This window comes from Mesorhizobium sp. RCC_202, from assembly GCF_041355295.1.
In the GTDB taxonomy this organism is placed as follows: domain Bacteria; phylum Pseudomonadota; class Alphaproteobacteria; order Rhizobiales; family Rhizobiaceae; genus Mesorhizobium.
Genome location: NZ_JBFUPO010000013.1, coordinates 56351 through 111831, shown reverse-complemented (window position 1 = coordinate 111831; position 55481 = coordinate 56351). Strand labels below are relative to the sequence as shown.

56 protein-coding genes and 1 riboswitch (2 of these 57 running past the window's edge) are annotated in these 55481 nt (G+C 63.9%); of the genes, 28 read left to right on the top strand and 28 right to left on the bottom strand.

The features are described 5' to 3' along the window. Positions 1-1012, top strand: partial view of an ABC transporter permease gene (locus AB6802_RS25905; RefSeq protein WP_371013041.1) — the 3' portion only. The gene continues 563 nt to the left of window position 1, outside the view; 1012 of the gene's 1575 nt are visible here — the last part of the coding sequence; its start codon lies beyond the left edge, outside the window; its stop codon occupies positions 1010-1012. After that, the gene (locus AB6802_RS25900; RefSeq protein WP_371013040.1) at positions 1009-2091 is read left to right on the top strand and encodes an ABC transporter ATP-binding protein; all 1083 of its coding nucleotides are present in this window, start codon (positions 1009-1011) and stop codon (positions 2089-2091) included. Before AB6802_RS25905 ends, AB6802_RS25900 begins: the two co-directional genes overlap by 4 nt. A gap of 3 nt (positions 2092-2094) precedes the next feature. Here the strand turns inward: AB6802_RS25900 and AB6802_RS25895 are convergent, their stop codons facing one another. The 5 genes from AB6802_RS25895 to AB6802_RS25875 all read right to left on the bottom strand — a co-directional run bounded on the left by AB6802_RS25895 (position 2095) and on the right by AB6802_RS25875 (position 7374). Next, on the bottom strand, positions 2095-2892 hold the full coding sequence (locus AB6802_RS25895) for a phosphodiesterase (RefSeq protein WP_371013039.1): 798 nt from the start codon (positions 2890-2892) through the stop codon (positions 2095-2097). A gap of 47 nt (positions 2893-2939) precedes the next feature. Then, on the bottom strand, positions 2940-4040 hold the full coding sequence (gene ugpC, locus AB6802_RS25890; RefSeq protein ID WP_371013038.1) for a sn-glycerol-3-phosphate ABC transporter ATP-binding protein UgpC: 1101 nt from the start codon (positions 4038-4040) through the stop codon (positions 2940-2942). 12 nt (positions 4041-4052) lie between these two features. Beyond that, on the bottom strand, positions 4053-4967 hold the full coding sequence (locus tag AB6802_RS25885) for an ABC transporter permease subunit (protein WP_371013037.1): 915 nt from the start codon (positions 4965-4967) through the stop codon (positions 4053-4055). A gap of 7 nt (positions 4968-4974) precedes the next feature. Next, positions 4975-5859 carry a carbohydrate ABC transporter permease gene (locus AB6802_RS25880; protein ID WP_371013036.1) on the bottom strand — a complete coding sequence of 295 codons (885 nt, stop codon included), beginning with the start codon at positions 5857-5859 and terminating at the stop codon, positions 4975-4977. A gap of 162 nt (positions 5860-6021) precedes the next feature. Then, positions 6022-7374, bottom strand: a complete 1353-nt coding sequence (locus AB6802_RS25875; RefSeq protein WP_371013035.1) for an extracellular solute-binding protein — start codon at positions 7372-7374, stop codon at positions 6022-6024. A gap of 241 nt (positions 7375-7615) precedes the next feature. Here AB6802_RS25875 and AB6802_RS25870 point away from each other — a divergent pair, with 241 nt between their 5' ends. Then, a complete protein-coding gene (locus AB6802_RS25870) occupies positions 7616-8656 on the top strand; it encodes an endonuclease/exonuclease/phosphatase family protein (protein WP_371013034.1) in 1041 nt (346 codons plus the stop codon). Positions 8657-8821: 165 nt separating this feature from the next. Continuing rightward, positions 8822-11269, top strand: coding sequence for an EAL domain-containing protein (locus tag AB6802_RS25865; protein WP_371013033.1), 2448 nt, complete (start codon positions 8822-8824; stop codon positions 11267-11269). Positions 11270-11276: 7 nt separating this feature from the next. Here AB6802_RS25865 and AB6802_RS25860 read toward each other — a convergent pair whose 3' ends face one another. Further along, positions 11277-11957 (bottom strand): TlpA family protein disulfide reductase, encoded by a 681-nt coding sequence (locus AB6802_RS25860; RefSeq protein WP_371013032.1) that lies wholly within the window; start codon positions 11955-11957, stop codon positions 11277-11279. A gap of 34 nt (positions 11958-11991) precedes the next feature. On the opposite strand from AB6802_RS25860, the gene argH reads away from it, so the two are divergent. From argH to lysA, 3 genes are all read left to right on the top strand, one after another. Beyond that, positions 11992-13392: an argininosuccinate lyase gene (gene argH, locus AB6802_RS25855; RefSeq protein ID WP_371013031.1), complete on the top strand. Its 1401-nt coding sequence runs from the start codon at positions 11992-11994 to the stop codon at positions 13390-13392. Positions 13393-13522: 130 nt separating this feature from the next. After that, positions 13523-13729, top strand: a complete 207-nt coding sequence (locus AB6802_RS25850; protein WP_371013030.1) for a hypothetical protein — start codon at positions 13523-13525, stop codon at positions 13727-13729. 25 nt (positions 13730-13754) lie between these two features. Beyond that, entirely contained in the window at positions 13755-15023 is a 1269-nt protein-coding gene (gene lysA / locus AB6802_RS25845) for a diaminopimelate decarboxylase (protein WP_371013029.1), read from the top strand. A gap of 21 nt (positions 15024-15044) precedes the next feature. Here the strand turns inward: lysA and AB6802_RS25840 are convergent, their stop codons facing one another. Continuing rightward, complete coding sequence (locus tag AB6802_RS25840) at positions 15045-15347, bottom strand: ArsR/SmtB family transcription factor (RefSeq protein ID WP_371013028.1); 303 nt, start codon at positions 15345-15347, stop codon at positions 15045-15047. A 50-nt stretch (positions 15348-15397) separates the two neighbouring features. On the opposite strand from AB6802_RS25840, the gene AB6802_RS25835 reads away from it, so the two are divergent. The 3 genes from AB6802_RS25835 (at position 15398) to AB6802_RS25825 (ending at position 19446) form a co-directional block, all read left to right on the top strand. After that, positions 15398-16339, top strand: coding sequence for a threonine/serine dehydratase (locus AB6802_RS25835; RefSeq protein WP_371013027.1), 942 nt, complete (start codon positions 15398-15400; stop codon positions 16337-16339). A 115-nt stretch (positions 16340-16454) separates the two neighbouring features. Continuing rightward, positions 16455-19037 carry a TIGR02302 family protein gene (locus AB6802_RS25830; RefSeq protein WP_371013026.1) on the top strand — a complete coding sequence of 861 codons (2583 nt, stop codon included), beginning with the start codon at positions 16455-16457 and terminating at the stop codon, positions 19035-19037. Between the two features lie 34 nt (positions 19038-19071). Then, complete coding sequence (locus AB6802_RS25825; protein WP_371013025.1) at positions 19072-19446, top strand: glyoxalase superfamily protein; 375 nt, start codon at positions 19072-19074, stop codon at positions 19444-19446. Between the two features lie 24 nt (positions 19447-19470). Here AB6802_RS25825 and AB6802_RS25820 read toward each other — a convergent pair whose 3' ends face one another. Beyond that, positions 19471-20355, bottom strand: coding sequence for a LysR family transcriptional regulator (locus AB6802_RS25820; protein WP_371013024.1), 885 nt, complete (start codon positions 20353-20355; stop codon positions 19471-19473). A 392-nt stretch (positions 20356-20747) separates the two neighbouring features. Here AB6802_RS25820 and AB6802_RS25815 point away from each other — a divergent pair, with 392 nt between their 5' ends. Further along, positions 20748-21698, top strand: a complete 951-nt coding sequence (locus tag AB6802_RS25815; protein WP_371013023.1) for a DMT family transporter — start codon at positions 20748-20750, stop codon at positions 21696-21698. Here AB6802_RS25815 and AB6802_RS25810 read toward each other — a convergent pair. From AB6802_RS25810 to AB6802_RS25800, 3 genes are all read right to left on the bottom strand, one after another. After that, entirely contained in the window at positions 21695-22057 is a 363-nt protein-coding gene (locus AB6802_RS25810; protein WP_371013022.1) for a response regulator, read from the bottom strand. The genes AB6802_RS25815 and AB6802_RS25810 overlap by 4 nt on opposite strands. A 164-nt stretch (positions 22058-22221) precedes the next feature. Further along, complete coding sequence (hpt, locus tag AB6802_RS25805) at positions 22222-22764, bottom strand: hypoxanthine phosphoribosyltransferase (protein WP_371013021.1); 543 nt, start codon at positions 22762-22764, stop codon at positions 22222-22224. Between the two features lie 184 nt (positions 22765-22948). Further along, positions 22949-23590: a hypothetical protein gene (locus AB6802_RS25800; RefSeq protein ID WP_371013020.1), complete on the bottom strand. Its 642-nt coding sequence runs from the start codon at positions 23588-23590 to the stop codon at positions 22949-22951. 285 nt (positions 23591-23875) lie between these two features. Between AB6802_RS25800 and ftsE the strand changes: the two genes are divergently transcribed. The 3 genes from ftsE to AB6802_RS25785 all read left to right on the top strand — a co-directional run bounded on the left by ftsE (position 23876) and on the right by AB6802_RS25785 (position 26403). Continuing rightward, a complete protein-coding gene (gene ftsE, locus AB6802_RS25795; RefSeq protein WP_371013019.1) occupies positions 23876-24535 on the top strand; it encodes a cell division ATP-binding protein FtsE in 660 nt (219 codons plus the stop codon). Further along, a complete protein-coding gene (locus AB6802_RS25790; protein ID WP_371013073.1) occupies positions 24528-25520 on the top strand; it encodes a cell division protein FtsX in 993 nt (330 codons plus the stop codon). Before ftsE ends, AB6802_RS25790 begins: the two co-directional genes overlap by 8 nt. 157 nt (positions 25521-25677) lie before the next feature. Then, positions 25678-26403: a YdcF family protein gene (locus tag AB6802_RS25785; RefSeq protein WP_371013018.1), complete on the top strand. Its 726-nt coding sequence runs from the start codon at positions 25678-25680 to the stop codon at positions 26401-26403. Here AB6802_RS25785 and AB6802_RS25780 read toward each other — a convergent pair. Next, on the bottom strand, positions 26400-27029 hold the full coding sequence (locus tag AB6802_RS25780; RefSeq protein WP_371013017.1) for a pyridoxamine 5'-phosphate oxidase family protein: 630 nt from the start codon (positions 27027-27029) through the stop codon (positions 26400-26402). The two genes, AB6802_RS25785 and AB6802_RS25780, sit on opposite strands and share 4 nt — an antisense overlap. A 101-nt stretch (positions 27030-27130) precedes the next feature. Between AB6802_RS25780 and AB6802_RS25775 the strand changes: the two genes are divergently transcribed. After that, positions 27131-28033, top strand: a complete 903-nt coding sequence (locus AB6802_RS25775; protein ID WP_371013016.1) for a LysR substrate-binding domain-containing protein — start codon at positions 27131-27133, stop codon at positions 28031-28033. Positions 28034-28112: 79 nt separating this feature from the next. Continuing rightward, positions 28113-28904 (top strand): lysophospholipid acyltransferase family protein, encoded by a 792-nt coding sequence (locus AB6802_RS25770; RefSeq protein ID WP_371013015.1) that lies wholly within the window; start codon positions 28113-28115, stop codon positions 28902-28904. A 3-nt stretch (positions 28905-28907) separates the two neighbouring features. On the opposite strand, the gene AB6802_RS25765 is transcribed toward AB6802_RS25770, so the two are convergent. From AB6802_RS25765 to AB6802_RS25755, 3 genes are all read right to left on the bottom strand, one after another. Further along, a complete protein-coding gene (locus AB6802_RS25765; RefSeq protein WP_371013014.1) occupies positions 28908-29528 on the bottom strand; it encodes a LysE family translocator in 621 nt (206 codons plus the stop codon). Positions 29529-29616: 88 nt separating this feature from the next. Next, positions 29617-30564, bottom strand: a complete 948-nt coding sequence (locus AB6802_RS25760) for an aldo/keto reductase (protein ID WP_371013013.1) — start codon at positions 30562-30564, stop codon at positions 29617-29619. A gap of 116 nt (positions 30565-30680) precedes the next feature. Beyond that, positions 30681-31202 carry a gamma-glutamylcyclotransferase gene (locus tag AB6802_RS25755; RefSeq protein WP_371013012.1) on the bottom strand — a complete coding sequence of 174 codons (522 nt, stop codon included), beginning with the start codon at positions 31200-31202 and terminating at the stop codon, positions 30681-30683. Positions 31203-31314: 112 nt separating this feature from the next. On the opposite strand from AB6802_RS25755, the gene AB6802_RS25750 reads away from it, so the two are divergent. Together AB6802_RS25750 and AB6802_RS25745 are read left to right on the top strand one after the other, a co-directional pair. Beyond that, positions 31315-32313, top strand: a complete 999-nt coding sequence (locus AB6802_RS25750) for a DUF2125 domain-containing protein (protein WP_371013011.1) — start codon at positions 31315-31317, stop codon at positions 32311-32313. A gap of 65 nt (positions 32314-32378) precedes the next feature. Continuing rightward, a complete protein-coding gene (locus AB6802_RS25745) occupies positions 32379-33320 on the top strand; it encodes a sugar kinase (protein WP_371013010.1) in 942 nt (313 codons plus the stop codon). Positions 33321-33439: 119 nt separating this feature from the next. Here AB6802_RS25745 and AB6802_RS25740 read toward each other — a convergent pair whose 3' ends face one another. Together AB6802_RS25740 and hisC are read right to left on the bottom strand one after the other, a co-directional pair. Next, a complete protein-coding gene (locus tag AB6802_RS25740) occupies positions 33440-34375 on the bottom strand; it encodes a prephenate/arogenate dehydrogenase family protein (protein ID WP_371013009.1) in 936 nt (311 codons plus the stop codon). Positions 34376-34381: 6 nt separating this feature from the next. Then, positions 34382-35485 carry a histidinol-phosphate transaminase gene (gene hisC / locus AB6802_RS25735; RefSeq protein WP_371013008.1) on the bottom strand — a complete coding sequence of 368 codons (1104 nt, stop codon included), beginning with the start codon at positions 35483-35485 and terminating at the stop codon, positions 34382-34384. Between the two features lie 131 nt (positions 35486-35616). After that, positions 35617-35694: riboswitch (SAM riboswitch) on the top strand. Positions 35695-35786: 92 nt separating this feature from the next. Between hisC and AB6802_RS25730 the strand changes: the two genes are divergently transcribed. Continuing rightward, positions 35787-36956, top strand: a complete 1170-nt coding sequence (locus tag AB6802_RS25730) for a homoserine O-acetyltransferase (RefSeq protein WP_371013007.1) — start codon at positions 35787-35789, stop codon at positions 36954-36956. 58 nt (positions 36957-37014) lie between these two features. Then, entirely contained in the window at positions 37015-37629 is a 615-nt protein-coding gene (gene metW / locus AB6802_RS25725; RefSeq protein WP_371013006.1) for a methionine biosynthesis protein MetW, read from the top strand. 31 nt (positions 37630-37660) lie between these two features. Here metW and AB6802_RS25720 read toward each other — a convergent pair whose 3' ends face one another. Further along, positions 37661-37981: a DUF1330 domain-containing protein gene (locus AB6802_RS25720; protein WP_371013005.1), complete on the bottom strand. Its 321-nt coding sequence runs from the start codon at positions 37979-37981 to the stop codon at positions 37661-37663. 310 nt (positions 37982-38291) lie between these two features. On the opposite strand from AB6802_RS25720, the gene AB6802_RS25715 reads away from it, so the two are divergent. After that, the gene (locus AB6802_RS25715; protein WP_371013004.1) at positions 38292-39221 is read left to right on the top strand and encodes a glycosyltransferase family 2 protein; all 930 of its coding nucleotides are present in this window, start codon (positions 38292-38294) and stop codon (positions 39219-39221) included. Positions 39222-39313: 92 nt separating this feature from the next. On the opposite strand, the gene AB6802_RS25710 is transcribed toward AB6802_RS25715, so the two are convergent. After that, positions 39314-41152 carry an ABC transporter ATP-binding protein/permease gene (locus tag AB6802_RS25710; RefSeq protein WP_371013003.1) on the bottom strand — a complete coding sequence of 613 codons (1839 nt, stop codon included), beginning with the start codon at positions 41150-41152 and terminating at the stop codon, positions 39314-39316. 107 nt (positions 41153-41259) lie between these two features. Further along, the gene (locus tag AB6802_RS25705; protein ID WP_371013002.1) at positions 41260-42036 is read right to left on the bottom strand and encodes a class I SAM-dependent methyltransferase; all 777 of its coding nucleotides are present in this window, start codon (positions 42034-42036) and stop codon (positions 41260-41262) included. A gap of 98 nt (positions 42037-42134) precedes the next feature. Between AB6802_RS25705 and gloB the strand changes: the two genes are divergently transcribed. Both gloB and AB6802_RS25695 read left to right on the top strand, forming a co-directional pair. Continuing rightward, on the top strand, positions 42135-42902 hold the full coding sequence (gloB, locus tag AB6802_RS25700) for a hydroxyacylglutathione hydrolase (RefSeq protein ID WP_371013001.1): 768 nt from the start codon (positions 42135-42137) through the stop codon (positions 42900-42902). 10 nt (positions 42903-42912) lie between these two features. Beyond that, positions 42913-43344 (top strand): cupin domain-containing protein, encoded by a 432-nt coding sequence (locus AB6802_RS25695; protein WP_371013000.1) that lies wholly within the window; start codon positions 42913-42915, stop codon positions 43342-43344. Here the strand turns inward: AB6802_RS25695 and AB6802_RS25690 are convergent. The 3 genes from AB6802_RS25690 to AB6802_RS25680 form a co-directional block, all read right to left on the bottom strand. Beyond that, positions 43341-44012: a lysoplasmalogenase gene (locus AB6802_RS25690; RefSeq protein ID WP_371012999.1), complete on the bottom strand. Its 672-nt coding sequence runs from the start codon at positions 44010-44012 to the stop codon at positions 43341-43343. The two genes, AB6802_RS25695 and AB6802_RS25690, sit on opposite strands and share 4 nt — an antisense overlap. Next, positions 44009-44896, bottom strand: coding sequence for a DMT family transporter (locus AB6802_RS25685; protein ID WP_371012998.1), 888 nt, complete (start codon positions 44894-44896; stop codon positions 44009-44011). The genes AB6802_RS25690 and AB6802_RS25685 overlap by 4 nt, the downstream gene beginning before the upstream one ends. 88 nt (positions 44897-44984) lie before the next feature. Continuing rightward, positions 44985-45776 (bottom strand): DUF3108 domain-containing protein, encoded by a 792-nt coding sequence (locus tag AB6802_RS25680; RefSeq protein ID WP_371012997.1) that lies wholly within the window; start codon positions 45774-45776, stop codon positions 44985-44987. Positions 45777-46033: 257 nt separating this feature from the next. On the opposite strand from AB6802_RS25680, the gene rpmB reads away from it, so the two are divergent. From rpmB to AB6802_RS25660, 4 genes are all read left to right on the top strand, one after another. After that, entirely contained in the window at positions 46034-46330 is a 297-nt protein-coding gene (gene rpmB, locus AB6802_RS25675) for a 50S ribosomal protein L28 (RefSeq protein WP_140784042.1), read from the top strand. 101 nt (positions 46331-46431) lie between these two features. Beyond that, positions 46432-47118, top strand: a complete 687-nt coding sequence (locus AB6802_RS25670; RefSeq protein ID WP_371012996.1) for a queuosine precursor transporter — start codon at positions 46432-46434, stop codon at positions 47116-47118. Continuing rightward, complete coding sequence (locus tag AB6802_RS25665; RefSeq protein ID WP_371012995.1) at positions 47115-47789, top strand: hypothetical protein; 675 nt, start codon at positions 47115-47117, stop codon at positions 47787-47789. Before AB6802_RS25670 ends, AB6802_RS25665 begins: the two co-directional genes overlap by 4 nt. Positions 47790-47978: 189 nt before the next feature. After that, positions 47979-49766 (top strand): GtrA family protein, encoded by a 1788-nt coding sequence (locus tag AB6802_RS25660; protein WP_371012994.1) that lies wholly within the window; start codon positions 47979-47981, stop codon positions 49764-49766. A 38-nt stretch (positions 49767-49804) separates the two neighbouring features. Here AB6802_RS25660 and AB6802_RS25655 read toward each other — a convergent pair whose 3' ends face one another. From AB6802_RS25655 to AB6802_RS25640, 4 genes are all read right to left on the bottom strand, one after another. Then, positions 49805-50827, bottom strand: coding sequence for an esterase-like activity of phytase family protein (locus AB6802_RS25655; protein WP_371012993.1), 1023 nt, complete (start codon positions 50825-50827; stop codon positions 49805-49807). Beyond that, positions 50824-52725: a cobaltochelatase subunit CobT gene (gene cobT, locus AB6802_RS25650; RefSeq protein WP_371012992.1), complete on the bottom strand. Its 1902-nt coding sequence runs from the start codon at positions 52723-52725 to the stop codon at positions 50824-50826. Before cobT ends, AB6802_RS25655 begins: the two co-directional genes overlap by 4 nt. A 55-nt stretch (positions 52726-52780) precedes the next feature. Further along, a complete protein-coding gene (gene cobS, locus AB6802_RS25645; RefSeq protein WP_371012991.1) occupies positions 52781-53767 on the bottom strand; it encodes a cobaltochelatase subunit CobS in 987 nt (328 codons plus the stop codon). 123 nt (positions 53768-53890) lie between these two features. Continuing rightward, complete coding sequence (locus AB6802_RS25640) at positions 53891-54535, bottom strand: J domain-containing protein (RefSeq protein ID WP_371012990.1); 645 nt, start codon at positions 54533-54535, stop codon at positions 53891-53893. 157 nt (positions 54536-54692) lie between these two features. Between AB6802_RS25640 and AB6802_RS25635 the strand changes: the two genes are divergently transcribed. Continuing rightward, positions 54693-54995, top strand: a complete 303-nt coding sequence (locus AB6802_RS25635) for a BolA family protein (protein ID WP_371012989.1) — start codon at positions 54693-54695, stop codon at positions 54993-54995. Here AB6802_RS25635 and AB6802_RS25630 read toward each other — a convergent pair whose 3' ends face one another. Then, positions 54996-55481, bottom strand: the 3' portion of a protein-coding gene (locus AB6802_RS25630) for an alpha/beta hydrolase (RefSeq protein WP_371012988.1). 327 nt of this gene lie beyond the right edge of the window; the window shows 486 of its 813 coding nt (coding positions 328-813); its start codon lies off the right edge, out of view — the gene reads right to left on this strand; its stop codon occupies positions 54996-54998.

Sequence of the window (55481 nt, the reverse complement as noted above, 5' to 3'; positions counted from 1 at the left end):
GTTGGCCATCTGCGGCGGCTCGCTGCTGGTCGGCCTGCATTTGCTTGCCGAATACGGCCTCTACGTCTTCATCCGCTTCGACACCTTCACGACGGCGATCGTCGACCAGTTCCAATCGACCTTCAACGGGCCTGCGGCCAATATGCTGGCCGCCGTGCTGGTCGTCTGCTGCCTGGTGCTGCTCGGCTTCGAGGTGATCGTGCGCGGCGAGGAGCGCTATGCGCGTGTCGGCTCGGGCGCGGCGCGAAAGCAGCAGCGGACAAGGCTTGGCCGCGCCGCGCTGCCTTGCCTGCTGTTGCCGGCCGTCGTCGCGCTGCTTTCGCTTGGTGTGCCTTTCGTCACCGTCAGCCGCTGGCTGGTGGCTGGCGGCGCCGACGTCTGGCGCTGGGACGAGATCAGCCTGGCGCTCGGCCAGACGCTGTTCCTCGCCATTGCCGGCGCACTGCTGGCGACCGTTGCGGCCATGCCGATGGCGTGGATTTCGATCCGCGCGCCGGGGCGCTTGCAGCGTCTGCTCGAGAGCTGCAACTACATCATCGGCGCGCTGCCCGGCGTGGTGATCGCGCTGGCGCTGGTCACCATCACGGTGCGCGTCGCCCTGCCGCTCTACCAGACACTGTTCACCATCCTGTTCGGTTACGCGCTGATGTTCCTTCCCCGCGCACTTGTCAGCTTGCGGGCCTCGATCGCGCAGGCGCCCGTGGAATTGGAGCGCGCCGCCTCCAGCCTCGGCCGTCCGCCGATGAAAGCATTGTGGTCGACGACCATTCGGCTCTCGGCGCCAGGGGCTGCCGCGGGCATGGCGATGGTGGCGCTCGGCATCACCAACGAACTCACCGCCACCCAGATGCTGGCGCCCAACGGCACCCGCACGCTGGCGATGGCCTTCTGGTCCTATAGTGGCGAGATCGACTACGCCTCGGCCGCCCCTTACGCGCTGATCATGGTGGCGATGTCGCTGCCGATGACCTGGCTGCTTTATGTCCAGTCGAAACGGATGGCCGGACGATGAGCTTGCTCGAACTCAACGGCGTGGCAAAGCGCTACGGCCCGGTAGCGGCCGTCGGCGGTGTCGACCTCGCGGTCGAGAGCGGCAGCCGTACCGCGATCGTCGGCCCGTCCGGCTGCGGCAAGACCACCTTGCTCAGGCTGATTGCCGGCTTCGAGGCTCCCGACAGCGGCCGCATCGCGCTCGACGGCAAGGTGCTCGCCAACGGCCACGCCGCCGTGCCCGCGCACCGTCGCGGCATCGGCGTGGTGGCGCAGGACGGCGCCTTGTTCCCGCATCTCAGCATCGCCGACAATATCGGTTTCGGCGTTGCGCGGAATGCCCCGAAACGCTCAGAAAATATCGTCGAGCTCGCCTATATCGTCGGGCTCGACAAAGCGATCCTGAAGCGCCGTCCGCACGAGCTTTCCGGCGGCCAGCAGCAGCGTGTCGCGCTCGCCCGCGCCATGGCGATGAAGCCGCGGCTGATGCTGCTCGACGAACCGTTTTCAGCGCTTGACACCGGCCTGCGCGCCTCGATGCGCAAGGCGGTTGCGGAATTGCTGGAAGAGGCCGGCATCACCACCATCCTGGTCACCCATGACCAGGCTGAGGCGCTGTCCTTCGCCAGCCAGGTCGCGGTGATGCGCGACGGGCTGTTCTCGCAGGTCGGCTCGCCGCGCGAGCTCTATTTCCAGCCCAGGGACAGGATGGTTGCCGAGTTCCTCGGCGATGCCATCATCTTGCCAGCCAAGATCGCCGACGGCTTTGCCGTCTCGCCTCTTGGCCGCATCGCGGTAGATACGCGCGAGCGTCGCGACCTTGCCCGCATCATGCTCAGACCGGAGCAGGTCGTTCTCAAGCGGACATCGCGCGAAGGCATGTCCGGCACGCCCGACATGCTGTTCGGCGAAGTGACGGATTCTGAATTCGCCGGCTCGGTCTGCACGATCGCGGTGCGCCTGCTCAACAACCCGGACCCGCCGGATGCCGCCGCGATCGGCAACACGCCGCTCATCCTGCGCAAGACCGGCGTCGACGCGCCGGCAATCGGCGAGATCGTGCGGCTCACCGTCACGGGCAAAGCGCACGTTTTTCCTTAAGAGCTACCGCACGCGCTGACCGGTCGCCGGTGACCAGAGCGGCCACTGTTCCAGGAAATCGCAGCTGTGGATGACGACGCTCCGGCCGTCGATCAGGATGATCGAATAGGCGGGCGGCGCCTGCTCGACCACTTCGTCACCCACCAGGTCGAGCACGAAGCGGGCATGCAGGCCGCGCTGCACCGAGAACGGAATGCCGGCGACCGTGCCGGCGATGTCGCGATGGACATGGCCGAAGAAGATATAGCGGACATTGCCGTGACGGGTGAGCACATCGAGCAGGCGTTGCGGCTGTTCGAGGCCAAGCGGATCGAGCAGGCTAAGCCCGAGCTCGACCGGCGGATGATGCAGGAAGACATAAGCCGCCTTGCCCGCCGCCTCACCCAGCCGCGCGTCGAGCCAGGCAAGCCGGTCGTCGCACAATTCCCCGGGGACGCGGCCCTCGGCCAGGCTGTCGAGGAAGACGAGACGTCCTTCCGGCGTGTCGAACACCGATTGCACGAAACCCTTGTCGTCCGATCCATTGTCCGGAAAGGCAGCGATAAGATTGGCGCGCCGGTCGTGGTTTCCGGGCAGCAGCCGGTAGGGCACGGAAAGGCGGCCGAGCGCCGCTTTCAGATCGGCGTAGGCTTGCGTGTCGCCGGCATCGGTCAGATCGCCGGTAAAGACGCACAGCGTCGCGTCGGCGTGGCGGGCATTGATATGATCGATGCAGCGATCGAGCCGCTCGTGCAGATCGGCGCCATAGCGGATCTCGCCCCGGCGACCGAGATGGACGTCGGTGACCTGGATGATCTTCATGCCATGAACCTCAATCGAATTTCGCAACGTCGCCACGAGGGCCTGCCTCAGAGTGCCGGTTCCGGCACGGATGCCTTGAACACGTCAAGTCGGCTGCCGGTTTCGGACGAGAAGAAATGCAGATCGCCCTCGGCGAACTGCAAGCCGACCGTGTTGCCCGGCGCGGGATGCACGGTCTCGGACGTCACCACCGAAAACGGCGCCCCGTCGAGATCGACATAGATGACACGACCGGCACCAAGTTCCTCGACCAGATCGACCGTCGCTTCAAGCGCGCTCGGCGTTTTGGGCGCCACCAGGCGCACGGCCTCGGGCCGGATGCCGACGGCGACCTTCGAGCCGACCGGCAGGCCGGCGCGTGACACGCCGAGCTTGCGGCTGCCGCCGAGCAGCGACAGCCCGTCGAGCGTGACCTCTCCCTCAAGCATGTTCATGGCCGGCGCGCCGACGAAGGTCGCCACGAAACGGCTTGCCGGCCGGCTGTAGACCTCGGCCGGCGTGCCGACCTGCTCGACGCGGCCGCCATTCATCACCACCAGCCGGTCGGCCAGCGTCATCGCCTCGACCTGGTCGTGCGTAACGAAGACCGAGGTGGCGCTGAGCCGCCTGTGCAGCTTGCGGATCTCGGAACGCATCTGCACGCGCAGCTTGGCGTCGAGATTGGACAGCGGCTCGTCGAACAGGAACACTTTCGGCTCGCGGATCATGGCGCGGCCCATGGCGACGCGCTGGCGCTGACCGCCCGAAAGCGCCATCGGCTTGCGGTCGAGCAGATGTTCGAGCTCCAGCGTCCGGGCGACCGCTTGGATCCGTTTTGTGCGCTCCGCGACGGGAATGCCTGCGACCTTGAGCGAATAGCCGATGTTCTGGGCCACGCTCATATGCGGGTAGAGCGCGTAGTTCTGGAACACCATGGCGCAGCCGCGCTCGCGCGGTTCGAGCTTGTTGACCACGGTGCCGTCGATGGCGATCGTGCCGTCGGAAATCTCCTCCAGCCCGGCGATCATGCGCAAAAGCGTGGACTTGCCGCAGCCCGACGGCCCCAGGATGACGACGAATTCGCCAGAGGCGAAGTCGAGGTCGACGCCGTGCACGACCTGCGTCTTGCCATAGTTCTTCTTGACGCCGCGTAGTGCGATGGAGGCCATTCTTGTCTCCTGTTATTTCTCGGTGGCGATCAGGCCGCGCACGAACCAGCGCTGCATCAGCACCACGACGATCATCGGCGGCAGCATGATGATCAGCGTGCCGGCCATGGCAATGTGCCATTCCGGAGCGCCGCCGACGTTGGGGATCAGCTGTTTGAGCTCGGTCACCGCCGTCGCATGCGATTGGTCGGTGGTGATGAGCAGCGGCCACAGATACTGGTTCCAGGCCCAGAGGAACATGATGGTGCCGAGCGCGGCCATATTGTTGCGCGACAGCGGCAACAGGACATCGATGAAGAAGCGCAGCGGACCGGCGCCGTCCATGCGCGCGGCCTCCGTCAATTCGTCCGGCACGGTCAGGAAGAACTGGCGGTAGAGGAAGGTGCCGGTGGCGGTGGCGATCAGCGGCAGGATGAGGCCGGGATAGGAATTGAGCATCCCGAGGTTGAGCGCGACATGCACGCCCGAAACCTTCTCGATCAGCCAGGATAGGCCGGTCAGATCCATGATCGTCTGATAGGGCTCGAGCACGTTTGCGACGACCGCGTAGGTCGGCACGATGCGCACTTCCAGCGGCAGCATCAGCGTCACGAAGATCAGCCAGAAGATAAAGGTGCGGCCGGGATAGCGGAAATACACGATCGAGAAGGCGGTCAGCGCCGAGATGATCACTTTGCCCGCCGCCACACCGAAGGCCATGATGAAGCTGTTGAGCAGCTTGGGCCCGAGATCGGCCGTCGTCCAGGCGGTCTGGATATTGATCCAGAAGTCGCTGCCCGGCAGCAGCGACATCGGTACGTCGTTCACATCCTTGATGTTGTGCGATGCGGCGATGGCCACGATGACGAATGGCGCGATGCAAAACACGAAGCCGACGAACAAGATCACATGCGTGAATAAATTCAGGAACGGTGTGCGCTCTACCATGGCCATCTCACCTGTAGTGCACGCGCCGCTCGATAAAGCGGAACTGGAAGATGGTGAGCACGATGATCAACAGCATCAGGATGATGCTCTGCGCCGCAGCGCCCGAGTAGTCGAGGCCTTTGAAACCGTCGGAGTAGATCTTGTAGACCATCAGATTGGTGGCGTTGGCCGGACCGCCCGAGGTCATGATGTCGACGATGCCGAAGGAGTCCTGGAAGCTTTCGGTGATGTTGATGACGAGCAGGAAGAAGATCGTCGGCGTGATCAGCGGGAACTGGATGTCCCAGAAGCGCCTGATGACGCCGGAACCGTCCATTGCGGCGGCCTCGATCAGCGAACGCGGTATGGCCTGGAAGGCGGCCAGCAAGAAGATGAAATTGTAGCCGACATATTTCCACGAGAAGGCGACGATGATCGACGCCATGGCATCCGCGCCATCGAGACCCGGATCCCAGATCCCCGGCCACATCCGGTTGATGACGGAAAGGAACCCCGCCTCCGGCGCCAGGATGAAGCGGAATGCCAGCGCCAGCGCCGGCGCGGCGATGCCATAGGGCCAGATCAGCACCACGCGATAAAGCCACGAGCCAGCAAGCTGCCGGTCGGTCAAGGCGGCGAGCACAAGCGCGATGAACATCGCAAGGCCGGTGCTGATCCCGGCGAAGATCAGGCTGGCGGTGATCGAATTCCAGTAATCGGCGTTGGCCAGGATGGAGCGGAAATTGTCGAGCCCGACCCAGATGTTGCCGCCGCCCCAGGGCTGCTGCAGCGTCAACGACCAGTACACCGCTTGCCCGGCTGGCCAGTAGAAGAAAGTGAAGATCAGCAGCAGCTGCGGCACCGCGAACAGGATGCCGATCGTCCATTTGCTGAAAGTGACGCGTTTTTCCATCGATCCGCCGATGCCGTTGAACCGCCAGCCCTCAGGGGCGGACTAAAGCATGTCTCCCGAAAGTGGTCACCGGTTTCGGGATAAAGACATGCGTAAAAATCGAAACCTCTACGAAATGGCCGCCCGTCGATTCTCGGCGGGCGGCCGTTCCGCTATCCGGGATCAGGGCAGGGTCTTACCCGGATAGGTCTGCTGGAAGCGATCGAGGATCGCGTCGCCGTTCTTGACCAGCGCGTCGAGGCCTTCCTGGACGCTGACCTTGTTGGCGAAGATCGCCTGCATCTGGGTGCCGAACTCGGCGCGGATCTGGGTGAAGTTGCCGAGGCGCACACCACGGGTGATGTCGTTCGGCTCGGATGCGGTGAGGCTGGCGATGGCGACTTCACGGCCCTTGTAGGGCGCCTTGTCATAAAAGCCTTGCGCCTTCATGAAATCGAAGCCCGACTTGGTGACCGGGATATAGCCGGTGTTGGTCGACCAGAACAAGGCCGTCTTGGGATCGTGGATGAAGTTGAGGAAAGCGGCCGCGCCCTTGTATTCGGCGTCCGACTTGCCCGAGAGGACCCACAGCGAAGCACCGCCGACCAGCGAGTTCATGCGCGTGGTGCCGGCATAGACCGGCAGTTCGGCGACATCCCAGTTCATGCCTTCCTTCTGGGTGCGGGCGACCGTGCCGTGGTCGCCGACCGAGGTCAGGATGACCTGGCAGGTGCCGGTGGCGAAAGCCTGCACCATATCCTGGCCGAGATCCTTCGACTTGATCTTGATCAGGCCGGCGTCATACCACTTCTTGAGATCGGTGACGTACTGGACGAACTTGGTCTTGTTGACTTCGAGACGGGCGTCGAGGCCGTCATAGCCGTTGTTCTTGGTGGCGACCGGCTGGTTGTGCAGCGCCGAGAACTGCTCCATCAGCTGCCAGCTTTCGTTGGCCGAGATGTTGATGGCCATCGGGCATTCATAGCCGGCGTCCTTCAGCGCTTTGAGGTCGGCGGCGACGTCTTCCCAGGTCTTCGGCGCTTCGGTCTTGCCGATCTTGGCGAAGGCGTCCTTGTTCCAGTACATCAGCGGGGTCGACGAATTGAACGGGAACGAGAGCATCTCGCCCTTCGAGGTCGCGTAGTAGCGGGCGATGCCGGGGAAATAGTCGCTGTAATCGATCTTGTAGCCGTTCTCTTCCATCAGCTTGTCGGCGGGCTTGTAAGCGCCCGACAGCATCATGGTGGCGGTGCCGACGTCATAGACCTGGACGACGGTCGGCTGCTTGCCGGCGCGGAAGGCGGCGATGGTGTTCTGCAGCGTGGCGTCGTAATTGCCCTGGCTGGTGCACACGACCTCGTAGTCGGACTGCGATGCGTTGAAGTTCTTGCACAGCGTGTCGACGACGCGAGCGAGATCGCCCGAAAGGCCGAACCAGAAGTCGAACTTAACCGGCTCTGCAAAAGCAGGCGCCGCAAGCGCGGTGCTGAGCGCGCAGGCGGCAAGGGCAGCGAAGCCCCGCTTGATGATGGTCATGGGTTTTTCCCTCTTGAGTGGCAGTATGACAAGGGTTTTGCGCAAGTCCTTGCCGCTCTCATAGAGAAGGTATGTGACAGTTCTGTTGTGACCCTGAAGGCTCTGTGGACAGCCAGTCTCTCCTCCCCCGGCAGCGGTCGCGCCGGCATCAAAACGTCACATCGGCGCTCTAGGAAGCTAGGGCGACCCGAAGCGATGGAAAGACCTTCTGTGATTAACCGGCTAACTGGATTGTGAAGACATGCTGGTCTCAAAGCTCACGCACGTACCTGTTGGCGAACGCGACGCAATGCGCGACGGCCCGCGCGACAGCGCCACCCATCTTCGCCATGCGGCCGCTATTCCCGCGCTGGCCGAGATCGAGATCGGCGGCAGGGCATCACGGCAAAGCATCGGCGACAGCCTGACCGTCATGGCCTGGAACGTCGAGCGGTTGCGCCATGTCGACGCCATCGCTGCGACGATCGCCGGCCAGGCGCCCGACGTGGTTTTGCTGTCCGAGGTCGACAAGGGCATGGCGCGCTCCGGCAATAGCCATCTCTTGAGCCGGCTTGCCGACAAGCTCGGCCATGCCTTCGCCTACGGCGTCGAGTTCCTCGAACTGGGCACCGGCAACGAGACCGAGCAGGCGGCAAACGCAAAGGCCGAGAACGCGGAAGGCTTCCACGGCAACGCCGTGACCAGCGCCGTTCCGCTGCTTCGTCCGTTCCTCATTCGCTTCGACGCCGCCGGCGCCTGGTTTCTGCCCGAGCACGGCCAGCCGCGCATCGGCGGCCGCATGGCGATCGGCGGCCAGGTGATCATGGGCGATCGCCGGGTGACGGTCGTTTCGGTGCATCTCGAAAACCGCACCGCCCCCACCGGCCGCGCCGACCAGACCCGCCATCTGCTCGATGCCATCGACAGATATGACGCCGATGCACCGGTTCTGATCGGCGGCGACCTGAACACGCTGACGGCCACTTATCTGGAGCGTCATGCCGATCCGGCCGCCTGGCAGGCGCGCATCGCCGCCGAACCGGACCGGCTGATGCGTCCTGACCGCCACGAGCCCTTGTTCGAGGTCTTCGCCGAGCATGGTTACGACTGGCGCGACGCCAACGCTTTCGACAAGCCGACGCAGCGGCGCCCGGCGGGTGATCCGACACCGATAGGGCACATCGACTGGTTCTTCACGCGCGGCCTTGCGGCAAGCGCGCCCGCGACTTTGCCCGCGGTCTTGCCGGATGGCAGCCCGAGCGCCGACCACGAAGCGCTGGTGGTCACCGTCCGTGTGAAGTGACGGCCGCCTGGGTCATCGCAGAACGCCTCCGGCGGGGCGGTGATTTGCCGGAAATACAACCGCAATCGCACGCGGGGGTTGCGCGCAGCATAAGCGATTCTTCAGCCGTCAGGCCCTAATCAATCTCATTGCCTTGATTGATGCGGGAAGATCAGGTGAAGAAAGATGCTGACCGTCTATAATTGCATCGTGAACCAGCACGATCTGAGACTGGTCGCACTAGCCGCGCTCATTTGCGGTATCTCTTCCTTCTCCGCCGTCAATCTTCTTCGCCATGTCGAGCGATCGACCAGTCGAAATCGTTACACGTGGCTGCCGATCGCGGCGACCTCGACCGGGTTCGGTATCTGGGCGACGCATTTCATCGCCATGATCGCCTTCACGCCGGGAATACCCAACGCCTACAACGCCGAGCTCTCGGTGGCTTCACTGGCGCTTTCCGTCCTTCTGACGGCGGCCGGCATGTGGATCGCGACCGTGCGCGGCGGCCTCGACCACTACCTTGTCGGCGGTGCGGTGCTCGGCGCCGGCATCGCGGCGATGCATTACACCGGCATGGCGGCTTTCGAGGTCGAGGGCAGGATTGTCTGGAACCCGTTGCTGGTCGCTGTCTCGCTGGCCTCGGGCATGACGCTTGCGGCGCTATCGCTGCTTGTTGTGCTTCGCCGCCCCTCGACCTTCAACACGATCGCCGGCGCCATCCTGCTCACGCTTGCCATCTGCACATTGCATTTCATCGCCATGGCCGCGGTCTCGATCTATCCGGATTCCTCGATAGAAATATCGAAATACACGATCGAGCCGATGTCGCAGGCCTTCGCCGCGGCAGCGGTGAGCCTCATCATATTGGTGCTTTCGGCCAGCGCGCTGTGGATCGACCTGCGTTTTCGCCGTCATAGGGCCGAGGCCGAGCGCATGCATGGCCTGGCCAATGCCGCTGTCGAAGGCCTCATCGTCTGCGACGGCAACCGCATCGTCAGCGCCAATGACAGCATCGCCGCGCTAAGCGGCATCCCCGCCGGCCTGCTGAACACGATGACGCTTGGTGACCTGTTCGGCGAGCGGATTGCCACCGGCATCACCAATGGCAACGGCCAGGCGCAGGAAGCCGACATCCAGAGCCGAAGCGAGAGCCCGATCCCGGTGGAACTGATCGCCAGGAGCATCGACTATTGCGGCAAGCCGCATCTGGTCGTTGCCGTACGCGACATACGCGAGCGCAGGAAGGCCGAGCAGGAAATCATGCGGCTTGCGCATTACGACCCGCTGACCGGCCTTGCCAATCGCCGCAGCTTCACCGGCCGGCTGGAAGCCGAGATCGCGGCATCCGCCCGAAACGGCAAAGGGGGCGGCAAGGGTGGGCAACTGGCGCTCATGCTTCTCGATCTCGACCGGTTCAAGGAAGTGAACGACCTCTTCGGCCATGCCGCCGGCGACGCCGTGCTGCAGAAGGTCGCGCACTGCGCCTCGAGCGTTCTGCGCCACGGCCAGATGCTGGCCCGTCTCGGCGGCGACGAATTCGCTATCATCGCGCCCGACCTCCCGGACCCGCAGGCGGCCGGCCGCATCGCCGAAGCAATGCTTTCGGCGCTCCGCCAGGAAAACCGGTTGTCGCCCGGCGGCATGGTATCGGCCAGTATCGGCATCGCGCTTTATCCGCTCGATGCCGACGAGCAGGCTGCGTTGATCAGCCATGCTGATACCGCGCTCTATCGCGCTAAGGCCGAAGGCAAGGACACCTACCGTTATTTCGAGGCCTCGATGGGCGCCGAGGCCCGCGACCGGCGCAGCCTGGAGCAAGATCTGCGCCAGGCCGTGGGGCGCGGCGAGTTCAGCCTCGTCTACCAGCCGCAAAAGGAAATCTCGACCGGCAGAATGCTCGGCTTCGAAGCCTTGATCCGCTGGCATCATCCCGAACGCGGAGATGTCGCGCCGTCGACGTTCATCCCCGTTGCCGAGGACAGCGGCGCCATTGCCCAGATCGGCGAGTGGGTGCTGGCGACAGCCTGTGCGGAAGCCGCGAGCTGGACGAACCCGCTGACGGTCGCCGTCAATGTCTCGGCGGTGCAGCTTCACAGCCCCGATTTCAGCCGCAAGGTGCATGAGGTGCTGCTGCGCTCGGGCCTCGCCGCCGGCAGGCTCGAGCTCGAGATCACCGAGACGGCGCTGGTCAAGGACATGCCGAGGGCGCTGGCGACCTTGCGCCAGATCAAGGCGCTTGGCGTGCGCGTGGCGATGGACGACTTCGGCACCGGCTATTCGTCGCTGTCCAACCTGCGCGCTTTCCCCTTCGACAAGATCAAGATCGACGGCTCCTTCATCAAGTCGGTCGACAGGAACGACCAGGTCGCGACCATCGTTCGCGCCGTGCTGGGGCTCGGCCGCGGTCTCGGCTTGCCGGTGCTGGCCGAGGGTGTCGAGACGTTGGGCGAATTGCGCTTCCTCGACGCCGAGGATTGCCAGATAGGCCAGGGATATTATCTGGGCAGGCCCGGCCCCATCGAGGCCTTCGGCGAGCTGACCGGCGGTGCGGCCCCCAATGACGGCGCCAGGACCAATGGCGGCGGCAGCATTCTGATGCTGCAGCCCGCCGCGGCCGCGCGCTCAGCCTAAACAAACATCACGGCTCAAGTGCTGCGTCCACCAGCCGCTTGGCATCGGCGCTCGACCATCCGGCCGGACCGTTCATATGCGCGACCAGGCAGCCTTCTGCGTCGATCAGCATGGTGACGGGCAAGCCCAGCGCCAGCCCGCGCGTCTTGGCCTCGTTGAACAGCGCGATCGTCGGGTCCCTGTAGAAGCCGAGCGTCTGAACGCCGATCTCGCTGAGGAATTTCTTCGGCTTGGTATCGTCACCGGTGTCGACATTGACCGCGATGACTTCGAAGTCCTTGCTGCCCTTTTCCTTCTGCAGCGCGTCGAGCGCCGGCATTTCGGCGCGGCAGGGCGCGCACCAGGTCGCCCACAGATTGAGCAGAATTGTCTTGCCGGCATGGTCGGCAATCGTCATCGGCTTGCCGTCGGGACCGTTGAAGGCGAGGTTTTTCAGCGACTGAGGCGGATCGGCGGGCTGCAGCCCCGCGACCTGGCCGACGGCTTTTGCGGCAACTGCCTTTGCCCGCCCGGCTTTCGCCACGCAGGCGACATCGTCTTGGCTGCTGTCGGCGGCCACCTGGGGCGCGGCATTGTTGCCAGACCGGCTCTCGCTGACATATACCGCGACCGCGCCGGCCAACACGCCCGCCACCAAGGCGGCGAGGATGAGGCGCGGGGCCGGGAAGAATCTATTGCCGTCTGCCATATCTTAAAACTGCTCCGGAACGCGGGTTATATAAATGAGCGACAAGAAGGCCAGCAACCAGATGTGGGGCGGACGTTTTGCCTCGGGTCCGGCCGCGATCATGGAAGCGATCAACGCATCGATCTCGTTCGACCGCAAACTCTACGCACAGGACATACGCGGCTCGATCGCCCATAGCGAGATGCTGGCGCAAACGGGCATTATTTCGGCGGCCGATCAAGAAAAAATCGCTCACGGCCTGAACACGGTTTTGAAAGAGATCGAGGCCGGCACATTCGAATTCTCGACCAGGCTGGAAGACATCCACATGAATGTCGAGGCGCGCCTGGCCGATCTGATCGGCCCGGCGGCGGGTCGCCTGCACACCGCCCGCTCGCGCAACGACCAGGTGGCTGTCGATCTCAGGCTCTGGGTCAAGGAAGAGTGCCAGCGTGTCGCCGAGGCGCTGAAGGACCTGATCGCCGCCTTCCTCGAACGCGCCGAAGAGCATGCCGCGACCGTCATGCCGGGCTTCACGCATCTGCAGGCGGCGCAGCCGGTGACCTTCGGCCATCATCTGATGGCCTATGTCGAGATGTTCGGTCGCGACCTGTCGCGCGCGCGCGATGCCATGGAGCGCATGGACGAAAACCCTCTCGGCGCGGCAGCACTTGCCGGCACCAGTTTCGGCATCGACCGCCATATGACGGCGAAGGCGCTTGGTTTCCGCGAGCCGACGCGCAATTCCCTCGACAGCGTTTCGGACCGCGACTTCGCGCTCGAGTTCCTGAGCCTTGGTGCGATCTGCGCCACGCATCTGTCGAGGCTCGCCGAGGAGATCGTCATCTGGTCGACGCCGCAATTCGGCTTCATCCGCCTGTCGGACTCGTTTTCGACCGGCTCCTCGATCATGCCGCAGAAGAAGAACCCGGACGCGGCCGAGCTGGTGCGCGGCAAGACGGGCCGCGTCAACGGCCATCTCGTCGGCCTGCTGACGGTGATGAAAGGCATGCCGCTGAGCTATGGCAAGGACATGCAGGAAGACAAGGAAGCCGTCTTCGACGCCGCCGAGACGCTCGACCTGATGCTGGCGGCGACCGCCGGCATGGTGCGCGACATGACGGTCAACGCCGCCGCCATGAAGAAAGCCGCCGGCGCCGGCCACGCCACGGCGACCGACCTTGCCGACTGGCTGGTGCGCAATCTCGGCCTGCCCTTCCGCGAAGCCCATCACGTCACCGGCCGCGCCGTGGCGCTCGCCGAGGAGAAGAAGGTCGGGCTGGAAAAGCTCTCGCTGGAAGACCTGCAGTCGATCCATGCCGGCATCACAGGCGACATCTTCTCGGTGCTTGCGGTGCAGAATTCGGTGAAGAGCCGCACCAGTTTCGGCGGCACCGCGCCCTCGGAAGTGAGGAAGCAGATCCGCTACTGGAAAAAGCGCTTGTCCAAGGCCTGATGCATGTCGCCCAGAAGTGTGCAGCGGTTCTGGGACAACGACATGCATCAAGCAATTGCCAGGGGTGCAATGCGGCGAAAACTCGGTTAAAAGCGGCAGCACAAGCAAACAGTTTCGAACGGATGGATCGATGACCGGAAGCAGGATTTTGGTGACGCTCACGCTGCTCGCGGCGATGGCGGCAGTCACGGCTTGCGGCCGCAAGAGCGGTCTCGATACGCCTTATGAAGCCGCCGAGCAGGCGCGCAAGGATGCGGAAAAAGCCAAACAGCCGCTGCCGCCGGAGCCCGAGAAACCGGTCAAGGACAGGAAGTTCATCCTCGACCCTCTTCTTTGACTTTTGATCTCCGGAACCAACTCCCGTGAACCATTTCGATTACCGCGACGGCGTGCTTCATGCCGAGGACGTCGCCATCCCTGATATCGCAGCCGAAGTCGGCACGCCCTTCTACTGCTATTCGACGGCGACGCTGACCAGGCACTTTCGCGTCTTCAAAGAAGCCTTTAGCGGCCTCGACGCGCTGGTCTGCTACGCCATGAAGGCGAATTCCAACCAGGCTGTTCTGAGAACGCTTGCAAAGCAAGGCGCCGGCGCCGACGTGGTCTCGGAAGGTGAATTGCGCCGGGCTCTGGCCGCCGGCATTGCAGCCAACAAGATCCTGTTTTCCGGCGTCGGCAAGACCGCGCGGGAAATGGACTTTGCGCTCAACGCCGGCATCCTCTGCTTCAACGTCGAATCCGAGCCCGAGCTCGAACTGCTGTCCGCGCGTGCGACAGCACTCGGCAAGGTCGCGCCGATTTCGCTGCGCATCAATCCGGATGTCGATGCCAAAACCCATAAGAAGATCTCGACCGGCAAGGCCGAGAACAAGTTCGGCATCCCGTGGCAGCGCGCTCGCCAGGTCTATGCCCGCGCGGCGCAACTGCCGGGCATCACGATAACCGGCATCGACACCCATATCGGCAGCCAGATCACCGAATTGCAGCCCTTCGACGATGCCTTCGCGCTGCTGGTCGAACTGGTCGGCACGTTGCGCGCCGACGGGCACGCGATCGAGCATGTCGATCTCGGCGGCGGCCTCGGCATCCCTTACCGTGTCGACAACAGCCCGCCGCCCCTGCCCGACGCCTATGCCGAGATCGTCAAGAAGCATGTCACGAAGCTCGGTCTGAAGGTGATGTTCGAGCCAGGACGCCTTATCGTCGGCAATGCGGGCATCCTGGTTTCGGAAGTCATCTACGTGAAGGAAGGCGACGCCAAGAGCTTCCTCGTCGTCGACGCCGCCATGAACGACCTGATCCGGCCGACGCTCTACGACGCGTTCCACGATATCAGGCCGGTGGTGCAGCCGCCGGCTGCAACGCCGCGCATGAAGGTCGATGTCGTCGGCCCGGTTTGCGAGACCGGCGACTTCATCGGCCTCGACCGCGACCTGCCGCGGCTGAAGGCCGGCGACCTGATCGCCGTCGCCACCGCCGGCGCCTATGGCGCGGTGCAGGCCGGGACCTACAACACCAGACTGCTGGTGCCGGAGGTTCTGGTCGACGGCGACCGGTTCCATGTCGTGCGGCCGCGTCAGACTTATGAAGAATTGCTGGGGCTCGATTCGATCCCCGACTGGCTGAAATAGCCTTCTACTCGGGACGAGGCGCTATATCCTCTGCTGGATCAGCGCCTTGGCCTCTGCGATCCTGCCCTCATTGCGACGGTAGAAAATCCATTGCTTGGTGCGTTTGGTGGACAGCAGGCCCGCCTGGGTCAGCACGCGCATATGTTCGCTGAGCGTGGCCTGGGTGATGCCGAGCTTTTCGGCGATCAGCAGCGCGCAGACGCCATCCTCGACCAGGTCGCCATCCGACTGCGGTGGGAAATGCGCGCGCGGATCCTTGAGCCAGTCGAGGATCTGCAGCCTGCGTTCGTTGGCGATCGCCTTGAAAATATCGACCTCTTGCATTTAGCCATTTTGCTAAGTTACTAATTGAAGTCAATGCCGAGGAGCAGTCCATGCTGAACAACAGGTCGATCACGCGCGAACGCATCGCGGCTGTCGAGCCGCGCATCCGGCCCTATGTCCGTCACACGCCGGTGATGCGTGTCGACATGGCCGATTTCGGACAGCCATCCTTCCCGGTCGATCTGAAGCTCGAATGCCTGCAGCATTCGGGCTCGTTCAAGGCGCGCGGCGCCTTCACCAATCTGCTCGAGCGGCAGGTGCCGGAAGCAGGCGTGGTGGCGGCCTCCGGTGGCAATCACGGCGCCGCGGTGGCCTACGCCGCCATGAAGCTTGGTCACAAGGCATCGATCTTCGTGCCCGAGGTCAGCCCGCCGGCGAAGATCGAGCGCATCCGCGGCTATGGCGCCGAGCTGGTGGTCGGCGGTGCGCGCTATGCCGAGGCTCTCGCCGCCAGCGAAGAGTTTGCCGCCAAAGCCGGCGCCTTGCAGATCCATGCCTTCAACCAGGAGGAGACGCTTCTCGGCCAAGGCACGCTCGGCCTCGAGATCGAGGTGGACCTGCCGGATATCGATACGCTGCTGGTCGCGGTCGGCGGCGGCGGCCTGATCGGCGGCATCGCAGCCTGGTTCTCCGGCCGCATCCGCATCATTGCCATCGAGCCGGAAGGCGCACCGACGCTTCATCGCGCCTTCGCGGCCGGCGAACCTGTCGATGCGCCGGCTGAAGGCATCGCGGCCGATTCGCTGGCGCCGAAGCGCGTCGGCGAGATGATGTTTCCGATCGCCGAGGCCTTTGTCGAGCGCTCGATCCTGGTCAGCGACGACGACATCGTCGCGGCCCAGAAAGCGTTGTGGGATCGCGTGCGAATCATCGCCGAGCCGGGTGGCGCCGCGGCCTTCGCCGCCGTGCTATCCGGCCATTATCTGCCTGCCGAGGGCGAGCGCGTGGCGGTTCTCGTCTGCGGTTCCAACACAAATCCCGCGAATTTCTGATCATAACCGGGCCTCGGCCCTTCACGATTTCGGAACGCGCCTCGCCTTTGCCGTGTTTGCTGGTATTCTTTCCGTCGTGACGTCCGGGCTATTCCTGCCCGGGCAGGAAGGGCCGATGACGCAACGACCCACTTCCGGCGGTGAACGCGGCCTGGCCGGGCGCCTGGCGCTCAGCCGGCTGGCAACACGGGCCTCGATGATCTTCGAGCGCAGCTGGCCTTTGCTCCTGCCGTTGCTGATCGTCGCCAGCCTGTTCTTCAGCCTGTCCTGGTTCGGCCTCTTCCCGCGCCTGCCCGAGGCGGCGCGCGTCGGCCTCCTGGTCCTGTTCGCCCTGTCGGCGCTCGGCGCGCTCTATCCGTTGCGCTTCTTCCGCATGCCGTCGGCCGCCGAGGTCGACCGGCGCATCGAAGCCGCCAATGAATTGCTGCACAGCCCGGTGCAGGTGCAAACCGACCGGCCGAGCGGCGCCGACAGCATCTTCTCGCAAGCACTGTGGCGCGAACACCAGAAGCGCATGGCCGAGAAGCTTTCAAGCCTGGGCCCTGGCAAGCCGCGAACCCGCGTGCCGGACTATGATCGCTGGGGCTTGCGCGCCTTGGCCGGGCTTTTGCTCGTCACGGCCTTTGCCTTCTCCTACGGACCCTTTGGCGGCAGGATCAGCGATGGCTTCATCGCCCGCGCGGTGCGCGACGCCGTGCCGCCGCGCATCGATGCCTGGGTTACGCCGCCCACCTACACCGGCAAGCCGCCGTTGTTTTTGACGGCGGACGCCAACCAGGCCGCTCAAACCTTCAGCGTTCCGCAAGGCAGCGACGTCTCGCTGCGCGTCACCGGCGGGACCGGCGAGGAGACGCTGAGTTACGCCGAAATTGACGGCAATGCCCGCGCCATCGACCCGGCCGCGCCCAAAGGTCCGGCCCCGGCGAGCCAGACCGCGCCCAAGCTTCGGCAATTCACCGGCAAGCTGAACACCAACGGCACGCTGACGCTGAAATCCGGCGAGCAAGATCTCGGCCATTGGGCCTTCGCCGTCATCGCCGACAAGCCGCCGACGATCCGTTTCGTCGGCGAGCCGAAGCGCGCCGTCAACGGCGCCATCGAGCTCAACTACCAGATCGACGACGATTATGGTGCGGCCTCGGCAAAAGCCGTTTTCGAGCTGCTCGATCCGCCCTCGGCCAACGCGCATCCGCTCTATGGCCCGCCCGAAATGCCGCTGACGCTGCCGCGCCGTGGCGGTAAGACGACCGCGGCCAAGACGACCAAGGACCTGACCGAAAATGTCTGGGCCGGCAGCAAGATCAAGCTGACGCTCAGCGTCACCGACGATGCCGGGCACACCGCGACCAGCGACATCAAGACGCTTGTCATGCCGGAGCGGCCTTTCGCCAATCCGCTGGCGCGCGCCGTGCTCGAGCAGCGCCGCCTGATTGCGCTTGATACCAACGCCAAGCCGCGCGCGCTCGACCTGATCGACGCCATCACGCTGCGCCCCGAGGACACGTTCAGCAACATGTCGAACTACCTCGCCATCATGAGCGCGAGGAGCCGGTTGAAGCTTTCCGAGACCGACGATCAGCTGCGCAACGTCGTGTCCTATCTCTGGGAGATCGCGCTCGGCATCGAGGAGGGCAATCTGTCGGCCGCCGAGCGCCGGCTGCGCCAGGCGCAGCAGGCGCTGCAGGACGCCATCAAGAACGGCGCCAGCGACCAGGAGATCGAAAAGGCGATGAAGGAACTGCGCGAGGCGATGAACCAGTTCCTGCAGGAATTCGCCCAGCGCGCCGAGCAGAACCCGAATGCGCCGCAGATGCAGCAGAATGGCCGCGAGCTGCGCCAGAGCGACATCGATCGCATGATGGACCAGATCGAGAATCTCGCCAAATCCGGCGATCGCGACAAGGCCCAGCAGCTTCTGTCCGAACTGCAGGACATGATGAACAATTTGCAGGCCGGCCGTCAGCAGCAAGGTGGCGAGCAGGACAGCCAGATGCGCCAGCAGATGGACAAGCTGGGCGACATCATGCGCCGCCAGCAGGAAATGATGAACGACACTTTCCGTCTCGACCAGATGCAGCGTGGCGAACGCGAGAATGGCGAGCAACAGCTTGGCGAGGACGGCGACCAGGGCCAGTCGCAGGACGGGCAGAAGCCCGGTCCCGGCCAGGATCGCGATCCGCTGGGACGGCCGAAAATGTCGTCGAAGGACCTCGCCGATGCGCTGAAGCAGATGCAGGAGGGCCAGGGCCAGTTGCAGAGCGAGCTCGACCAGCTGAAGAAAGGCCTCGAAGGCATGGGCATGGAGCCGAACGAAGGGTTCGGCGACGCCGGCAAGTCAATGGGCAACGCCGAACGGTCGCTGGGCGAAGGCGATGGCGATCAGGCGGTTGGCCATCAGGGCCGGGCGCTGGAGGCGTTGCGCCGCGGCGCCAAGGACATGATGAAGCAGATGCAGGCCATGCAGGGCGATCAGGGCGGCAGCGAACAGGGCGGCCGCAAGCAGGATGCCGATCGCGATCCGCTCGGCCGGCCACGCGCCACCAACGGCCCCGATGACGGCACCTCGGTCAAGGTTCCCGACGAGATCGATGTGCAACGCGCCCGCCAGATTCTCGATGCGATCCGCAAACGGCTCGGCAACTCCTTGAGCCCGGATATCGAGCGCAGCTACCTCGAAAGGCTGCTGGAACTCAAATAGTCGGCCCCTATCACTTTTGGATCGCAACCGCGCCATGCCGAAGCTTGGAACCGTCACGCCGATCCTGCGCATGTTCGACATCGCCAAGGCGCGGGAATTCTATCTCGACTTCCTCGGCTTCGCCCCCCGCTTCGAACACCGCTTCCACGACAATGCGCCGCTTTACATGGGCATCGCGCGCGACGGCTGCGAATTGCATCTGAGCGAGCACCATGGCGACGGCTCGCCGGGCGCCCACATTCGCGTCGAGGTCGCCGACATCGCGGCGCTGCATCGCGAACTGACGGCGAAGAAATACCGCTACGCCGGACCGGGATTGGAAGAGACACCCTGGCGGACCTGGGAAGTCACGGTCGGCGACCCGTTCGGCAATCGGCTGACTTTCCACGAGGACATGCCGGAGCGATAGGCCGGCAGACGCAGTTCCCGGACTTCAAAGATCAACCGCAGCCGGCGCCTGCCTGGTCAGGGTAAACGCGTCGCGGATCGCGTTTTCCATGCCGTCGATCGCCTCGCCGGTCGCCAACGGATTTCGGTGCAGCACGACGTTGGACGAATCGATGTTGCCGAAGCCGTCGGCGGCGGTCAGCTCGCGGCAGTCCGACGGAATGTTGCTGCGTGAGATCGGCGCGATCGCCAGGCCCGAGGTGACGGCGAGCGTCAGGCCGCCATTGGTGTCGCTGGTATAGGCCACACGATAGTCGAGGCCGCGCTGCTGCAGCGACTTGATGGCGAAGTCGCGACACCAGCCGTTGCGGCTGTAAAGCGCGATCGGCACCGGCCGCTCCTCATGCATGTGATGCAGCGTCGATGTCACCCAGACGGTGGGGTCATGCATCAGCACTTCGCCGCCCGAAAAACCTTCCCACTCGAACACCACGGCAAGGTCGAGTTCGCCCGCCGCGAGCGCCCTCACCTGCGAGTCCGAATGCGCGTAGCGCACCGTGACTTCGACGCGCGGATGGCGCTTGGCAAACTCACCGAGCGCCCGCGACAGGATCGACCGGCCATACTCCGCCGGAATGCCGATGCGCACCAGTCCGCCGAGCGGTGGCGCCACCAGCGAGGCGGCGGTCTCGTCCAGCAGCGAGACGATGCGGCGCGCATTGGCGATCAGTTCGCCGCCACGACGCGTCAGCGCCACGCCGCGCGAACCGCGCTCGAACAGGCTGTCGCCGACCATATCCTCCAGCTTCCTCATCTGCATGGAGACGGCGGACTGAGTGCGCCCCGCCTTTTCGGCGGCGCGCGTGAAATTGCCGGTTTCGGCCACCGCCACGAAGGTGCGCAGGAGGTCGCTGTCGAGCACGGGTTTCATTGATGCCGCCATAAGAATTTCTGATTGCTGGCATCATTCCAATTCGTTTGCAACATGTCAAACGCTGCAGGATAGTCGCCATACCCATTGGATATGCGGTCGCGAAATCGGCCGCGGACCAATCGAAGAGTCCTCACTCGATACCCGCTGCCTGAAAATGGTAGCGGGTTCTTTTTACGAGCATGATCCCGAACCGAAGGACCGCGTCAGCGAAAAGTGGGTACCGGTTTTCGGACAAGATCATGCTCCAACCAAAGAGTTGGATCGGGATGACGGTTCAACGAAACGTCATTCTGGGCCAGGAGCAATTCCAGGAAGAGTGCATCGCGGTTTTCCGTCCGGAATTGCGCAAAGTGCGATAATGTAAGACGGCTCTTGGGGGGCCGATACTGATGCAGAACCGGATAGTGCTTGGCATCCTGAGCCTCTGTCTCGGCGTGTTCGTCTTTTCGTTGCAGGACCCACTGGTCAAGGCCGTGTCCGGCGGCTACCCGGTGACCGAGGTCATGGCGATCCGCGCCATCGTCGCGCTGCCGATCCTGATCGTTCTCGTCCAGGCCGATGTCGGCCTGCAAGCGGTTCTGTCGAAACGATTCGGCATGCTGACGCTGCGCGCCTTCATCCAGTTCTCGTCCTACACGGTCTATTATCTGGCAATCGCCGCCCTACCGCTGGCCGACGCGGTGGCGCTCTATTTCATGGCGCCGCTGGTCATCATGGCGATGGCCGGACCCTATCTCGGCGAGCGCGTCTCATGGAAAACACTGGCGACGGTGCTCATCGGCCTGGTCGGGGTCTTCGTGATGCTGCGCCCGGGCGCCGGCGTATTCGACTGGGCAGCGCTGCTGTCGCTGGGCTCGGCTTTCCTCTACGGCTTTTCGCAGCTTATGGCGCGCCGTATCGGTGACACCGAATCATCGACCGTGATGGCCTTCTACCAGAACGGCGCCTATCTCAGCGGCGCCGTGGCTGTCGCCGCCGTCCTTCACCTGGCCGGCATCACCCATGCGGCGCATCCGAGCGTCGAATTCCTGGTCCGGCCGTGGGTTTGGCCTGCGCTGCCGGACTTCCTCAAAATGGCCGCCTGCGGCTTCGTCGCCTCCGCCGGCATGATCCTGTTGTCGCAGGGCTACCGGCTGGCGCCGGCCAACCGGGTCGCCACTTTCGAATACACCGGCATCCTCTGGTCGCCGCTATGGGGCTTCTTGTTCTTCGCCGAGGTGCCGCGAGAAACAACGGTGCTGGGCGCGGCGCTGATCATCGGCGCCGGCCTGCTGGCGTTGAACAACGAACGCAGGCGCAGCGCTGTATCGACGGTCGCCGCAACGGGCGAGGCTGCTTAGTTTAAAACGCGGCCGACACGGGCGCGAATCTCGGCAAGCGTGAACGGCTTCTGCACGACATCGCGGATAATGCCGTTCAATTCCTCGGCGCGTTCGCGCTGGTCGGCATAGCCGGTCATCAGCATGATTTTCATCATCGGGAACTGCCTTGCAGCGGCGGTCGCCATCTCGATGCCGTCCATCTCCGGCATGCGGATATCGGACACCACCAGATCGTAACCGCCTGCCGCGCGTTGGATCAGCTCCAACCCTTGCGCGCCATCGGTGGCGATCGTGACCATGTGGCCGTCGCGTTCGAGCGCGCGGGCGGCGAGGGTGCGGACGGACTCATCGTCCTCGACAATCAGGAGCTTAGCCATGGCGCGGAACATGGCTGGGAAACGTTGACGTTTTCTGAAAATTTTACGCGTTCTGCGAGGTCTGAAGCGCGTCGCGCTGAAGCGGATTCAAGCGACGCGCTTTAAGTCTTTGTTTTGATGATGTCGTTGTCCCAGAACCGCTGCACACTTCTGGGCGACATGCATCAGGCGTCGCCCTTCACGACACCGACAAATGGCAACTCGCGAAACGCATGGGCGACATCCATGCCGTAACCGACGACGAAATAATCGGGACAGTCGAAGCCGACATAGTCGGCGTGGAGCTCGGTCTGGCGACGCATGCGCTTGTCGAGCAACACGGCGATGGCGCAGCTCTTTGCGCCACGCGACAGCATCAGCTCGCGGGTGTAGGAAAGCGTCTTGCCGGATTCCAGTATGTCGTCGATCAACAGCACGTCGCGGCCGGCGACCTCATTGTCGATGTCGCGCAGCACCCTGACCTCGCCGCTTGTCGTGCCGGCGCCGTAGCTGGAGATGAAGATGAACTCGACCTCCGGCGACAGGCCGACATCGTGCATGGCGCGGATGAGATCGGCGGCAAAGACGAACGAGCCCTTCAGGATCGAGATCACCAGAAGATCGTGATAGTCGCGCCCGGCGATTTCCTTGGCGAGCTCGAGATTGCGGCGTGCGATCGCCGACGCCGAAAACAGGACCTCGATGTCCTTGCCGCGCACAACTGGCATGTATCTGCTTCCTCAAATTAGTCGCCTGCAACGCCCATCGTGTCAGGTGTGTTGAGATTCAGGTCAGGCCGAGTCGAAAATGGTGGCTTCCGAGAACCGGAGCGGAGCGTACTTAAAGTACGTGAGCACCGGAAGCGCAGGAAACCGCCATTTGCAGACCGGCCTCACCTGAAGATCGCCACACCTAGCCGGCGAAGATGACTGCGACCGTTCTGACGCCGTCTTTAGGCACATCGAGGCGGCTGGAAAAGCCAAATCTTTCGCCTGGCGCCAGTGAGCGGTTGGATGTCCCCAGCCTGTAGCGGATGATATTGCTGTTGTTGTCGGTGACGCGGATTTCGAGCGGCGGCAGCATCTCTGGCCCAGCTCCGTCGTTCGCCGCCTCGCCGTCGACGAACAGCAACGGCTTCAATCCCGATGCATCGATGCGCGATGTCACGCCGGAAATGGTGAGCGCGCTGGTCGGCCCGGCATTCGCCAGGAACGGGCCCTGCCGCACCAAGGCATGGCCGCCCGCTACCCAGAACGACACCAACGCTATGGCGATCCCGGCGATCCAGAACATTGGGCCGCCGCGTGAGGAGCGCGACGGTGCCGGCTCCGGCCTGCGCAGCATGCCCATGCCTTCGATCGGCGGCGTCGAGGACGGTGGTGGCGAGATCGTCGGCACTGGTCCGGGACGCGCGTCAAAACGCGGCAGCACGACATAGTCGGCATCGACGACATCGGCCGGGGCATCGAGCACGACGCGCTCGGACGTGGCCTTCGCTGCCGCGCCGGTCATGATTTCGCCGGAAACGGGGCGCGCGGTTCTGTCGTCAGCCATTAACGGCACCAGTTCAGTCTTCGTTTCTTTTGCGTAAACGCAAATGGTTAACGCTTCCCCACCGTAACGGTTTTAAGGAGGCGTTAATGCCCCGAAATTAACCGCCGGTTAACCATGCCGGCCGATGGTCTGTTAGAGCAATTCCAGGAAAAGTGTGAAACGGTTTTCCGTCCGGAATTGCGGGAAAGGCACAGAGATAGAGCGGTTCGCCGTTTCCATGAAACGGTGGAACGCTCTAGAATTAGATTGTGGCGCGTCGCCGCCGAGAGTTTCAGGTCGCCGAACGTGATCCGCTTCGAAAATGTCGGCCTCCGCTATGGCATGGGTCCGGAAATCCTCCGCGACATCTCCTTGCACATTCCGGAGCGCTCCTTCCAGTTCCTGAGCGGCCCCTCCGGCGCCGGCAAGACGACATTGCTGCGCCTGCTTTTCATGTCGTTGAAACCGACGCGCGGCCTGATCACCATTTTCGGCAAGGATCGCTCCCGCATCTCGCGCAGCGAACTGCCGCATCTCAGACGCCGCATCGGCGTCGTGTTCCAGGATTTCCGCCTGCTCGACCATATGACGACCTATGAGAATGTCGCCCTGCCCCTGCGCGTGCGCGGGCGCGAGGAGGCAAGCTACCGAACCGACGTCACCGAGCTTCTGAAATGGGTTGGGCTGGGCGACCGCATGCATGTGCTGCCGCCGGTGCTGTCCGGCGGCGAGAAGCAGCGCGCCGCGATTGCGCGCGCGCTGATCGAACAGCCGGAAATCTTGCTGGCCGACGAGCCGACCGGCAATGTCGACCCGCCCCTGGCACGCCGGCTGCTCAGGCTCTTCATCGAGCTCAACCGTCTCGGCACCGCAGTGGTGATCGCCACGCACGACCTCGGGCTCATGGAGCAGGTCGATGCGCGGCGCATGATTCTCGCCGGTGGAAGGCTGGATGTCTATGACTGACCTTCCGGCCGATCACCTGCATGAAGAGGACGCCGTCGAAACCACGACCACTGTCCGCCGCGTCCAGCGCAAGATGGCGCCGATCGTGCCGGCGCAGAACATTGCCGGCCGCGCGCTTGTCCTGGTCATCGCCATCATGACCTTCCTGTCCTGCCTGACCTTTGGCGCCGTGACGCTGGTGCGCGACACCGCATCGGTCTGGGAAAACCAGATCTCGCGCGAGGCGACCATCCAGATCAAGCCGGCCGACGGCCTCGACATGGAAGCGGCCCTTGCCCAGGCCTCGCAGATCGCCGGTGAATTCCCCGGCGTGAAGGGCACCAAGATCATCGATCGAGACGCAACCGCCCGGCTTCTGGAGCCTTGGCTGGGCAGTGGTCTCAACATCGACGAGCTGCCGGTGCCGCGCCTGATCATCGTCACCATCGACGAGGCCAGCCCACCCGATTTTGCCGCGATCCGTGCCGCGATCACGCCGAAAATCCCAAGTGCCTCGCTCGACGATCACCGCACCTGGGTCGACCGTCTGGTGGCCATGGCGCATACGACGGTGACCATCGGCGTCGCGGTGCTGGCGTTGATGCTGTCGGCAACCGTGCTGACGGTGGTGTTCGCCACGCGCGGCGCCATGGCCGGCAACGGTCATATCATCGAAGTGCTGCATTTCGTCGGCGCCGAGGCCCGCTTCATCGCGCGCGAATTCCGCTGGCATTTCCTGGTCACCGGCATGAAGGGCGCTGCCGCCGGCGGAGCGCTGGCGATCGCCGTCTTCATCGTCTTTTCCTGGTGGTCGTCGCGCAACATGGCAACGCCGCAGGCCGACCAGGCGACCGCGCTGTTCGGCAATTTCGCCATCGGCTCCGCCGGCTATCTCGGCGTCGGTCTGATGGTCGTGGTGATCGGCGTGCTGACGGCGGCAACCTCGCACGTGACCGTCGTCGCCTATCTCAGCGACATCGACGTCCGGCAGCCGGACGGAGGCTGAAGATGCCTGCAATTCCGACACGCGCTGCGGAAAAATACGAACTCGGCTTTGGATGCGTAATGCTGAGGCAAGACAGCAATCACACACTCGGCAAATGCCGTAACGCAAAGTGCGCTGTCTCACCTATCAACGGCCGCATTTCAGGATTAACCATAGGATGATGGACGCGCGGGAGCAGACCGGGACAGCTGGACGGATGCCGACGGTGCTTGCGCGCGCCGCCACTCCGGCCACGACCGGCCGTTTGAGGCTTGCGCTGCGTTTCTGCGGATTTGTCGTCCTCGTCATACTGGTACTGTTTGCCGGCGGCTTCGGATGGTTTGCCGACAAGGTGAGCCACATGGCGACCCCGGTCGACCCGGCCAAGGCCGACGCCATCATCGTGCTGACCGGCGGCCAGTCGCGGCTGGACGCGGCGATGGACCTTTTGGCATCCGGCAAGGGCAAGCGGCTGCTGATCAGCGGCGTCCATCCCTCGGCCAGCCGCCACCAGCTGCAGGTGGCGATGGGCGGTGACAAGCAGCTGTTCTCCTGCTGCGTCGACATCGACCGTGCCGCGCTCGACACCATCGGCAATGCCGAGGAGAGCGCCAAATGGGTCGAAAGCCACGCTTATGGCAGCATCATCATCGTCACCAACAATTACCACATGCCGCGCAGCCTGCTTGAAATGAGCCGGCTGCTGCACGGCGCGCGGATCGAGCCCTATCCGGTGGTCAACACCAATCTCGGCAATGGCGGCTGGCTGACCAAGCCGGAAGCGTTGCGCGTGCTGGTCACCGAATACAGCAAATATGTGCTGTCGTTGGCGCGCGGCTTTCTGCCGCTGCGGCCTGGCGCCGAAGGCGTCACACTGGCGGAAGCTTCTTCAGTAAAGAACTAAACCTCACCGGCAGCCTTACCGACACTACCCCGCAGGCGAGCGACCTCCTGCTCGAGGCTTGCGATGCGCCGATCGCGTTCGGCAAGTGCTGCCGCGACATCGGCCGCCTCGAAACGCTGCGGGATATGCTGTGGGCAATTGGCATCCCAGGCTGAGACGGTGAACAGGATCGTCTGCTCCGGCCGCGCCTTGTAGTTCTCCGGCATCAGCCTTGCCGTCTGCTCCGGATCGTTCTCGACGACACGCGCCTTGCCCCAGATCTTGATGCGCTGCCGCATCATGTAATCGATCAGGAACAGGAAGGCCTGGTCGTTATCTTGCAGATTGCCCTGCGTGATGAACTGCCGGTTGCCGGAGAAATCGGCAAAGCCGATCGTGTGCTCGTCGAGCACCTTGAGGAATCCTGCAGGGCCACCCCTATGCTGGATGTAGGGCTGTCCGTCGGCATTGGCCGTCGCCAGGAAGACGCTGGTCTGCGCCTCGATGAAGGCGGCGACATCCGGCGTGATCGTCGCGCGCCAGCCGCCACGCTGCTGGACGCGCGAATAGGAGTCGCGCGATCCCTTGCGAGTCTGGATCGCCTTGACGGTCGGCGTGAAGGCGACATCGCTGGTGAAGGCATTCATGGCGGCGCTCCTCGTGCAGGCTCGCCGATCAAATAACCTCTTCCGAAAAACGGATGTAGAGCGCATATTTGCAACTCATCCTTCCAGATTTCGGAAGAATAATGGATCGTCTCGACGCCATGTCCCTGTTCGTCGCCACGGTGGAGGCCGGCAGCCTATCGGCCGCCGCGCGACGCGCCGGCATGCCGTTGGCGACCGTCAGCCGCAGGCTCTCTGAACTGGAGAAGCATCTGAAGACGCGCCTGCTCAACCGTTCGACGCGACGCCTGAGCCTGACCGACGCCGGCCAGTCCTATCTCGCCGCCTGCCGCCGTATCCTTGACGATGTCGGCGAGGCCGAGCGCGCCGCTGCCGGCGAGTATCTGAACCCCACCGGCGAACTGGTCATCACCGCGCCGGTCGTCTTCGGCCGCCTGCATGTGCTGCCCGTTGTCACCGACTTCCTTGCCGCCTATCCCGAGGTGGATATCCGCCTCACTTTGTCCGACCGGCTCACCCAGCTGGTCGAGGAGCATATCGATCTTGCGCTGCGCATCGGCGAATTGCCGGTATCGGCGATGGTCGCAATGCGCGTCGGTTCGATCCGCCGCATCGTCTGCGCGAACCCGGCCTATCTTGCCGGGCGCGGCGTGCCGGCAAGGCCGCAGGACCTAGCCGGCCACGACTGCGTCACCTCCGAAGGGCTTGCGTCTCCGGCTACATGGAACTTCGGTGCGGGCAAGTCGGAAATCGTGGTGCCTGTCCGCTCGCGGCTGCAGGTCAACACCGCCGAAGCGGCGATCGACGCCGCGATGGCCGGCCTGGGCCTGACCAGAGTGCTGTCTTATCAGGCCGATGCCTCCGTGCGCGCCGGAGCGCTGCAAGTGGTGCTGGAGCCGTTCGAGCCGCCGCCCTGGCCGGTCAGCCTGGTGCATGCGGGCCAGGGGCGATTGCCGGTGAAGCTGCGCGCCTTCCTCGACTTCGCCGCGCCGCGCCTGAAGGAACGGCTGGCGCGGTTGCTGTAGCCCGGCGTTAGACCTCGGCGACGTTTCCTTTTTGCGCCTGCTTGGTGTAACCAACGCAAACTCACCATCGGGCCCCCGTATGCTCACTCTCCGTTCGCTTGCCTTCAACTTCGTGTTCTATGTCAACCTGATCGTCCAGATGATCGTCTGGACGCCCTACTATTTCCTGTCGCCGCGCCACCGCGCCTGGTTCGTGCCGAAATTCTGGTCGCGCACCTCGATGTGGCTTTACGACAAGATGGCGCTCACCAAGAACGACATCACCGGGATCGAGAACCTGCCCGAAGGCTCCTTCATCCTGGCGCCGAAGCACCAGTCCTTCTGGGATGCGATCGCCTTCTATCCCTATCTCGAGGACCCGCTCTACATCCTCAAGCGCGAGCTAACCTGGATCCCGTTCTTCGGCTGGTACATCATGAAGATGCGCATGATCCCGGTCGATCGCGGCAGCCGCTCGAAGGCGCTGAAGGCCGTCGTCAACGCCACCAAGGAGGAGATGGCGCGCAATCCACGCCAGCTCATCATCTATCCGGAGGGTACCCGCCGTCCGCCAGGTGCGGAGCCATCTTACAAATACGGCATCGTCGAGATTTATGCGCAATTGGGCGTACCCGTGGTTCCGGTTGCCCATGTCGCCGGCCTCTACTGGCCGCGCCGCAAGTTCTTGCGCTACCCCGGCACCATCAAGGCCCGCTTCCTGCCGCCGATCCCACCTGGCCTCGACAAGGAAGAATTCATGCGGCGGCTGGTCGGTGAGACCGAGGCCGCCTGCGATCAGATGCTTGTCGAGGCCGCGCAGGGGCCCAACCCGCCGCCCATGCCGCCGACGGCGGCAAAGCGGTTGGCGGAGCTTGGCGCGGCGAAGGCCTGAGTCTTATGGCAGCGCCGCCCAGGCGGTCGTCAGCACCAGTGTTGCCGCGAAGATCAGATTGATGATCCGCGACGCCACGGGATGGCGCAGAAACCGCGCAAAGCCCGTCCCAGCGAGCAGCCATGCCGCATGGATGACAACGATCATCACTACGAGCACCAAGAGCTTGGCGGGCCCGCCCAGCGCCTCGGCTTGCGACGAAGCCCCGGCAAAGACGGCGGCAATCGCCACATAGGCCTTCGGATTGGCGACGGCGAGCATGAAGCCGCCGGCAAAGGTCGGGTGTGTCGCTTGCTTTCCGCTCTCGGCCAGTGGCGACGCCGTCGCTATCTTGAAAGCAAGATAAAGGATGTAGGCCGCCGAGAGGATCGTGAGCACGGTGGCCATCGCAGGCATCGATGCAAGCACCCCGACAATGCCGGCCGCCACCACCAGCAGCACGGCGACCGTCCCGAGCACCAGCCCCGACGCGTAACCCAGCGAGGAGCGCAGGCCGAACGCTGCTCCGACAGCGGTGACACTGATGGTCGATGGCCCCGGACTGCCCATGACGACGGTCGCCGCCACGATGAGCGCCAGCAATTGCTGCCAGGGCTGCGCCTCGGACAATACTCCTGCTGCCATGCCGCACCCCGTTCCTGCCTCTATGCGGTAGGACTAAGGGCAATCGTCGCGACGGTCTTGGACGATTGTGCGCGATCGACTCACTTCGTCAGGCGCTGGCCCGGTCGAGCGCTCCGATATCATCACTGGAAAGCTTCAGCGACGCGGCGCGGATCAGACTGTCCATCTGGGCCGGCGTCGTCGCGCTGGCGATCGGCGCGGTGACGCCTGGACGCGCGATGATCCAGGCCAGCGCCACTTCCGCCTGCTTGGCCGAGTGGCGCTCGGCGATGGCATCGAGCGCCGACAGGATGCGCATGCCGCGCTCGTTGAGATATTCGGCAACGTCTTCGCCGCGCTGACTCTGGCCGAGATCGGCCTTGCCGCGGTATTTGCCGCTGAGAAAACCCTTGGCCAGGCTGAAATAGGTGATGACGCCGAGGTCCTGCGCCTTGCAGAGGTCGAGCAACGGGCCGTCCAGCGACGAACGATCGTACAAATTGTATTCGGGCTGCAGCACCTCGTAGCGCGGCAGGCTGCGCAGGCTGGCGACGTCGAGTGCGGCGCGCAACTGGCCGGCATCGAGATTTGAGCAGCCGGGATAGCGGATCTTGCCCTTTTCGAGCAGGCGCTGATAGGCGCCGAGCGTTTCCTCGTAAGGCGTGGCCGGATCCGGCCAGTGCGACAGGTAAAGGTCGATGACATCGACCTGCAGCCGCCTCAGAGATGCGTCGACCGCCTTTTCGATATAGGCGGCGGAAAGGTCCTTCTTGCCCTGACCCATGTCCGAGCCGACCTTGGTGATGACCACCACCTTGTCGCGGTTGCCGCGGCTCTTCATCCAGTTGCCGATGATGGTTTCCGATTCGCCGCCCTTGTTGCCGGGAACCCAGCGCGAATAGGCATCGGCCGTGTCGATGGCGTTGAAGCCGGCTCCGACAAAGCGGTCGAGCAGATCGAAGGAGGTCTTCTCGTCGGCGGTCCAGCCGAAGACATTGCCGCCAAGGACCAGCGGCGCGATGGAAAGGTCGGTGCGACCGAGGCGGCGTTTCTGCAAGGCTGATCTCCATGATGCTGGAACGGGCGCGACGCCCGGGGATGGGTTGCCGCTAAGCTAGGTCGTGGCTGGCCGAGGTCAAAGGCATGGTTTTGCTTTTTGATCGGACCAGAGCTTCACGAAGGTGCCACCTGCCGGCCGACTTCCTCCAGCCAATGATCGCGGATGCCGAGCGCCTCGAGGTGCTCGAGCGTGCTCAGCACGTAATCTTCATTGTTGCCGGACCGGCCTACGGCGCCGCGCACGACTTTTGCCGCCTCAACGGCGTCGAGCGCGCCGGCATATTGCACGTGCTGGCGATCAACGATGTAGGCGACTGCCTCGACCACGCCGCCGTCATCCAGCCGGACATCGAGCATGCGTTCGAGATAGACGCTGGTCACCAGTTCGCGTTCGCGCAGGTAGGAGAGCACCTCGCCGCGCAGATTGGCCGGCACGCGGTAGGCAAGGCCGATGCAGGAGCCGCCGCGGTCGAGGCCGAGCACCAGTCCCGGCCGCTCACGCGTGCCGCGATGCACGAAGGAATAGACGCAAAGCGAGCGGCGATAGCCGTAGAGCCGGGCGCGTCGCGTCTCGATATGGGCGAAACCCGGCCGCCAGATCAGCGACCCATAGCCAAAAACCCAAAAATCGCCCATATCGCCAAGCCTGATTGCATTTCGAGTGACGACAGCGCCGGTAGGTGTGTTTCTGTTCCCGCGAGTGCGTGAGAATGAAGTCGTCACATGAGGGGTTAACGAGAGCCGCAGCATGACGTCAAGGGACGAGCGACCATCCAAACCCCGCCGCCGGCTGCTCTGGCTCGTGGCGTTCATCGTCGTGCTGTTCGCCATCTACAGCGGGGGCTGGTTCTATCTGGCCGACCGGCTCAAGACCGAAGCCAACCAGGCTTCGGCAAAGCTCCAGGCCAGTGGCATCGTCGCCGGCTGCGCCAACCTCACCGTCAGCGGCTATCCGATGAGCTTCACGGTCTCCTGCGACAACATCGCCTATGAGGACGATGGCAGGAAAGTCGCCGCCTCCACCGGCAGCTTCAACGCTGTTGCCGATATCAGCTCGCCCTTGTCGCCCGTCGCCGACCTGCGCGGCCCGCTGCGGACGATGGCGCCCGGCACGCCGCCGCTTTTCATCGATTGGGACCAGTTACAGGCAAACGTCAAAATGTGGTGGCCATTGCCGAGCAGCGTTTCGCTGCGGGCCGATGGGCTGTCCGGTCAGACCGACCCGCAAGACGATACGGATCCCGTGCAATTGTTCAGTGCCGGCAAGGCGGCCGGCGAGCTACAGCCGGTGGGCCAGGATGTGAAATATGTCGGCAGCTTCGGCGATCTGGAGATCAATGCGGATGCGATCGGCGGGCGCGTGCTGCCGGCGCTGGATGGCAGCGGCGAGGCCACGCTGAAGAACGGCGTTGCGCTGGTTGCCGTGCCGCCGAAAAGCCTGCGCGGCCAGTCGGTCGATATCGCCAAGCTCGACCTGTCATCCGGAACGGCGCGCATCACCGTGTCGGGGCCGATCTCCGTCGATGCCGAAGGCCTGGTCGATGCAAATCTGACGATCAAGCTCAAGGACCCCAAGGCGGTGGCGGCCATCCTTGGCGGCGCCATGCCGGAGCACAAGAGCGAAATCGAGCAGGGATTTGCGGCCATTGCCATGCTTGGCAAGGAGCCGTCCTTGCCGCTGAAAATAACCAAGGGCAAGGCTTCGCTGGGGTTCATTCCGCTGGGCAAGATCAAGCCGGTGGACTAGGCATGGTCCCGAAAAGTGGGAACCGGTTTTCGGGCAAGACCATGCCGGCAAAGAAAATTGACGCCATGGCCCGACCGGTCAGACTGCTCAGCGTCGGCGCCTTCACCCTCGACACGATCCTGCGCGTCGATGCGCTTCCCGCTCATCAGGGCAAATTCATCGCCAGCGACGGAGTCCAGATCGCTTCCGGCATGGCGACGAGCGCGGCCTGCGCCGCGCATCGTCTCGGCGCCGACGTCTCGCTTTGGGCAAGCGCCGGCGACGATCTGGTCGGTGACCAGCTGATCGCCGGCATCCGGGACGAAGGCATCGACTGCAGCCTCATCCGCCGCGTAGCCGGCGCCCGCTCGGCGCTGGCCGCGGTCCTGGTCGATGCACATGGCGAGCGCGTCATCGTTCCGTTTTACGACAAAAAGACGCATGCCGATCCCGAAAAATTGCCTCTCGCCGACCTGTCCGCTTTCGACGCCGTGCTGGTCGACGTCCGCTGGCCGGGCGCCGCGGCACTTGCCTTGACCGCTGCGCGCAATGCCGGCCGCCCGGCGATCCTCGACGCCGATACCGCGCCGGTCGAGGTGCTGGAGCGGCTGTTGCCCCTGGCCTCGCACATTATTGCCTCCGAGCCCGCCGCCCGCATCGTCTGCGGCCACGCGCTCGATCCGCAAAGCGCTTGTGCCGATCTAGCCTCGCGCACCGATGCCTTCGTGGCGGTGACCGGTGGCGCCGCCGGAACCTGGTGGCATGATCGCACGAGCGGCGGCGTACGCCATGTCGAGGCGCCGAAAGTCAAGGCGGTGGACACGCTCGCCGCTGGCGACGTCTTCCATGGCGCCTTCGCCGTCGGCCTTGCCGAGGCCATGCCCATGGAGGAAGCGCTGCGCTTCGCCAGCGCCGCCGCCGCGCTCAAATGCCTGCGCTTCGGCGGCCGCCTCGGCGCGCCGGACCGGACGGAGACGCTTGCCATGATGGCGGCGCACTGGCCACCCCAGCACGGAAAAGGGAGCTGAGATTCAGGTCAGGCCGAGTCGAAAATGGTGGGCTCCGAGAACCGGAGCGAAACGTACTTAAGTACGTGAGCACCGGAAGCGCAGGAGCCCGCCATTTGCAGGCCGGCCTCACCTGAATATCAGCTCCCTTTAGGGTGTTCTACCGCCTGACGGCCGAAGTCCGGCACGTCGATATCCTGGCCGGCCTCGATGATCGAGCGGCGGACGGCGCGGGTGCGGGTGAACAGGTCGAACAGTTTCTCGCCATCCCCCCAGCGGATTGCCCGCTGCAATGAGGCCAAATCTTCCGAGAAACGCGCCAGCATCTCCAGGATCGCATCCTTGTTGTGCAGGCACACGTCCCGCCACATGGTCGGATCGGAGGCCGCCAGTCGGGTGAAATCGCGAAAACCGGAGGCGGAATATTTGATGACTTCGCTCTTGGTCACCGCCTCAAGGTCGTCCGCCGTGCCGACGATGTTGTAGGCGATGATATGCGGCAGGTGCGAGACGATAGCCAAGGTCATGTCGTGATGCTGCGGATCCATGGTGTCGATGTTGGAGCCGCAGCGCCGCCAGAACTCCGACAGCTTCTCGAGTGCCGCGGGGTCGGTGCCCGGCATCGGCGTGAAGATGCACCAGCGATTGTCGAAGAGGTCGGCGAAGCCGGCGTCCGGTCCGGATTTCTCCGTGCCCGCCAGCGGGTGTCCTGGAATGAAATGCACGCCCGCCGGCACATGCGGCTGCATCTGCGCGATCACGGAGGCCTTGGTCGAGCCGACATCGGTGAGGATGGCGCCCTGCTTCAGCACCGGGGCGATTTCCGCGGCGACGTCGCCGGATGACCCGACCGGCACCGAGACGATGATCAGGTCGGCGTCGCGCACCGCTTCCCTGGCATCCGTCGTGTAGGAATCGCCGAGACCGAGTTCCTCGGCGCGCTTGAGCGTCGATGCGCTGCGCGTCGCGATGGCGATATGGCAGGCCAGCCCCTCGCGGCGGATGACGCGGGCCAGCGACGACCCGATCAGGCCGATGCCGACCAGCGCTATTTTCTCGAACATCGGTGATGCCATGGTGTTTTAGCTTTTCAGGAAAATCGTCAGCGCATCGACGACGCCGCGATTGGCCTCCTCGGTGCCGACGCTCATGCGCAGCGCGTTGGGAAAGCCGTAGCCGGTGACGCGGCGCAGGATATAGCCGCGCTGGCTGAGATAGTCGTCGGCGGCCGCCGCGGAGTGCTTCTTGTCGTCGGGGAAGTGGATCAGCAGGAAATTGCCGACGCTGGGCGTCACCCTGAGGCCGAGTTTCGTCAGTTCCTCGCCGAGCCAGGTCAGCCATGTCTCGTTGTGCAGCACACTACGCTCGACATGGGCGCGGTCGCGGATCGAAGCGATGCCGGCCTCGATGGCGGTGGCATTGACGTTGAACGGACCGCGAATGCGGTTGATCGCATCCACGATATGCGCCGGTCCGTACATCCAGCCGACCCGGGCGCCGCCAAGGCCGAGCTTGGAGAAGGTGCGCGTCATCACCACGTTCTCAGCGCTTCCGGCAAGCTCGATGCCGGCTTCGTAGTCGTTGCGGCGGACATACTCTGCATAGGCGGCATCCAGCACCAGAAGCACGTTCTTCGGCAGGCCGGCATGCAGGCGGCGTACCTCACTGAACGGCAGGTACGTGCCGGTCGGATTGTTGGGGTTGGCGAGGAACACGATCCGCGTCGCGGGCGTCACAGCCGCCAGGATTGCGTCGACATCGGCGCGCTCCTCGGTTTCCTTGACAGTGACCGGCCTGGCGCCTGCCGCCTGGATGTAGATCTTGTAGACCATGAAGGCGTGCTCGGTGAACACGGCCTCGTCGCCGGGCGAAAGATAGGTTTGCGCCAACAGCCCCAGGATCTCGTCTGAGCCGTTGGAGCAGATGATGTTTGCCGGGTTGAGGCCATGCACCTCGGCGATCGCTTCGCGCAACCGGCGGGCCGAACCGTCGGGATAGACATCCAACTTGGCAGCCACGTCCCGCGCCGCCTCGATCGCCTTCGGCGAGGGCCCGAGCGGGTTCTCGTTCGACGACAGTTTGTAGACCTTCGTTACCCCGGCCGGCGCCGTGCTCTTGCCGGGCACGTAGGCCTCGATGTCCATGATGCCCGCGCGGGGCGTCGGACGTGGCTGATCCTGCTTCATGTCACAAATCCGTCGAGAAGGCCTTGAGGCCGCAGCGGAAATACAGGCCATGGCGCGGAATGTCGAGTGCCAGCGCTTAGGGCGCGCAGCCTTGCCGTTGACGAAGCGCGGCGCTGGTTCTAGAACAGCAGCAACACTTCCGTGGTGATTTGGCCGGTCGGCTTGCAGCCACGTTAAACAATTCGCTAAAGGGCCGTTTGCAACCTGTAAACCGGCTTTGCGAAGGCAGGCCGGTTTTTTGTTGTCCGTCGGCCCGGACACCGCATCGGGCAAGATCGATGCGGCATGGATGAGGACTGCAATGGCCGCTCAGCGCGCTGCACGAACCAATGACGAGGCCGACCATCCGTCGAGCCCGCTGCTGCAGTTCGGCCCCGACAGGCCGCTGAAGCTCGACGCTGGCACGCTGCTGTCGCCGTTCCAAATCGCCTACCAGACCTATGGCACGCTCAACGATGCCCGCTCCAACGCGATCCTGGTCTGCCATGCGCTGACCGGCGACCAGCATGTCGCCAGCACCAATCCGGTAACCGGCAAGCCGGGCTGGTGGGAAGTGCTGATCGGCCCCGGCAAGATCATCGATACCAACCGCTTCTTCGTCATTTGCTCCAATGTCATCGGCGGCTGTCTCGGTTCGACCGGTCCCGCCTCGACCAACCCGAAGACCGGCAAGCCTTACGGGCTCGAGCTGCCGATCATCACCATCCGCGACATGGTGCGCGCGCAGGCGATGCTGGTCGACCATTTCGGCATCGAAAAGCTGTTTTGCGTGCTCGGCGGCTCGATGGGCGGCATGCAGGTGCTGGAATGGGCCGCCAGCCATTCCGAGCGCGTCTTCTGCGCGCTGCCGATCGCCACCGGCGCCCGTCATTCCTCGCAAAACATCGCCTTCCACGAAGTCGGCAGGCAGGCCGTGATGGCCGATCCGGACTGGCACGGCGGCAAATATCTCGATTTGGGCAAGCGCCCTGAAAAAGGGCTCGCTGTCGCCCGCATGGCCGCCCATATCACTTACCTGTCGGAAGCGGCGCTGCACCGCAAATTCGGCCGCAACCTGCAGGACCGCGAGGCGCTGACCTTCGGCTTCGACGCCGATTTCCAGATCGAAAGCTATCTGCGCCACCAGGGCATGACCTTCGTCGATCGCTTCGACGCCAACTCCTATCTCTATTTGACCCGCGCGATGGACTATTTCGACCTCGCCGCCGACCATGGCGGACGCCTGGCCGATGCCTTCGCCGGCACCAAGACGCGCTTCTGCCTGGTCTCCTTCACCAGCGACTGGCTGTTCCCGACCGAGGAGAGCCGCTCGGTCGTGCATGCGCTCAACGCCGCCGGCGCCTCCGTCTCCTTCGTCGAGATCGAGACCGATCGCGGCCACGACGCCTTCCTGCTCGACGAGCCGGAACTGTTCGCGGCGATCAACGGCTTCATCGCCTCGGCCGCCCGCGCGAGGGGACTCAGCGCATGACCCCGAAAAGTTGCAGACTTTTCGGACCGGGATCATGCGCCAGGCAGGAGGCGAAGTCATGAGCGTCAACCGCGCCCAGCGTGTCGATCTCGAGGTCGTCACCGATCTGATCCCGCCAAACTCGCGTGTCCTCGATGTCGGCTCGGGCGACGGTCTGCTTTTGGAACTGCTGCAGGAGACCAAGCAGGTCGACGGCCGTGGGCTCGAACTGTCGCAGCGTGGCGTCAACGAATGTGTGGCGCGCGGCCTCTCGGTCATCCAGGGCGACGCCGACACCGACCTGAAATTCTATCCCGACAAGGGCTTCGATTTCGTCGTGCTGTCGCAGACCATGCAGGCGACCCGCAACCCGAAGATCGTGCTCGACGAATTGCTCAGGATCGGCAACCGCGCCATCGTCTCCTTCCCCAATTTCGGCCACTGGCGCGTGCGCTTCTCGCTACTGGTCAAGGGCAGGATGCCGGTCACCAAGGACCTGCCCTATTCCTGGTACGACACCCCCAATATCCACTTCTGCACCATCCGCGACTTCGTCAATCTGTGCGAGGAGCTTGGCGCGACGGTCGAGAAGGCAACCGCGCTCGACGCCGCCGGCCAGAAGATCGGCTTGTCGATGCCCTGGTGGTTCTGGAATTTCTTCGGGCAGCAGGCGGTGTTTTTGCTGAAGCGTTAGCTTGCGGCGTGAATTCCTCATGCATGGGCTGTCAGCCAAGCACATCCGTAGCCTTGTGCGGATGCTCGACGCCGTCAACGAAGATCACGTCGGAGTTCGAATTGCCGGTGCGCAACGAAAGGATCGCCTGGTAGGCCGGCGAACCATACCAGTCCCGCACATGCTGCCGGTCCGGGAATTCGATCACGATGAGATGCCCCGACCAATCGTTCTCGACGACGTCGACCTCGCCGCCATGCACGAGAAAGCGGCCGCCGAAAGGCGCCAGCGAGGCATCGATCTTTTCCAGATATTCGGTCATCCAGGGACCGGGCGTGACATCGCGCATGTGGGCAACGGCGTAAGCGGTCATCATCTACTCCTTCATTGGAAGCCGACCTCCGGCTTGATGGGAGCAGGTTGCAAGATCGAGGTATTCCCGTCGATTACCTCCGAAGTCATCATTTCGGGGAGACGAAGCGGGGATTGGCGAGATCGCGGGCCGCCGACGGTGTTGCTTTCGCAGCGCGGCCGAAGAAAAACCGCCTCCCGCCAATACACATCAACGTGACAGCGACACCTGCTTCTTGTTAGCGTCTTCGGACAATTTGGGGGGGAACATGCATAACGAACCACAGCAGATCCTTCGGGCAATTCGCCGAGCCGGGACCTAACCAAGCCAGATGCCGACCGAAGCGGTTCCGCTGATCACAGTCATCACGCCGACACACAACCGGCGCAGCCAGGTTGTGCGCGCGGTGGAAAGTGTTCTGGCCCAGACACTTACCCGCTTTGAGCACATTGTGGTCGACGATGGCTCGACCGATGCCACGGCCGCCGCGCTGGCCGAAATTCGCGATCCAAGGCTGATCTATGTCGGCGCCAAATGGCGCGGCGCCAATGCCGCGCGCAATGCCGGTATCGAGCGGGCGCGGGCGCCGGTGGTGACCTTCCTCGATTCGGACGACGTCTATCTGCCGGACCGTCTGGAGCGGACGCTGGCGCAGTTCGATCGGAACCCATCGCTCGAGGTGTTGATCAGCTCCTTCCTGTCGGTGAAGGGCGGCCACAGCACCAAATGCATCAATCGCGAGGGCTTTCTGGACAAGGGCACGCTGCAGCGCGCTTTGGTTTCACAGACCATGTTCATCGCCGGCTCGGCGATCACCGCGCGTCATGAATCGCTGCTTGCGATCGGCGGCTATGACAGCGACGTCGCGCGCATGCAGGACCTCGAATTGCTGCTGCGTTTTTCCCAGCGTGGCGGCGCCATGCTGTCCGAAGTTATCGACTGGAAGAAATACCATTCCGAGAATTCGATCTCCCGGCGCCGTAACGGCTATGTCGAGGCCTATGCCAACCTGATCGACAAGCACCCCTATATTGCCGACCGCTATCCCGATGTGCCGCCTTACATGATCACGCGTCAGATCATCGCCGATGTCCTCAAGGGCAGGTTGCCGGCGGCATTTTCGGGCTATCACGCCAACCGGTCGTCCAAGGCGCTCGGCTATTCGGTGGGGCAACTGCTGCGCGGCTATGTCGCCGGCCGCCGCTGGCGTCGCGATTGCCGTGGCGAATTCCGCGCCAAATACGGCGCTCGACCAGCCTGAGCCGGGACCAATTCCAGGAAAGGCGATTCCGGAATTGCGTCAAAACAAAGAGTTAGAGCGCGTCGTCTGAATCCGTTTCAGCGCGACGCGCTTTAGGCCTTGGCGACTTCTTTCTTGCGGCGTGTCACGTGCGGCGGCGGTTCGATCGCGCCCGCCCGAACCCGTGCCGGCTTGAGCGGTGAGGCGCCGCTGTCCTTGACGATGGTGAGCGAGCGGGGGAAGAACTGGCTGTTGTGCAGCCCACGGCCGATGTTGAGGATCGCGGTGCCCGCCAGACGCTTTTCCATCATCGACAGCACGCGTCGCAGCGACGGGCCGTCGAACGCATCCAGCGCCTCGTCGATGATCACCCATTTCGGCTTGCGCAAGGCGAGCCTGGCGAAGGCCAGCGAACGCTGCTCGTCATCGCTGAGTTCGCGCTCCCAGCGGCCCGGATGGTCGAGCGACGATGCCAGCCGCTCGAGGCCTACCTCGGCAAGCACCGCCTGGAAATCGGCATCGCTGGCAGGCCCTGCTCCATTCGGATGAAGCACCTCGCGCAATGTTCCCGCCGGGAAATACGGCACGCGCGGCACGAAGATCGGGGTTTCGCCTGCCGGCAGGCCGATCCGCCCTTTGCCCCACGGCCACAGGCCGGCGATGGCACGAAAGAACAATGTCTTCCCGGCGCCCGGCTCGCCGGTGATCATGACACGCTCGCCGGGATGGATTTCGACGTGGCTGTCCGCCAGCTTGGTGCAGCCTTGCGGCGAGGCCACTTGGAGCGTTTCGAAAGTCAGGCTGCCATTGGCGTTGTCGCCGAATTCGATGCGCTTTTCCTTGTCGTGCAGCACATCGGTTTCGCCGAGCGCGATGCGGAAATCGGCGACACGCATCAGTGTGGCGCGCCAGTCCGCGATGCTGCCGATGTTGTTGACGAACCAGCGCAGGGACGAATGCACCTGGTTGAAGGCGCCGACCGCCATCATCAGCCCGCCGAAACTGATATCGCCCGCGAAGTAAACCGGAGAGGCAACCAGGATCGGCGCCACGACGGTGATCCAGCCGTAGGTATCGGTCACCCAGGACAGATTGATCTGGGCGGTGAAGATGCGCCGCATGGCACCCAGCACCGTGCCAAGGTCGATTTCGAGCCGCCGCTTGGCATCGGCTTCGCCATGGTAGAGCGCGATCGCATCGACATTCTCGTTGACGCGCACCATCGACGAGCGCAGCTCGGCCTCGCGGGTGTAGCGATCGCTGTTGAGCCTGATCAGCGGGCGCCCGACCAGCCAGCTCAGCCACGAGGCTATGCCGGCATAGATGAACGCCGCCCACACCATGTAGCCCGGTATCGCCAGTGAATAGCCGCCAACGTGGAAGACGAAGCCGGACGACAATTGCCAAAGCACGCCGACGAAGGAAACGAGCAGGATGAATGACTGCAGCAGGCCGACGCCAAGGTCGGTCGACAGGTCGGACAGATGCGCTGCGTCCTGCTGCATGCGCTGGTCGGGATTGACGCCGATGGCGCCGGCATTGGCCAGCCGGAAGGCGCGCGCCGGCCGCATCCACTGGTCGATCAGGTCGAGCGTCAGCGCTTCGCGCAGCTTCAGCCGGAACATCTGGTTGAGCCAGGTCTGGCCGATGTTGAGCACCAGCAGCCCGCCGGCGATCATCGCAAAGACCATAAGCTGGTGCAGGAAGGCCGTCATGTCGCGACGCGCCAGCGCATCGTAGAAAGGCTGGTTCCAGCTGTTGAGCAGCACCTGGCCGACCGATGTCGCGACGATGACACCGACAATGCCGATCGACGTCCAGGCCAGCCACTTGCGAACCGGCGATACCACCAGCCCATGCCTGATCGTCACCATCTGGTCACGCAGGCTGCTGGCCTCGACCGAGACGGCGGCCTGCTCAGTGCCGGGCTTATGATCTGCTTCATCAGCCATACGGGAAATCCATGCTTTCGGGAGCGGTCCTCAACGCCGATACCGCGCTTCGACCTTTGCCCTGAGATAGGGTGATGATTGGCCTGTGGCGCAAGGCGCGGCCGCGATCACGAACGCGTCACCGGGCCTGGCGGAGCCTCAGCCACCTGGCGGCCGAGCCGTGTTGCGCCCTGCGGCGAGAAGACCGGCACGAAGACGCGGCGCGAGGCGCGTTGGGCCACCGGCACGCCCTGGTAAAGCCGCTTCTGCGCCTCGACGACGATGACGCCGGAAAAGATCGGCCAGAACCGCCTGCCGGCCTTTTCCAGCACATTGTGGAACCGCATCATGAAGCGCCGTGGCGACGGCGGAAAAAACAGCGCGTCGCACCACGCGGCGGGCGTGAAATTGGCCTCGCGCAGCAATTCGGTGAGCTGGCCGCGCGAGAATGGTCGGCCATTGCCGAACGGTGTGTGCTCGAAACGCGCCCAGACGCCGCGCCGGTTGGGCACGACGATGACCACGCGCCCCGCCGGTGACAAGACGCGCCAGATCTCGTTCAAGGTTTCGCGCGGATTTTCCGCGTGTTCGAGCGAATGCACGAGCAGCACGCGGTCGATGCAGGAATCGACCAGCGGCAGCTCCTCGTCGAAGACCAGCGCGGTCGCTGTCGGCCCCGTTGCCGGCCACACCACCGCGCCTTGCGTCGCCGGCATGAAGGCAAACACGCGCTCGGCATCGGTGCCGAAGCGCTCCAGCCACGGCAATGTATAGCCAAGCCCGACCAGCCGCTCGTTGGGGACGGTCGCCCATATCGACGACAGCGCCATGCTGATCGCGCGCTCGGCCAGACGTCCGAGCGTGGTTGAGTAGAAAGAGCGCAGATCGACGATATCCGAATGCATGCGCGGGACGGTAGCTGCGATGCCTTCCAAGTTCAACAAAGGCCGATGACATCGGCGGCCAAGCGCCCTATGTCTGCGGCGATCAGAGGAGATATGCCGTGTCCGTCGAAATCGAGCAATTCATGTGCCGCACCGACAATTTCGGCGTGCTGGTGCGCGACCCCAAAAGCGGTCAGACGGCAATCATCGACGCGCCGGAAGAAGCGCCGATCCTGGCTGCCATCAAGCGTACCGGCTGGACGCCGACAATGATCCTGACCACGCATCACCATGCCGACCATGTCGAAGCCAATCTGGCGCTGAAGGAACGCTTCAAGCTGCGCATCATCGGCCCGGAGGCCGAGAAAGCAAAGATCCCGGGCATCGACGAGACCGTCGGCCAAGGGTCGGTCGTGCGCCTCGGCGAGGAGACGATCGAGGTCATCGAGACCCCCGGCCACACTGCCGGCCATGTTTCCTATCATCTGCCCGCATCGAAAGTGGCCTTCACCGCCGACACGCTGTTTGCGCTGGGCTGCGGCCGGCTGTTCGAATGCAAGCCGCCGGTGATGTACGAGTCCTTGAAGAAACTGGCGGCACTTCCGGCCGAGACCATCATCTATTGCGGCCACGAATACACGTTGGCCAATGCGCGCTTCGCGGTGACGGTCGACCCGGGCAACCCACTGCTGAAGCAGCGTCTGGCGAAAATCGAAGCGCTGCGCGCCGACAACAAGCCGACGCTGCCGACGACGATCGGCGAGGAACTGTCGACCAATCCGTTCCTGCGCTGGCACGATCCGGCGATCCGCAAGCATCTCGGCATGGAGAAAGCCTCCGATGCCGAGGTGTTCGCCGAGATTCGCAAGCGCAAAGACAACTTTTGAGCCTTTTTGCATGACCAGCGCCGCCGAAATCATCGCCACGCTCGACCTTCAGCCGCATCCCGAAGGCGGGTGGTATGCCGAGACGTTTCGTGATGCCGCTGCCGGCGGGCGAGGCCATTCGACCGCGATCTACTTCCTGCTCGAGCAAGGCCAGCTTTCGGCCTGGCACCGGGTGAGGGACGCCGCCGAGGTCTGGCATTTCTACGCCGGCGCGCCGCTGGCGCTGGCGATGCATGAGGAAGGCTCGGGCAATGTCATCGAGCAGGTGCTGGGCGCCGCACTTGCCACCGGCGAGCGGCCGCAGATCGTCGTGCCGGCCGGCTGGTGGCAATCGGCGCGCAGCCTCGGCGAATGGACCCTCGTCGGCTGCACCGTCGCGCCGGGCTTCGATTTCGCCGCTTTCGAGATGGCCGCGCCCGGCTGGCAACCGACCACGGTCTAAGCCAACAGGAATCCCAGCGTGATCGCCAGCTGGGCGGCGTAATAAAGCACCCAGACCGCGTAGCGCATCCACGCCCGCTGCGGCGAGATCGCCGCGAGCAGGAAGCGTTCGGCCGCCAGTAACCCGTCCGACGCCATGAACAGGACCGCGCCGGCGATGACCCAGATCTTGTCCGTGGTGAGCGCCGATATCCCCATGGCCATGATAGCCGCGACATAGACGGCGATCGGGATGCGCAGTGGCGGGCCGACCCGGCGCCAGAGCGCGGCAAGCATGACAATACCGAATGCCGCCATGGCAAGCGCGATCGCGCCCCGCCAGGATTGCGAACTCAACAGGTCGAGTCCGCTGCCTGCCTGCAGGAACAGCGCGACATAGACGATATGGGCGGCAAGAAAACTCGCCAGCCCGCCGAGGAAGGCCTTTTCACCGTCGCGCGACAGGAAAGCGTCGCCGACGGCGCTCAAGCCCAGCGCCACGATCAGCAGCAGCGGGCCGCCTTGCATGACGGCAAGCGCCGCCAGAAGCGCGACGGTCAGCGTCTTTGCCGCTGTGCGCGACAGCTTCGGCGGCATGTCGAGGGCAAAGGCGTAGATCACCGCCGCCGCGAACGAAAACAGCAGCGTCGCGTTGGCATTGGCTTCGATGCCGCCCGAAAACGGCATCATGCGCTGGCCTCGCCGGTTGCCGGCTTGCGCATCAGCAGCGATTTTGCCGCGAGCGCAGCACCTCCGGTGATGAGCACGCAGGCGGCGACGATGCGCAGCGACGGTTCGGCGACCCCCGCCGCGATCAGCACCAGCGTCGAGAGCAGCGGTGCGGCATAGCTCGCGGCGCCCAGCACCTGGATGTTGCCGCGCTTGACGCCGATATCCCAGGCATAGAAGGCCGCGCCGACCGGCATCAGGCCGAGCCCGACCACGGCCAGCCATTGTCCTGGGCCATCGGGCAGCACCGTCTTCTCAAGCAGGAGATGGCAGCCGAGCGAAAGCACCGATGTCGCGGCGCAGAACCAGGTGACGATCGAGGTCGGCACCGAGGGGAAGCGTCGCGACAGCAGCGAATAGGACGACCACAAGAGCGCGCAGACGGCGGCCATGGCATAGCCGAAGGCATAGCGCGCATCGAAGGCAAGCCCGCCACCCTTGGTGACGATGAGGAAGGTGCCGGCAAGGCCGAGCAGCGCGCCGACGACATGGTTCCAGGCCAGCCGCTCGCCCGGCATCAGCGCCGAGCCGAGCACGATCAGCAGCGGCCAGAGATAGGCGATCAGGCTCGCCTCGACCGCCGGCGCGTTGCGCAGCGCCGTGAAGTAGAAGAAGTGGTATCCGAACAGCCCGGCAATGCCGATCACCCACACCTGCGGCGGGATCTTCTGGCTCCTGTCGGGGGCCGACATGATCAGCCGGGCAGCGAGCCCGACGCAGGTGCCGATGGCGAAGGTGATGGCCGACAACAGGAACGGCGGCACCTGCCCGGAGGCGTTGGTGAGCAGCGCCAGCAGCGCCCACATGGCGACAGCCGAAAACCCGATCAATGTCGCGCGCCCCATGTATTCCCCCGGCGGCGCGCCGCGGCGCCTTCAGCAATTCCAGGAAAAGTGCCTCGCGGTCTTCCGTCCGGAATTGCGTAGACCTGAATTAATTCACCGCTTCGAACCGTCCCGCGCTGATGGTCAGCGGACCGATCTGGGTCCCGACCGTGGCGTGGATCGGCGCATATACGCCGGATTGGCCGAGCGGTGCAAACGTCACCAGCATGCGGCTCTTGTTCTTGAGATAGTCCAGCGCCTTGCGGCCCTTGCGATAGCCCGCCACCGGCTCGAAACCCATCTTGCAGGTTACGGTATCGCCCTTATAGCCCTTTACCGAAATCGAGCCTTTCGAGACATAGGTGAGCGTCAGATCCGCGCGCATCTCGCCGTCATAGAATTTCACCGTCCGGCCGCAGACCTTGTCGAGGCTGTCGGCATGGATGACGGTCGCGGCCATCGGGTCGAGCACCGACTTCAGATCGCCGGCGCCGACCGGAACCCAGCTCTTGGGGTTACGCGCGCCTGGTGCTGGGATGACCTGGGTCGAGGTAACCGCGCCATCGGCGAAGCGGATGGCGACAACCGAGGCTTTCTTGCCGGAGGTATAATCGGCCCGGAACGCCTGCGGCTGCATCTGCTTGGCGGACATGCTGCCTTTCGACGAAATCGTGCCTTTCGTGTCGTCGAATAGCCTGCCGAGGCCGGCGGCCGAGACGGTGCCGTTGATGGCATAGCTGTCGCCTTCGTAGTGGCTGGAAAAAGTCGCCCTGGCGATCGAAAGGCCGAGATAAGACACCGTGTACTCGCCCTTGAAGGACTGCGGCGCGGCGGCGGCGAAACTTGTTGCCGGCGTGGCAACGGCAAGCAGTGCGGCAAATGCGTGAGATGGACGGAGCATGGCGGCTGGCGAATCCTGACGGTTCGGCCGGAAACGCGACGGTTCCAGCCTGGCATATCCCTTCGCAAAGGGCTTATAGGATGAAATCCGGCCTTTATATGGAGCAGGCATGACAGCTGGCCACCTGCCGGAGCTTGACGCAGTGGTGAAATGCCACTATGGAACGCCAACTTTTCCAAAGGCCGCCTGACCGAGACCGCGCGCCGCCTGGCGCGGGCTGAATGGTTTGGCAGGCTTAGAACTGAAGGTTAGACCAAATGTCCCGCACTTGCGAACTCACTGCCAAGGCAGTCCAGACCGGCAACAATGTGAGCCACGCCAACAACAAGACCAAGCGTCGCTTCCTGCCGAACCTGGTCAATGTGACGCTGATTTCCGAAGCGCTGAACCAGAACGTCCGCCTGCGCATTTCGGCCAACGCGCTGCGTTCGGTCGAGCATCGCGGCGGCCTCGACGCGTTTTTGGCCAAGGCCGACGCCAAGGAGCTGTCGCAGCGCGCTCGTCTGCTCAAGAAGCAGATCGCCAAGAAGCTCGCCGAGCAACCGGCCGCTTAAGCAATCAGGCGGGGGACGACCGCCTCGAACATCGGAGCAATCCGGTGTTCGAAATTAGCGAGCGGCGACGCTCAGCTGGTTCCATTACCCAGGATAAAAAAATGAACTTCCTTACGCGATATCTGCCCTTCGTCGCTGCCATGGCGCTTGTCGTCGTGGCCTCCAACATCCTTGTCCAGTTCCCGATGCAGGGTCAGGTCAGCGGCCTTGCGCTGGCCGATGTGCTCACCTGGGGCGCCTTTACTTATCCCTTCTCCTTCCTGGTCACCGACCTTGCCAACCGTCGCTACGGCCCGGCCGTGGCGCGCAAGGTGGTGTTCGTCGGCTTCATGACCGCGGTCATCTGCTCCATCCTGGTGCCGCCCTTCCTGTTCCGCCACGGGCTGATCGAGTTTGAGACCGCCGCGGACCGGCTGGTGCGCATCGCCGCCGCTTCGGGCGCGGCTTTCCTGACGGCGCAACTGCTCGATGTCACCGTCTTTAACCGACTACGCCGTCAAAGCTGGTGGCGCGCGCCGATCATCGGCACACTGGTCGGCTCGGTCTTCGACACGATCGTCTTCTTCGGCGTCGCCTTTTCCGCCGCTTTTGCCTTCGCCGGACCGAATGACAGCTTTGCGCTGGAGACCGCGCCGCTGATGGGCGTGCTGCCGGTCGAGACGATGCGCTGGGTGTCCTGGGCACTCGGCGACCTGTCGGTCAAGCTGGTCATCGCCGTGGTCGCGCTGATCCCCTACCGGCTGCTCGCCACCCGCTGGAGCCAGCCGGCCGCAGTCGTTACACCTTGATCCCCTGGATCCAGCTTGATTCGGCCCGTACGCCGGACGGCGCGCAGGAACTTCGCCTGAAGCGGCGCGGCGCCGAATTCTCGATCATGCTGGGCGCCAACGAGCTGATGAACAGCCGCCTCAGCGGCTCCGAGGAGGCGCTGGCCACACTATCCTGCGAGCGGCTCGCCGGCCGCAGGAGGCCGAGGATCCTCATCGGCGGGCTCGGCATGGGCTTCACCTTGCGCGCCGCTCTGGCCGCTTTCGGCGCCGACGCCGCCATCACAATTGCCGAACTTGTGCCCGCGGTCGTCGCCTGGGCGCGCGGCCCTATGGCCGAGATTTTTCATGACTGCCTCGACGACCCCCGCGTCACCATTCAGGAAGTCGACGTCGGTCAACTGATAAAGGCGGACAGCGACGCCTGGGACGCTATCCTGCTCGACGTCGACAATGGTCCCGAAGGCATCGTCTACCAAGGCAATGACTCGCTCTACAGCGCGGCCGGCTTAGCCGCGGCGCTTGTCGCCTTGAGCCCCGGCGGCGTGCTGGCGGTCTGGTCACAAGGCCCCGACAGCGGCTTCACGCGGCGGCTAAAGCAGGCGGGCTTCGCGGTCGAGGAGATCAACACGCGCGCCCGCGGCAAACGCGGTGCCCGTCATGTAATCTGGATCGCAACCAAAAGGTTGTGATCTGGATCGCAACCAAGGCACGCTGATCTTCTGCCGGCTGTACGCCCTCAATTCGAACGCGCCGGTCGGCCCACGCATCCGACCACCGGGCTTTACGCTTTGTTACGGCCGATGGTGCAGGATCGCGAAAACTCTGTCCTGGACGCAATTCCGGACGGAAAATCGCTTCGCACTTTTCCTGGAATTGCTTTGGACACCGCGACCGACATGACCGTGCAAGGCACCGGTTGGAAAAATGACCTGCTGATTGCGTTCTGCGCCACGCTGGTGGTGGTGACGATCAACGCGGTCTCTGGCTTCCCGACGCTTGCCGACTATGGCGGCGACAATGACAGCATGTTGCGGCTGGTCGAGGTCCGCGACCTGCTCGCCGGCCAGAGCTGGTTCGATCTCCATCAATACCGGATGGGCGTGTCGGGTGGCTTCCTCATGCACTGGTCGCGGCTGGTCGACGCGCCGATCGCGCTGATCATCTTGGCCTCGGAGGCGCTGGGCGCCGGCGTCGAAACCGCCGAACGGGCAGCCCGCATCATCTGGCCGACCTTGCTCTACGGGCTGACCATATTCGTCATCATGCGCGCCTCACGACGCTTTGCCGGCGCGAATGTGGCGATGCCCTCGGTCATTCTGTCGACGGCGGCGCTTTTCTTCCTCGTCATCTTCAGCCCCGGCGTGATCGACCATCACAATGTCCAGCTGCTTTTGACTGCGGCGAGCCTCTGTCTCTTGATGGCGGCTCCATCCTGGCGGCCAGCGGCGCTTCTCTCCGGTATCTGCTCGGGCCTGACGCTTGCCGTCGGCATGGAGACCGCCCCCTATGTGGCGATGCTCGGCGCCTGCGCTGCCGTGCTTTTCATCGTCGATGAAAAGGAGCGGCCGACAGCACGGGGCTTCGGTCTCGGATTTGCAGGGATCGCGTCGATCGTCTTCGTCACGACCATCCGGCCGTCGGATTGGGGCGTGGCTCAATGCGACGCATTCTCGTCATTCCAGTTCGCGGTCGCCGCGCTGTCCGGTTTCGGCCTTGCGGCAATCGCCGGCCTGTCCATTGCTTCGACGGTCCGGGCGCGGCTTGTTTCAATGTTGGCGCTGGCAGCTATGGTCGTGGCCGTTGTGCTGGTGCTGTTCCCGCAATGTCTGGCCTCGCCTTATGCTGGCATCGATCAGCGCGTGATGGACGACATCGTGGAAGCGCAGCCTTTTTGGCGCGTCGCCGTAACGCAGCCGAAGCTGATGGCAGCGCGCTATGTAACGCCCTTCATCGCGATCCTATTGATCGGTCTTCAGCTCCGAAGCCGTCGCTTGCGCCGTGAGGAAACGCTGACCGCTGTTCTGCTGGTCACCGCCTTTGTCGTCAGCCTCTGGCAGGTGCGCGGCTCGACCTTCTCCGTAGCTTTCGCAGTGCTGCCGCTCTCGGCGTGGATCGCGAAGATCCGCTTGCAAGCTAATGCCGCGCCGTCGTGGCGCATCTCCAGCCGTATCGTCGCGGCGTGGTTGGTCTCGCTCAACGCGACGTGGGCCGGTGTCGCGGTCGCGGCGCAATCCGTGGTCCAGAAAGCGCCGCAGCACCGGGCCAATTCCGATGCCGACCATGCCGTGACCTGCGCCAAGACCAGCGACTTCGCCGATATTGCCGCCATGCCGGCAACCACAGTGCTTGCCTCGTCCAATCTTGGTTCGGGAATATTGCTGTTCACCAGCCACCGGCCGCTGGCTGGCCCTTACCATCGAAACGTCGGGGGCAATATCGCTATGCTCGATGCGTTCCTGGGAACACCGGACACCGCCCGCACCATAATCTGGCGCGAACAGGTCGGCTTGATCGCGATCTGCCGAGGCGACACCGAAGAAATGACTTACGCCAAGGAGGCACCCGGGGGATTGGCCGCGCAATTGCTGCAAGGCAACGTACCGGCCTGGCTGGAACCGGACAGCTCGACCGCCGGCAAGCCGATCGAGATCTATAAGGTCCGCTAACGCTACATTTTTCCTGGAAATTGCTCTAACAGCGCCGCTCAATCCTGGTGCAGGATGAACTCCAGATAGAGATTGCGCTGCAGGATCGAATTGTTGTCGTCGGACACCATCGACACCATCAGCGCGCCGCCCTCGCGGGTCCAGACGTCGAGCCCTTCCATGTTGTCGATCTGGTAGCCCATGTCGGCTTCCATCAGCACCGGTCCGTCGGCGACCATGCCTTTGGCGACGCTCTCGCCATAGATGCGCCTCAGCCGCATCTTCACCCCGTGAACCATCGAGAAGCTGCGCTCCAGAAGCAACAGGTCGCCATCCGGCAGGAAGGCGCCGTCGGTGATGTCGAAATCGCCGTTGCGCTTGACGGTGAAGACGCCCTTATGCGGGCCTTCGATGACGGCGGCATAGACGTTGCCCGATTTGTCGAGGCTCCTCTCCGAGACGACGACCAGGCCGCCCGCGTGCTGTCCGTAAGCATTGGCGTGGGTGACCGTCTCGAAGCCGCGGTTCTGGCGCAGCTCACGCACCGGGACCAGGAAATCGAGCTGCTTGAACGGCGCCTTCATATTGGCTGGATCGATCCTGAACTGGGCGATGCGATGGTTACGCTCGAAGCCGACAGTGGCGATGCCGTCCTTGACCGCAAGACCTTCGGCATCGACTTCCCATTTCCGGTCGATCGGCCGTCCAGAGGTGTCGACCATCGGCTGGATGCGGAAATTCGTGATGCCTGACGGGCGTTTGTCGGCATCATGCGCGACGGTGCCGAAGAACCAGAAGCCGGTGTCGGCGACACCGACGAAATCGCTGCCGGGTTTCAGAAAGCGAAATGCCGAGAGCGCGCCGAAATCACGCGCTGACGCGGTCATTTCCAGGCCACCGACGAATTCAAACGACCCGAACCGCGTCTCGTCATGGCCGATATGGAACTGCGTGATCGGTCGCACCGAAATCTCGACCGTTTGGACTGCAGCCCGTTGCGCCGCGATCGCCGGCAAAACACCCACGCAGGCCAGCATGCAGACGAAAAGTGTCCGCCGCGCCCGCCCGCCGGAAAAGATCATCCGGCGCGCCGCATGCCGCCGCCGCGGCGTGTGTCGCGCACACTCTCTTCGCCGAACAGCGAGGCCAGTTGCTCGGTCATCGCGCCAGCCAGTTCCTCGGCATCGACGATGGTGACGGCGCGGCGATAGTAGCGCGTGACGTCGTGGCCGATGCCGATGGCCAGAAGCTCGACCGGTGAGCGCGTCTCGATCAGTTCGATGACGCCGCGCAGGTGCCGCTCCAGATAATTGCCGGGATTGACCGAGAGCGTGGAATCGTCGACCGGCGCGCCGTCCGAGATCATCATCAGGATCTTGCGCTGCTCGGGCCGGCCGATCAGCCGGTTATGCGCCCACAGCAGCGCCTCGCCGTCGATGTTTTCCTTGAGCAGGCCTTCGCGCATCATCAGGCCGAGATTGCGCCGCGCGCGCCGCCACGGATGGTCGGCCGATTTGTAGATGATGTGGCGCAGATCGTTGAGGCGGCCCGGATTCGGCGGCTTGCCGTCCTTCAGCCATTTCTCGCGCGCTTGGCCGCCCTTCCAGGCGCGGGTGGTGAAGCCGAGGATCTCGACCGAAACACCGCAGCGCTCCAGCGTGCGCGCCAATATGTCGGCACAGGTCGCGGCGACCGTGATCGGCCGGCCGCGCATCGAGCCGGAATTGTCGAGCACCAGCGACACCACCGTGTCGCGGAATTTTGTGTCGCGCTCCTGTTTGAACGATAATGGCTGCATCGGATCGATGACGACGCGCACCAGGCGAGCCGGATCGAGATAGCCTTCCTCCAGGTCGAAATCCCACGAACGGTTCTGCTGCGCCATCAGCCGGCGCTGCAGCCGGTTGGCGAGCCGCCCGACGACACCTGAGAGATTGGCGAGTTGCTTGTCGAGGAAGGCGCGCAGACGGTCGAGCTCTTCTTCCTCGCAAAGGTCCTCGGCGCCGACCGTCTCGTCGAAGGCGGTGGTGAAGACCTTGTAGTCGATCTCTTTGGGCAGGTTGAGGAACGGGTTGTCGTTGCGCTTGGCTTCGCCCGGCGTCTCGGCGTCGGCATCGTCTTCATCGGAAAGATCGTCGGAGGTGGCGTCGGTCGCTTCGGTCTCGGCCGACTCTTCCTCATCGGCGGAGGCTTCGGCGTCCTCGGACTGCGACTGCTCGGAGCCGGAATCGTCCTCGCCGCCCTCCTCGCTCTGGTCCTCGCTTTGCTGCTCGTTCTCCTCGTTGTCTTCGGAGTCCTCGGTCTCCTGGTCGTCGCCGAGCTCCTCGGCCATTTCCATGGAGACGAGCATGTCGCGCACGACACGCGCGAAAGCCTGCTGGTCGTCGAGCTTGGCCGACAGGCCGGCCAGATCGTCGCTGGCCTTTTCCTCGACCCATGGGCGCCACAGATCGACCAGCCGCTCGCCGCTTTTCGGCACGGAGCGTCCGGTGAGCTTCTCGCGCACCATCAGCGCGATCGCCTCTTCGAGCGGTGCGTCGGCCTTGTCCTTGACGTCGACGAGGTTCGCCTTGGCGTATTTGTCCTCGAGCATCGAGCCGATATTGTCGGCGACGCCCTGCATGGCGCGGCTGCCGATCGCCTCGACGCGCGCCTGCTCGACCGCGTCATAGACGGCCCGAGCCAGCTTGCCTTCCGGCGCCAGTTTCGTGTGGATGCGCTGGTCGTGACAGGCGCGCTTCAGCGCCATGGAATCGCCGATGCCGCGGGTAATCGCGATGTCGTTGCGCGAGGCCTTCTTCGGCAGCTCAGGCAGCCGGGCACGGTTTCCCGCCAGCGCGGGCCGGTCCTTGGCAAAGCCGACCTCGAGGTCCTTGTCGCCGGCGACGGCTCGCATGCAAACAGTGACGGCGCGCTTGAAGCTGTCGGCTTCAGACCCGTTCTTCGGCTTGTTGCGCGTGTTGTCGCCCGGACCCGCCATCAATCATTCCCTGCGCGATTCATGCGAAAGGCTTGACGCCCTTTCAGCGGCGCGCTTAACCCAGCACAACGTTGGCCGCGCTCTCCGGCAATTCCTCACCGAAGGCGCGCTGATAGAACTCGGCGACCACCGAACGCTCCAGCTCGTCGCACTTGTTGAGGAAAGTCAGCCGGAACGCCATGCCGACATCGCCGAATATCTCGGCATTCTCGGCCCAGGTGATCACCGTGCGCGGGCTCATCACCGTCGACAGATCGCCATTGATGAAGGCCGAGCGCGTCATGTCGGCGACGCGCACCATCTTGTTGACGATGTCCTTGCCCTTGCTGTCGCGGTAATGCTTGGCCTTGGCCAGCACGATGTTCACTTCGTTGTCATGCGGCAGGTAGTTCAGCGTGGTGACGATCGACCAGCGGTCCATCTGCGCCTGGTTGATCTGCTGCGTGCCGTGATAGAGGCCGGTGGTGTCGCCGAGACCGACCGTGTTGGCGGTGGCAAACAGCCGGAACGCCGGATGCGGACGGATCACACGGCTCTGGTCGAGCAGCGTCAGGCGTCCCGACGATTCCAGCACGCGCTGGATGACGAACATCACGTCCGGACGGCCGGCATCGTATTCGTCGAAGCAGAGCGCGACATTGTGTTGGTAGGCCCAAGGCAGGATGCCGTCGCGGAATTCGGTGATCTGCAGCCCGTCCTTGACGACGATGGCGTCCTTTCCGACGAGGTCGATACGGCTGACATGGCTGTCGAGGTTGACGCGAACGCAGGGCCAGTTGAGGCGCGCCGCGACCTGCTCGATATGGGTCGACTTGCCGGTGCCGTGATAGCCCGAGACCATGACGCGGCGGTTGTAGGCAAAGCCGGCGAGGATCGCCAGCGTCGTCGCCTTGTCGAACAGATAGTCCGGATCGATGTCCGGCACATGCTCGGTCGCCACCGAATAGGCGGGAACCACCATCTTGGAGTCGAAGCCGAATTTCTCCTTCACCGACGCCGTCGTGTCGGGCAGGTTGGCGATGTCGCGATCGACCTTGTTCATCTCTATCAACGTCTCCACGGGCGAAACGCCGCGTTTCGCCGGCAATCGATTTTGTTCGGGGGCGGTCTTAGAGCCTTTTCCAACCTTATGAAAGTTGGAAAACGACACGGACCGAAAGGTCGCTCAGCACAATCCTGCCTGCTTGAGCACGCGATAGGCCTGCAGCACATCGCGGAACCGGTCTTCCGAACCTCTATCGCCGCCATTCGCATCCGGATGGTGGCGCTTTACGAGTTCCTTATAGCGCGCCTTGATATCCTGACCAGTCGCCTTTGTATCAAGGCCAAGCGTTTCCAGCGCCTTGGCCTCAAGCGGCTTGGCCTTGCGCTCGCGCGGCTCCCGGGCGCCGCCGGTGAACAGATTGAAGGGATCGCGCATGCGATTGTAATAGCTGGCGCGGCCCGAACGCTGCTGCGCGAAGTCCGGCGCCGAGCGCATGCCGGCGCCATTGGCGCCCATGCCGCCGCCATTGGCGCCCATGCGCCAGGTCGGCCGGTGGCCGGTCATCGCCTCCTTCTGGAAGCGCGCGATCTCGGTGTCTGACACCCCGGAGAAATAGTTGAAACCCTTGTTGTATTCGCGCACATGGTCGAAGCAGAAGTGGAAATACTCACCCTCCTTCAAGCGACCCACCGGGGCGCGGTGCGTGCCGGCCTCGTTGCAGCCATCCCACTGGCAGATCGGCGAGCGCGACTTCAGCTCGGCGTCCTTCTCCGGCCGAACCCGAATTTTCTCGAAATATTTGGGATACGCTTTCATCTCACCCATTTATGGGCTGTTCGCACGTGCGAAACAAGAATTGACATTTCGCCGATGATCGCCCTAACCGCTGAATCGCGGCTTAAAGGCGGTCGAAAACGTAGATTTTGCGGCTATGCCGCAGATAACTTGCGGCTATGCCGTCAAGTGGGGAGGGAAAGCCCGAATGTCCATACAGTCGACGATGGAAGAAAAGCTGAAAGCGGCGTTTTCGCCCGAGCGGCTCGTCATCATCAATGAAAGCCACCTGCACGCCGGCCATCACCATCACGGCCCCGACCACCACGGCGCCTATGACGGCACCGGCGAGACGCATTTTCGCGTCCGCATCGTCTCCCCGACTTTCACTGGAATGGGCCGCATCGATCGCCACCGCGCCGTCAACGAGTTGCTTGCCGACGAACTGAAAGCCGGCGTGCACGCGCTGGCGATCGAGCCGGCGGCACCGGGCGAAAAGACACGCTGGTAGTCAGCCGACCGACGCCTTCAAAAACGCCATCACCGCAGCGGTGAGCACGTCGCCGTCTTCGCCGAAATCGCGATTGATCGACATATGTGTGTAGGCGCTTCCATCGAACAATGTGACATCGGTGCCTGTGGCGCGCAGGCGCTGGGCAAAGGCTTTCGACTCCTCGCCGCGGCCCGAGGCGCGTGAATAGGCGATGAAGGTCGGCGGGTGCTTCTTGCCATCGACGAAGCTCGCCGGCGACAACGCCGCCCATTGCGCCGGGTCGGAAAAGACGCGCGCATAGGCCCGTACCATGCCGCCATTCTTCGAGAGCGCGGCTAGATCATAGGCCCTGGTGTCGTCGAGGATGAGTGCTGCGACGCCAGGCAATCCGCCGCGCATGCCGGTCAACGCTATAAGATGGCAACCGGCGGAATGGCCCATGCCGACAATGCGGTTGGGGTCGCCGCCATGCCGGGCGATGTTGGCGCGTACATAGGCATAGGC

Coding starts and splice junctions, on each gene's coding strand:
- AB6802_RS25680 (WP_371012997.1), bottom strand. CDS start 45,776: ATGCTCCGTCCATCTCACGCATTTGCCGCACTGCTTGCCGTTGCCACG.
- AB6802_RS25655 (WP_371012993.1), bottom strand. CDS start 50,827: ATGATCTTTTCCGGCGGGCGGGCGCGGCGGACACTTTTCGTCTGCATG.
- AB6802_RS25690 (WP_371012999.1), bottom strand. CDS start 44,012: ATGATGCCGTTTTCGGGCGGCATCGAAGCCAATGCCAACGCGACGCTG.
- AB6802_RS25785 (WP_371013018.1), top strand. CDS start 25,678: ATGATGGACGCGCGGGAGCAGACCGGGACAGCTGGACGGATGCCGACG.
- AB6802_RS25745 (WP_371013010.1), top strand. CDS start 32,379: ATGGCCCGACCGGTCAGACTGCTCAGCGTCGGCGCCTTCACCCTCGAC.
- AB6802_RS25865 (WP_371013033.1), top strand. CDS start 8,822: ATGCTGACCGTCTATAATTGCATCGTGAACCAGCACGATCTGAGACTG.
- AB6802_RS25875 (WP_371013035.1), bottom strand. CDS start 7,374: ATGACCATCATCAAGCGGGGCTTCGCTGCCCTTGCCGCCTGCGCGCTC.
- ugpC (WP_371013038.1), bottom strand. CDS start 4,040: ATGGCCTCCATCGCACTACGCGGCGTCAAGAAGAACTATGGCAAGACG.
- AB6802_RS25820 (WP_371013024.1), bottom strand. CDS start 20,355: ATGAAACCCGTGCTCGACAGCGACCTCCTGCGCACCTTCGTGGCGGTG.
- AB6802_RS25840 (WP_371013028.1), bottom strand. CDS start 15,347: ATGCAAGAGGTCGATATTTTCAAGGCGATCGCCAACGAACGCAGGCTG.
- AB6802_RS25870 (WP_371013034.1), top strand. CDS start 7,616: ATGCTGGTCTCAAAGCTCACGCACGTACCTGTTGGCGAACGCGACGCA.
- AB6802_RS25770 (WP_371013015.1), top strand. CDS start 28,113: ATGCTCACTCTCCGTTCGCTTGCCTTCAACTTCGTGTTCTATGTCAAC.
- AB6802_RS25830 (WP_371013026.1), top strand. CDS start 16,455: ATGACGCAACGACCCACTTCCGGCGGTGAACGCGGCCTGGCCGGGCGC.
- AB6802_RS25780 (WP_371013017.1), bottom strand. CDS start 27,029: ATGAATGCCTTCACCAGCGATGTCGCCTTCACGCCGACCGTCAAGGCG.
- AB6802_RS25730 (WP_371013007.1), top strand. CDS start 35,787: ATGGCCGCTCAGCGCGCTGCACGAACCAATGACGAGGCCGACCATCCG.
- AB6802_RS25775 (WP_371013016.1), top strand. CDS start 27,131: ATGGATCGTCTCGACGCCATGTCCCTGTTCGTCGCCACGGTGGAGGCC.
- hpt (WP_371013021.1), bottom strand. CDS start 22,764: ATGCCAGTTGTGCGCGGCAAGGACATCGAGGTCCTGTTTTCGGCGTCG.
- AB6802_RS25640 (WP_371012990.1), bottom strand. CDS start 54,535: ATGGGTGAGATGAAAGCGTATCCCAAATATTTCGAGAAAATTCGGGTT.
- hisC (WP_371013008.1), bottom strand. CDS start 35,485: ATGAAGCAGGATCAGCCACGTCCGACGCCCCGCGCGGGCATCATGGAC.
- AB6802_RS25710 (WP_371013003.1), bottom strand. CDS start 41,152: ATGGCTGATGAAGCAGATCATAAGCCCGGCACTGAGCAGGCCGCCGTC.
- AB6802_RS25635 (WP_371012989.1), top strand. CDS start 54,693: ATGTCCATACAGTCGACGATGGAAGAAAAGCTGAAAGCGGCGTTTTCG.
- AB6802_RS25765 (WP_371013014.1), bottom strand. CDS start 29,528: ATGGCAGCAGGAGTATTGTCCGAGGCGCAGCCCTGGCAGCAATTGCTG.
- argH (WP_371013031.1), top strand. CDS start 11,992: ATGAGCGACAAGAAGGCCAGCAACCAGATGTGGGGCGGACGTTTTGCC.
- AB6802_RS25880 (WP_371013036.1), bottom strand. CDS start 5,859: ATGGAAAAACGCGTCACTTTCAGCAAATGGACGATCGGCATCCTGTTC.
- AB6802_RS25740 (WP_371013009.1), bottom strand. CDS start 34,375: ATGGCATCACCGATGTTCGAGAAAATAGCGCTGGTCGGCATCGGCCTG.
- AB6802_RS25720 (WP_371013005.1), bottom strand. CDS start 37,981: ATGACCGCTTACGCCGTTGCCCACATGCGCGATGTCACGCCCGGTCCC.
- AB6802_RS25900 (WP_371013040.1), top strand. CDS start 1,009: ATGAGCTTGCTCGAACTCAACGGCGTGGCAAAGCGCTACGGCCCGGTA.
- AB6802_RS25715 (WP_371013004.1), top strand. CDS start 38,292: ATGCCGACCGAAGCGGTTCCGCTGATCACAGTCATCACGCCGACACAC.
- AB6802_RS25800 (WP_371013020.1), bottom strand. CDS start 23,590: ATGGCTGACGACAGAACCGCGCGCCCCGTTTCCGGCGAAATCATGACC.
- AB6802_RS25750 (WP_371013011.1), top strand. CDS start 31,315: ATGACGTCAAGGGACGAGCGACCATCCAAACCCCGCCGCCGGCTGCTC.
- AB6802_RS25860 (WP_371013032.1), bottom strand. CDS start 11,957: ATGGCAGACGGCAATAGATTCTTCCCGGCCCCGCGCCTCATCCTCGCC.
- AB6802_RS25895 (WP_371013039.1), bottom strand. CDS start 2,892: ATGAAGATCATCCAGGTCACCGACGTCCATCTCGGTCGCCGGGGCGAG.
- metW (WP_371013006.1), top strand. CDS start 37,015: ATGAGCGTCAACCGCGCCCAGCGTGTCGATCTCGAGGTCGTCACCGAT.
- AB6802_RS25835 (WP_371013027.1), top strand. CDS start 15,398: ATGCTGAACAACAGGTCGATCACGCGCGAACGCATCGCGGCTGTCGAG.
- AB6802_RS25885 (WP_371013037.1), bottom strand. CDS start 4,967: ATGGTAGAGCGCACACCGTTCCTGAATTTATTCACGCATGTGATCTTG.
- rpmB (WP_140784042.1), top strand. CDS start 46,034: ATGTCCCGCACTTGCGAACTCACTGCCAAGGCAGTCCAGACCGGCAAC.
- AB6802_RS25695 (WP_371013000.1), top strand. CDS start 42,913: ATGACCAGCGCCGCCGAAATCATCGCCACGCTCGACCTTCAGCCGCAT.
- AB6802_RS25685 (WP_371012998.1), bottom strand. CDS start 44,896: ATGGGGCGCGCGACATTGATCGGGTTTTCGGCTGTCGCCATGTGGGCG.
- cobS (WP_371012991.1), bottom strand. CDS start 53,767: ATGAACAAGGTCGATCGCGACATCGCCAACCTGCCCGACACGACGGCG.
- AB6802_RS25755 (WP_371013012.1), bottom strand. CDS start 31,202: ATGGGCGATTTTTGGGTTTTTGGCTATGGGTCGCTGATCTGGCGGCCG.
- cobT (WP_371012992.1), bottom strand. CDS start 52,725: ATGGCGGGTCCGGGCGACAACACGCGCAACAAGCCGAAGAACGGGTCT.
- AB6802_RS25815 (WP_371013023.1), top strand. CDS start 20,748: ATGCAGAACCGGATAGTGCTTGGCATCCTGAGCCTCTGTCTCGGCGTG.
- AB6802_RS25825 (WP_371013025.1), top strand. CDS start 19,072: ATGCCGAAGCTTGGAACCGTCACGCCGATCCTGCGCATGTTCGACATC.
- AB6802_RS25850 (WP_371013030.1), top strand. CDS start 13,523: ATGACCGGAAGCAGGATTTTGGTGACGCTCACGCTGCTCGCGGCGATG.
- AB6802_RS25790 (WP_371013073.1), top strand. CDS start 24,528: ATGACTGACCTTCCGGCCGATCACCTGCATGAAGAGGACGCCGTCGAA.
- AB6802_RS25705 (WP_371013002.1), bottom strand. CDS start 42,036: ATGCATTCGGATATCGTCGATCTGCGCTCTTTCTACTCAACCACGCTC.
- AB6802_RS25810 (WP_371013022.1), bottom strand. CDS start 22,057: ATGGCTAAGCTCCTGATTGTCGAGGACGATGAGTCCGTCCGCACCCTC.
- AB6802_RS25670 (WP_371012996.1), top strand. CDS start 46,432: ATGAACTTCCTTACGCGATATCTGCCCTTCGTCGCTGCCATGGCGCTT.